The 57,671-nt window shown below is 37.1% G+C and carries 48 protein-coding genes (1 of these 48 running past the window's edge); 34 read left to right on the forward strand and 14 right to left on the reverse strand.

What is annotated here, in order from left to right:
* From ACFIMU_RS04265 to ACFIMU_RS04340, 16 genes are all read left to right on the forward strand, one after another.
* The coding region (locus tag ACFIMU_RS04265; protein ID WP_375606732.1) for a YadA-like family protein at nucleotides 1-276 on the forward strand (276 nt) is incomplete at its 5' end.
* Nucleotides 273-875, forward strand: coding sequence for an invasion associated locus B family protein (locus tag ACFIMU_RS04270; protein ID WP_375606733.1), 603 nt, complete (start codon nucleotides 273-275; stop codon nucleotides 873-875). The genes ACFIMU_RS04265 and ACFIMU_RS04270, both read left to right, overlap by 4 nt.
* A gap of 885 nt (nucleotides 876-1,760) precedes the next feature.
* Nucleotides 1,761-3,071, forward strand: a complete 1,311-nt coding sequence (locus ACFIMU_RS04275) for a Ppx/GppA phosphatase family protein (RefSeq protein WP_375607993.1) — start codon at nucleotides 1,761-1,763, stop codon at nucleotides 3,069-3,071.
* 29 nt (nucleotides 3,072-3,100) lie between these two features.
* Nucleotides 3,101-3,829 carry an RlmE family RNA methyltransferase gene (locus ACFIMU_RS04280; RefSeq protein WP_375609166.1) on the forward strand — a complete coding sequence of 243 codons (729 nt, stop codon included), beginning with the start codon at nucleotides 3,101-3,103 and terminating at the stop codon, nucleotides 3,827-3,829.
* A 198-nt stretch (nucleotides 3,830-4,027) separates the two neighbouring features.
* On the forward strand, nucleotides 4,028-5,053 hold the full coding sequence (obgE, locus tag ACFIMU_RS04285) for a GTPase ObgE (RefSeq protein ID WP_375606736.1): 1,026 nt from the start codon (nucleotides 4,028-4,030) through the stop codon (nucleotides 5,051-5,053).
* A 1-nt stretch (nucleotide 5,054) separates the two neighbouring features.
* Nucleotides 5,055-6,194, forward strand: coding sequence for a glutamate 5-kinase (proB, locus tag ACFIMU_RS04290; RefSeq protein WP_375614582.1), 1,140 nt, complete (start codon nucleotides 5,055-5,057; stop codon nucleotides 6,192-6,194).
* A 45-nt stretch (nucleotides 6,195-6,239) separates the two neighbouring features.
* Nucleotides 6,240-7,496 (forward strand): glutamate-5-semialdehyde dehydrogenase, encoded by a 1,257-nt coding sequence (locus tag ACFIMU_RS04295; RefSeq protein WP_375606737.1) that lies wholly within the window; start codon nucleotides 6,240-6,242, stop codon nucleotides 7,494-7,496.
* A gap of 29 nt (nucleotides 7,497-7,525) precedes the next feature.
* Nucleotides 7,526-8,119 carry a nicotinate-nucleotide adenylyltransferase gene (locus ACFIMU_RS04300; protein ID WP_375696851.1) on the forward strand — a complete coding sequence of 198 codons (594 nt, stop codon included), beginning with the start codon at nucleotides 7,526-7,528 and terminating at the stop codon, nucleotides 8,117-8,119.
* Nucleotides 8,120-8,230: 111 nt separating this feature from the next.
* Nucleotides 8,231-8,617 carry a ribosome silencing factor gene (rsfS, locus tag ACFIMU_RS04305; protein WP_375695725.1) on the forward strand — a complete coding sequence of 129 codons (387 nt, stop codon included), beginning with the start codon at nucleotides 8,231-8,233 and terminating at the stop codon, nucleotides 8,615-8,617.
* Between the two features lies 1 nt (nucleotide 8,618).
* Nucleotides 8,619-9,101 carry a 23S rRNA (pseudouridine(1915)-N(3))-methyltransferase RlmH gene (rlmH, locus tag ACFIMU_RS04310; RefSeq protein WP_375610571.1) on the forward strand — a complete coding sequence of 161 codons (483 nt, stop codon included), beginning with the start codon at nucleotides 8,619-8,621 and terminating at the stop codon, nucleotides 9,099-9,101.
* 133 nt (nucleotides 9,102-9,234) lie between these two features.
* The gene (locus tag ACFIMU_RS04315) at nucleotides 9,235-10,479 is read left to right on the forward strand and encodes a murein hydrolase activator EnvC family protein (protein ID WP_375610579.1); all 1,245 of its coding nucleotides are present in this window, start codon (nucleotides 9,235-9,237) and stop codon (nucleotides 10,477-10,479) included.
* The gene (locus ACFIMU_RS04320; RefSeq protein ID WP_375606741.1) at nucleotides 10,469-11,779 is read left to right on the forward strand and encodes a S41 family peptidase; all 1,311 of its coding nucleotides are present in this window, start codon (nucleotides 10,469-10,471) and stop codon (nucleotides 11,777-11,779) included. Before ACFIMU_RS04315 ends, ACFIMU_RS04320 begins: the two co-directional genes overlap by 11 nt.
* A gap of 39 nt (nucleotides 11,780-11,818) precedes the next feature.
* The gene (locus tag ACFIMU_RS04325; protein WP_375606742.1) at nucleotides 11,819-12,346 is read left to right on the forward strand and encodes an RNA pyrophosphohydrolase; all 528 of its coding nucleotides are present in this window, start codon (nucleotides 11,819-11,821) and stop codon (nucleotides 12,344-12,346) included.
* A 101-nt stretch (nucleotides 12,347-12,447) separates the two neighbouring features.
* On the forward strand, nucleotides 12,448-13,008 hold the full coding sequence (locus ACFIMU_RS04330) for an invasion associated locus B family protein (protein ID WP_375606743.1): 561 nt from the start codon (nucleotides 12,448-12,450) through the stop codon (nucleotides 13,006-13,008).
* Between the two features lie 326 nt (nucleotides 13,009-13,334).
* On the forward strand, nucleotides 13,335-13,628 hold the full coding sequence (locus ACFIMU_RS04335) for a YggT family protein (protein WP_375696852.1): 294 nt from the start codon (nucleotides 13,335-13,337) through the stop codon (nucleotides 13,626-13,628).
* A 22-nt stretch (nucleotides 13,629-13,650) separates the two neighbouring features.
* Entirely contained in the window at nucleotides 13,651-13,965 is a 315-nt protein-coding gene (locus ACFIMU_RS04340; protein ID WP_375606745.1) for a DUF167 domain-containing protein, read from the forward strand.
* Between the two features lie 52 nt (nucleotides 13,966-14,017).
* Here the strand turns inward: ACFIMU_RS04340 and ppa are convergent, their stop codons facing one another.
* From ppa to mgtE, 3 genes are all read right to left on the reverse strand, one after another.
* Nucleotides 14,018-14,548, reverse strand: coding sequence for an inorganic diphosphatase (gene ppa / locus ACFIMU_RS04345; protein WP_375606746.1), 531 nt, complete (start codon nucleotides 14,546-14,548; stop codon nucleotides 14,018-14,020).
* 68 nt (nucleotides 14,549-14,616) lie between these two features.
* Nucleotides 14,617-16,443, reverse strand: coding sequence for a translational GTPase TypA (gene typA / locus ACFIMU_RS04350; RefSeq protein WP_375606747.1), 1,827 nt, complete (start codon nucleotides 16,441-16,443; stop codon nucleotides 14,617-14,619).
* A gap of 1,269 nt (nucleotides 16,444-17,712) precedes the next feature.
* Nucleotides 17,713-19,089: a magnesium transporter gene (gene mgtE / locus ACFIMU_RS04355; protein WP_375606748.1), complete on the reverse strand. Its 1,377-nt coding sequence runs from the start codon at nucleotides 19,087-19,089 to the stop codon at nucleotides 17,713-17,715.
* A gap of 553 nt (nucleotides 19,090-19,642) precedes the next feature.
* Between mgtE and ACFIMU_RS04360 the strand changes: the two genes are divergently transcribed.
* Complete coding sequence (locus ACFIMU_RS04360; RefSeq protein WP_375696853.1) at nucleotides 19,643-21,667, forward strand: M3 family metallopeptidase; 2,025 nt, start codon at nucleotides 19,643-19,645, stop codon at nucleotides 21,665-21,667.
* A gap of 162 nt (nucleotides 21,668-21,829) precedes the next feature.
* On the opposite strand, the gene ACFIMU_RS04365 is transcribed toward ACFIMU_RS04360, so the two are convergent.
* Together ACFIMU_RS04365 and ACFIMU_RS04370 are read right to left on the reverse strand one after the other, a co-directional pair.
* Entirely contained in the window at nucleotides 21,830-22,906 is a 1,077-nt protein-coding gene (locus tag ACFIMU_RS04365) for an SGNH family hydrolase (protein WP_375606750.1), read from the reverse strand.
* Nucleotides 22,907-22,920: 14 nt separating this feature from the next.
* Entirely contained in the window at nucleotides 22,921-24,180 is a 1,260-nt protein-coding gene (locus ACFIMU_RS04370; protein ID WP_375606751.1) for a lytic murein transglycosylase, read from the reverse strand.
* A gap of 266 nt (nucleotides 24,181-24,446) precedes the next feature.
* Here ACFIMU_RS04370 and ACFIMU_RS04375 point away from each other — a divergent pair, with 266 nt between their 5' ends.
* Together ACFIMU_RS04375 and ACFIMU_RS04380 are read left to right on the forward strand one after the other, a co-directional pair.
* Nucleotides 24,447-25,337 (forward strand): UTP--glucose-1-phosphate uridylyltransferase, encoded by an 891-nt coding sequence (locus tag ACFIMU_RS04375; RefSeq protein ID WP_375606752.1) that lies wholly within the window; start codon nucleotides 24,447-24,449, stop codon nucleotides 25,335-25,337.
* A gap of 39 nt (nucleotides 25,338-25,376) precedes the next feature.
* Nucleotides 25,377-26,369 carry an SIS domain-containing protein gene (locus tag ACFIMU_RS04380; RefSeq protein WP_375610564.1) on the forward strand — a complete coding sequence of 331 codons (993 nt, stop codon included), beginning with the start codon at nucleotides 25,377-25,379 and terminating at the stop codon, nucleotides 26,367-26,369.
* Between the two features lie 277 nt (nucleotides 26,370-26,646).
* Here the strand turns inward: ACFIMU_RS04380 and ACFIMU_RS04385 are convergent, their stop codons facing one another.
* Nucleotides 26,647-27,006: a hypothetical protein gene (locus ACFIMU_RS04385; protein WP_375606754.1), complete on the reverse strand. Its 360-nt coding sequence runs from the start codon at nucleotides 27,004-27,006 to the stop codon at nucleotides 26,647-26,649.
* A 253-nt stretch (nucleotides 27,007-27,259) separates the two neighbouring features.
* On the opposite strand from ACFIMU_RS04385, the gene ACFIMU_RS04390 reads away from it, so the two are divergent.
* From ACFIMU_RS04390 to guaB, 3 genes are all read left to right on the forward strand, one after another.
* The gene (locus ACFIMU_RS04390) at nucleotides 27,260-28,645 is read left to right on the forward strand and encodes a sigma-54-dependent transcriptional regulator (RefSeq protein ID WP_375606755.1); all 1,386 of its coding nucleotides are present in this window, start codon (nucleotides 27,260-27,262) and stop codon (nucleotides 28,643-28,645) included.
* Nucleotides 28,646-29,058: 413 nt separating this feature from the next.
* Nucleotides 29,059-30,630 (forward strand): phospholipase D family protein, encoded by a 1,572-nt coding sequence (locus tag ACFIMU_RS04395; protein WP_375696854.1) that lies wholly within the window; start codon nucleotides 29,059-29,061, stop codon nucleotides 30,628-30,630.
* 149 nt (nucleotides 30,631-30,779) lie between these two features.
* Complete coding sequence (guaB, locus tag ACFIMU_RS04400; protein WP_375606757.1) at nucleotides 30,780-32,279, forward strand: IMP dehydrogenase; 1,500 nt, start codon at nucleotides 30,780-30,782, stop codon at nucleotides 32,277-32,279.
* Nucleotides 32,280-32,455: 176 nt separating this feature from the next.
* On the opposite strand, the gene ACFIMU_RS04405 is transcribed toward guaB, so the two are convergent.
* Nucleotides 32,456-32,602 carry a hypothetical protein gene (locus ACFIMU_RS04405; RefSeq protein ID WP_273722522.1) on the reverse strand — a complete coding sequence of 49 codons (147 nt, stop codon included), beginning with the start codon at nucleotides 32,600-32,602 and terminating at the stop codon, nucleotides 32,456-32,458.
* Nucleotides 32,603-33,115: 513 nt separating this feature from the next.
* Here ACFIMU_RS04405 and ACFIMU_RS04410 point away from each other — a divergent pair.
* The 7 genes from ACFIMU_RS04410 (at nucleotide 33,116) to ACFIMU_RS04440 (ending at nucleotide 42,181) form a co-directional block, all read left to right on the forward strand.
* A complete protein-coding gene (locus ACFIMU_RS04410; RefSeq protein ID WP_375696855.1) occupies nucleotides 33,116-34,402 on the forward strand; it encodes an RsmB/NOP family class I SAM-dependent RNA methyltransferase in 1,287 nt (428 codons plus the stop codon).
* A gap of 132 nt (nucleotides 34,403-34,534) precedes the next feature.
* Complete coding sequence (gene guaA / locus ACFIMU_RS04415; protein ID WP_375608103.1) at nucleotides 34,535-36,091, forward strand: glutamine-hydrolyzing GMP synthase; 1,557 nt, start codon at nucleotides 34,535-34,537, stop codon at nucleotides 36,089-36,091.
* A gap of 170 nt (nucleotides 36,092-36,261) precedes the next feature.
* Entirely contained in the window at nucleotides 36,262-36,984 is a 723-nt protein-coding gene (locus ACFIMU_RS04420) for a glycerophosphodiester phosphodiesterase (protein WP_375696856.1), read from the forward strand.
* A gap of 971 nt (nucleotides 36,985-37,955) precedes the next feature.
* The gene (gene ugpB / locus ACFIMU_RS04425; protein WP_375606760.1) at nucleotides 37,956-39,290 is read left to right on the forward strand and encodes a sn-glycerol-3-phosphate ABC transporter substrate-binding protein UgpB; all 1,335 of its coding nucleotides are present in this window, start codon (nucleotides 37,956-37,958) and stop codon (nucleotides 39,288-39,290) included.
* Between the two features lie 95 nt (nucleotides 39,291-39,385).
* Complete coding sequence (gene ugpA / locus ACFIMU_RS04430; RefSeq protein WP_375606761.1) at nucleotides 39,386-40,270, forward strand: sn-glycerol-3-phosphate ABC transporter permease UgpA; 885 nt, start codon at nucleotides 39,386-39,388, stop codon at nucleotides 40,268-40,270.
* A 10-nt stretch (nucleotides 40,271-40,280) separates the two neighbouring features.
* Entirely contained in the window at nucleotides 40,281-41,132 is an 852-nt protein-coding gene (ugpE, locus tag ACFIMU_RS04435; RefSeq protein ID WP_375606762.1) for a sn-glycerol-3-phosphate ABC transporter permease UgpE, read from the forward strand.
* Between the two features lie 2 nt (nucleotides 41,133-41,134).
* The gene (locus tag ACFIMU_RS04440) at nucleotides 41,135-42,181 is read left to right on the forward strand and encodes a sn-glycerol-3-phosphate import ATP-binding protein UgpC (protein ID WP_375606763.1); all 1,047 of its coding nucleotides are present in this window, start codon (nucleotides 41,135-41,137) and stop codon (nucleotides 42,179-42,181) included.
* 1,926 nt (nucleotides 42,182-44,107) lie between these two features.
* Here the strand turns inward: ACFIMU_RS04440 and ACFIMU_RS04445 are convergent.
* Genes ACFIMU_RS04445 through ACFIMU_RS04455 form a run of 3 tightly spaced genes read right to left on the reverse strand, consistent with a single transcriptional unit; the run spans nucleotide 44,108 to nucleotide 46,661 of the window.
* Nucleotides 44,108-45,022 (reverse strand): metal ABC transporter solute-binding protein, Zn/Mn family, encoded by a 915-nt coding sequence (locus tag ACFIMU_RS04445; RefSeq protein ID WP_375606764.1) that lies wholly within the window; start codon nucleotides 45,020-45,022, stop codon nucleotides 44,108-44,110.
* Between the two features lie 10 nt (nucleotides 45,023-45,032).
* Nucleotides 45,033-45,902 carry a metal ABC transporter permease gene (locus ACFIMU_RS04450; protein ID WP_375606765.1) on the reverse strand — a complete coding sequence of 290 codons (870 nt, stop codon included), beginning with the start codon at nucleotides 45,900-45,902 and terminating at the stop codon, nucleotides 45,033-45,035.
* A 3-nt stretch (nucleotides 45,903-45,905) separates the two neighbouring features.
* Nucleotides 45,906-46,661, reverse strand: a complete 756-nt coding sequence (locus ACFIMU_RS04455; RefSeq protein ID WP_375686599.1) for an ABC transporter ATP-binding protein — start codon at nucleotides 46,659-46,661, stop codon at nucleotides 45,906-45,908.
* Nucleotides 46,662-47,341: 680 nt separating this feature from the next.
* Here ACFIMU_RS04455 and nrdH point away from each other — a divergent pair.
* Genes nrdH through nrdF form a run of 4 tightly spaced genes read left to right on the forward strand, consistent with a single transcriptional unit; the run spans nucleotide 47,342 to nucleotide 51,082 of the window.
* Complete coding sequence (nrdH, locus tag ACFIMU_RS04460) at nucleotides 47,342-47,566, forward strand: glutaredoxin-like protein NrdH (protein WP_005774163.1); 225 nt, start codon at nucleotides 47,342-47,344, stop codon at nucleotides 47,564-47,566.
* The gene (nrdI, locus tag ACFIMU_RS04465; protein ID WP_375606767.1) at nucleotides 47,566-47,964 is read left to right on the forward strand and encodes a class Ib ribonucleoside-diphosphate reductase assembly flavoprotein NrdI; all 399 of its coding nucleotides are present in this window, start codon (nucleotides 47,566-47,568) and stop codon (nucleotides 47,962-47,964) included. Before nrdH ends, nrdI begins: the two co-directional genes overlap by 1 nt.
* Entirely contained in the window at nucleotides 47,946-50,096 is a 2,151-nt protein-coding gene (gene nrdE / locus ACFIMU_RS04470; RefSeq protein WP_375606768.1) for a class 1b ribonucleoside-diphosphate reductase subunit alpha, read from the forward strand. Before nrdI ends, nrdE begins: the two co-directional genes overlap by 19 nt.
* Nucleotides 50,097-50,107: 11 nt before the next feature.
* Nucleotides 50,108-51,082, forward strand: coding sequence for a class 1b ribonucleoside-diphosphate reductase subunit beta (gene nrdF, locus ACFIMU_RS04475; protein ID WP_273722534.1), 975 nt, complete (start codon nucleotides 50,108-50,110; stop codon nucleotides 51,080-51,082).
* Here nrdF and prmC read toward each other — a convergent pair.
* The 4 genes from prmC to secA all read right to left on the reverse strand — a co-directional run bounded on the left by prmC (nucleotide 51,079) and on the right by secA (nucleotide 56,388).
* Complete coding sequence (gene prmC / locus ACFIMU_RS04480) at nucleotides 51,079-51,945, reverse strand: peptide chain release factor N(5)-glutamine methyltransferase (protein WP_375695729.1); 867 nt, start codon at nucleotides 51,943-51,945, stop codon at nucleotides 51,079-51,081. The two genes, nrdF and prmC, sit on opposite strands and share 4 nt — an antisense overlap.
* Nucleotides 51,942-53,018, reverse strand: a complete 1,077-nt coding sequence (prfA, locus tag ACFIMU_RS04485) for a peptide chain release factor 1 (protein WP_375606770.1) — start codon at nucleotides 53,016-53,018, stop codon at nucleotides 51,942-51,944. The genes prmC and prfA overlap by 4 nt, the downstream gene beginning before the upstream one ends.
* 222 nt (nucleotides 53,019-53,240) lie before the next feature.
* Nucleotides 53,241-53,660, reverse strand: coding sequence for a Fur family transcriptional regulator (locus ACFIMU_RS04490; RefSeq protein WP_375606771.1), 420 nt, complete (start codon nucleotides 53,658-53,660; stop codon nucleotides 53,241-53,243).
* A 10-nt stretch (nucleotides 53,661-53,670) separates the two neighbouring features.
* Nucleotides 53,671-56,388, reverse strand: coding sequence for a preprotein translocase subunit SecA (secA, locus tag ACFIMU_RS04495; RefSeq protein ID WP_375696857.1), 2,718 nt, complete (start codon nucleotides 56,386-56,388; stop codon nucleotides 53,671-53,673).
* Between the two features lie 434 nt (nucleotides 56,389-56,822).
* Between secA and ACFIMU_RS04500 the strand changes: the two genes are divergently transcribed.
* Nucleotides 56,823-57,671, forward strand: partial view of a peptidylprolyl isomerase gene (locus ACFIMU_RS04500; RefSeq protein ID WP_375606773.1) — the 5' portion only. 105 nt of this gene lie beyond the right edge of the window; only the first 849 of its 954 coding nucleotides appear in the window; it begins with the start codon at nucleotides 56,823-56,825; its stop codon lies off the right edge, out of view.

The raw sequence follows: 57,671 nt of genomic DNA on the forward strand, positions 1-57,671 counted from the left end.
ATGAAGTTTGAGACATTGAATTATGCTATTCAGGATGTTCGGAAAGAAGCAAGACAAGCTGCTGCTATTGGTCTAGCGGTGTCCAACTTACGTTACTATGATATACCAGGATCTTTAAGTGTTTCATTTGGGAGTGGTTTGTGGCGCAGTCAATCTGCACTTGCTATTGGTGCTGGTTATACATCTGAAGATGGAAATATTCGCTCGAATGTGTCTGTGACAAGTGCTGGAGGTCATTGGGGAATAGGTGCTGGAATTACTCTGAGGTTGAGATGATAATAGAAAAAATGGCTGTTATTGTAAAAACGAGAAGTATGTTAGTAAAGATTCTGTTTGCTCTTGCCTTAATAGGCAAGAGCGAAAGCTTTGCCAACGAGAACAATAATATTTATACAGTGCATCCACCGCACTTATCGATACCTAAGGGAGAACCTGGCGAAACACGTCGAATTATTATGCAGTTTTATGATTGGACTTTGATTTGTGACGAAAAACAAAAGCTCAAACATAAGCAAGGTATATGTAATGTGACACAGACGGTTCATGATCAAGAAGGAAATACCATTTTTAGTTGGTCTCTTGTTTCTACGACAAGTGGTCAAGCAGTGATGCTTTTTCGAACATTGCCAAATTCTGATATAAATGTTCCGATTCAAATGTTTGTAAAAGGTGTTAAAAAACCTGTTCTTATTAATTATACGCAATGTAATGAAACGGTTTGTTTGGCACAATCACCTGTAGGGCCGGTTTTGACTAAACAAATAGAGCAGAACAATAAGGTACGTATTTCCTATAAAACTAAAGAAGGTAAGGTATTTTCTTTTACTGTACCATTTAAAGGGTTAAATGCAGCACTTAATTCTTTCCGTCCTTAGAATCCATCGAGTATTTTTAACAAGAGTCATTTTTCCATAAATTGTTGTATTATATTTCTGAGTGTAAATTATAAGATTAAATAAGTAAGAAGTTTTATATAATATGATATCGAGATGATTTGTTGGAAATAGTGAGAGTTTTATGAAATATAAAGTCACAGTAAGTTCTTTATATGTAATAGAAAATCAAGTTAGTGTTTCCCGTAATGCTTAAAGAAAGATTTCGTTAGTTATTAAAAATAAAAAAGATTAGAAATAATCGATTTATTTCTTACAATAATGAGTAGACTAAATTCTTTTTTTAAGCGGTCTGGTTATGTATTAATATTTTTCAGATAAATTTATAATTCTAGGGGTTTTTTTGAACGATAGTTTTTATTGGTATTCACAAAATAACAGCTATTGTAATTGCATTGTGTAGTACTACAGAACTTTTATTCCAGCATAATCAAAGCTATTTCATTGTATATAACAAACGAGGCTCGTGTGTGGATAACGAGATTAAAAAAATTTTTCTTATAAACCGTACTAATGTATAGGTTGTTGTAACCTTAAGAGTCAGCAAATAGTATGATAGTGTAGGTTTGTTACAATAGAGGTGTGCTCCGGTAAATGGTATAAAGAAAAGAGCATAATTTATAAAAATTAATGTGAACGTAAACGATTAATTTATAGTTTTCAATTCATAAAGAGAAGAATGATTTCATGAAAACAACCAAAAGATTATACCAAAATCTGAATAATGCTAGCGTAGAAAATTTTGATGATAGAAAAAGAAGGAATGGTTTCTTTTATTATTTGATGCTGCATTGTTGCTTTATTTAGGAGTGAGTAGAAGAGTTTTTGCGTTTATTTATTGGGGGAAACGCTCAAAGGATGAGAGAAATGACCCCGTTAAATTATGGTTCAAAAGAGTCAGAGCGAGGAGAAACATGCGATACTGAAGCAGATCAGTTCTATGATCCGTGTGGTAGTAATAAAAACAATCTTTCTGCATTGTCACGAACAGAGGCACACTCCATATTTGTTGATATAAAGGGACAACAGAGAAAAAAATATTGTAAACAGAAACAGGTTTTTATTCAATCGGAAACAGCTTTTGAGTTTCATGGTCAGACAATGATAGGAGCTCAAAAAACAAAAAAACTCAAAGTTCCTTTTCTTCGACGGTTTTCTCAAGTAAAATCCCCACCTCTTTATGCGGCGCTTGATCTGGGAACGAATAATTGTCGTCTTCTTATCGCATCTCCCAGTAAACCTGGATATTTTCGTGTTGTTGATGCTTTTTCTCGTATTGTACGATTGGGAGAAGGTTTAATAAATAACGGTTTTCTTAATACGCAAGCTATGGATCGTGCGATTGAAGCATTAAAGATTTGTCATTTAAAATTAAAACAAAGGCATATTAAGCGTTATCGTTTGATTGCAACGGAAGCTTGCCGTTCAGCGGAAAATGGTAGGCATTTTATTCAGCGTGTTTTGGATGAAACAGGTCTTGAATTGGAAATTGTTGATCGGCAAACAGAAGCGCGTTTTGCGGTTACAGGGTGCAGTACGCTTGTTGAGCCAAATATTGATGCAATTGTGCTTTTTGATATTGGAGGAGGATCATCAGAAATTGTTCTCCTTGATGTTTCTCAAAAACGTTCTTTTCGTTTATCTGGACAGATTATCGCTTGGACTTCTCTTCCTGTTGGTGTTGTTACACTTGCTGAACGTTTTGGAGGAAATAATATTAGTTTAGACGATTTTGAAAAAATGAAAAGCTATGTGCGAAGGTTGTTAAATAATTTTTCAGATCGTCATAAATTAGGAGAGTTAGCGCAAGGTCCGAAGTTTCATCTTTTGGGAACCTCTGGTACAGTTACGACTTTAGCAGGAATGTATCTTAATTTAGAGCGTTATGATAGAAGAAAAGTGGATGGCATTTGGATGAATGATGCAGACATTACTCTTATGACAAAACGCCTATTGTCATGGGATATAGAAAAACGCGTAATAAGTCCTTTTATTGGGCGAGAGAGAGCAGATTTAGTTTTAGCTGGTTGTGCAATTTTAGATGTTATTCGAGAAGTTTGGCCAAGTCAGCGTTTAAGGGTTGCTGATCGTGGATTAAGGGAAGGAATTTTAATAGAGCTGATGTTACGCGATGGTGTATGGTGTCGTCATAGAAAGAGCAGAGATTTCAAGCGTTAGAGAACTAAATATGGAGACAATGAATAACGATGAAAAAAATAACAAAAACACCCAAGGGTGGCTATGGAGGTTCAGGGTCACATGAATTATATCAGCGCGTAAAAAAGAAAGCAGGAACCATTAAAGCTTCATCACGGCGATGGTTAGAGAGGCATCTGAATGATCCTTATGTTCATCAGTCAAAAGTAGATGGTTATCGTTCACGTGCGGCTTATAAACTCATTGAAATTAATGAACGTTATAGTTTTTTGAAAAAAGGACAAAAGGTTATTGATCTAGGAGCAGCACCTGGGGGATGGTGTCAGGTGGCTGGGCATATAGTAGGGTCAAGTGATGAAAAGCCTAGCGTGGTTGGTATTGATTATTTGCATGTTGATCCGTTGCCTGGGGTTGTAATGCTGGAAATGGATTTTTTACATGCAGATGCACCGCAGAAATTAATTGATGCTTTAGGAACAAAGCCGGATGTTGTGCTTTCTGATATGGCTGCACCAACAACAGGACATCGTCAAACAGATCATTTAAGAACGATTTATTTATGTGAAGTTGCTGCTGATTTTGCTCTTTCTGTTCTAAAACCTGGTGGGCATTTTTTGGCAAAGGCTTTTCAAGGTGGAGCAGAAAACACTCTTCTCACAATACTAAAACAGCATTTTAAAAAAGTCTATCATGTTAAACCACCCGCAAGCCGATCAGAATCAGTGGAGCTTTATCTTTTAGCGCTTGAATTTAAGGGAAAAACAAAAATACAAGAATAGCACCTTCTTTTAAGAAGGCTTAACTTTACTTACGTATTTGAAAAAGCTTAACTTTACGCATGTATTTAAGTATGATGATTTTTTCAAATAGTTATTCAGAGATATTTAGAGTTTCTCTGTTAACAATGATGAAAAACTGGTAAAATTAATATATTGCCTATAGAGGTAGAAAGATTGATTCCTCAGTGAGCGCTTCCAATGAAATTTCTTGATCAAGCTAAAGTTTATATTCGTTCTGGTAATGGAGGTTCCGGAGCAGTATCATTTCGTCGTGAAAAATTCATAGAATTTGGGGGGCCTGATGGGGGGAATGGGGGGCGGGGAGGTGATGTCTGGGCGCTTGTTGTTGATGGGCTTAACACGCTGATTGATTATCGATACCAACAACATTTTAAAGCAAAAACAGGGGGACATGGCAAGGGGCGTAATATGACGGGTGAGAAGGGTGATGATGTCATCCTTAAAGTTCCGGTTGGGACGCAAATTTTTGAAGAAGATAATACAACGTTAATCTGTGATTTAACGGAAGTGGGACAGCGCTATCGCCTTGCAAAAGGCGGGAATGGCGGTTTTGGCAATCTTCACTTTACAACATCGACAAATCGGGCACCGCGTCGTGCAAATCCAGGTTTGTCTGGAGAAGAGCGTGCAATATGGCTTCGTTTGAAGTTAATTGCTGATGCGGGACTTGTTGGTTTACCAAATGCTGGGAAATCGACTTTTTTAGCTTCTGTGACGGCTGCAAAACCAAAAGTTGCAGATTATCCTTTTACCACTCTACATCCTCATCTTGGTGTTGTACGAATTGATGGTCGTGAATTTGTTTTGGCTGATATTCCGGGGTTAATCGAAGGAGCCCATGAAGGGGTGGGAATTGGAGACCGTTTTTTAGGACATGTGGAACGTTGTCGTGTCCTCCTTCATTTGATTTCTGCTCAAGAAGAAGATGTTGCAAAAGCATATCAAATTGTGCGTCATGAACTTGAGTCTTATGGAAACAATCTAAGTAATAAGACTGAAATTGTCGCTTTAAGCCAAATAGATACGCTCACGGTTGACGAGCGTAAAACGAAACAGGAAGCTTTACAAAGAGTAACGGATCAACCTGTTATGATGTTTTCTGCGGTTAGTCGCGAAGGTTTAGAAAATGTGCTGCGTGCTGGTGCACGTATTATTGAAATTTCACGTAAAGAGGAGAACGGTGGGGATAGCAGGATTGATTGAGATGGCTGTTGGATTGCAAAAACTCACACACTATAAACGTATCGTGGTCAAAATTGGATCTGCACTTTTGGTTGATCCTCAGACAGGGTTACGGGTTGAATGGCTTAAAAGTTTGATCAGTGATGTTGTTGGATTACACAAAAAAGGTGTAGAGATATTATTGGTGTCTTCAGGGGCTATTGCTTTAGGAAGGACATTGCTACAGCTTCCTAAGGGGGCTTTGAAATTGGAAGAAAGTCAGGCATGTGCTGCTTTGGGGCAAATTGAGTTAGCGAAAACCTATGGTGATGCGCTTGCTCAACATGGGCTCAAAACAGGCCAAATTTTGCTTACTTTATTTGATACGGAGGAGCGAAGACGTTATCTCAATGCACGTGCAACGATTGAGATGCTTTTATATTTGGGGGCTGTGCCTGTTATTAATGAGAATGATACTGTTGCGACAACTGAAATTCGTTATGGTGATAATGACCGTTTAGCTGCACGTGTGGCAACAATGGTGAGGGCAGATCTTTTAATACTTTTATCTGATATTGATGGTCTTTATACAAAGTCTCCCCATAGAGATCCTACGGCTGAATTTATACCTTTTGTTGCATCCATTACGCATGATATCGAAAAAATGGCAGATGTTGCTGCTTCAGAGTTTTCGCGGGGAGGAATGAAGACTAAGCTTGATGCCGGAAAAATAGCTAATGCTGCTGGAACGGCGATGATTATCACCTCAGGCAAACGTATGAATCCCCTTGCTGCAATTGACAAAGGTGAACGCAAGAGTTTTTTTGCAGCAAGTAAGAAATCTGTCAATGCTTGGAAAACATGGATTTCTGGTCATTTAGATCCATCTGGTGTTTTGACGATTGATCAAGGAGCCATTAGGGCTCTTGAAACAGGAAAATCATTATTAGCAGCAGGGGTTATTGGCGTTGAGGGAAATTTCCAGCGTGGGGATACGGTTGCAATTGTTGGTACAGATGGAGTTGAGATTGCGCGTGGACTTGTAAGCTATGACAAAGATGAGGCTGTACGCATTATAGGACATAAAAGTGAAGAAATTGAAGCTATTCTTGGGTATGAGGCGCGCTCTGCTATGGTGCATCGTAATGATATGATTGTACGTTACTTGATCAATTCTGTTTAAAAAAGTTACTTTTGTTTTTATTATTTTGGCAGAGTGGATGATACGATGACTTTAGAAGAAAAAATGAAAGATATGGGACAAAAAGCACGCTATGCCGCTGCAGCATTGGCTGTTGCTTCTTCTGAGCAAAAGAACAATGCATTGGAAATGATCGCTTTAAGCCTAGAGGCTTACTCAGATGAAATTTTACAGGCGAATTGTTTGGATTTAGAGAAGGCTGCTCAGAATAATTTGAAAGCAGCAATGATTGATCGGCTTAGATTAGATGAATTGCGTTTGGGTGCAATGATAGATAGTGTTCGTCAAGTTGCTCATTTATCTGATCCTGTTGGGCAGGTCATAAGTGCGTGGACACGCCCCAATGGGCTTCATATAAGTCGTGTAAGAACACCTCTTGGTGTAATTGGCATTATTTATGAGAGTCGCCCAAATGTTACAATTGATGCGAGTGCTTTGTGTTTAAAAGCGGGCAATGCTGCGATTTTGCGCGGTGGTTCGGATAGCTTTCATTCTTCTCATGCACTTCATTGTGCGTTGGTACAAGGATTAGAGCGCTCTGGTTTACCCAAAGATGCTATCCAAATGGTTGGAACGACAGATCGTGCTGCCGTTGGGGAAATGCTCAAAGGATTGGATGGAGCGATTGATGTGATCGTACCACGTGGTGGAAAGAGCCTTGTTGCCCGCGTTCAGTCTGATGCACGTGTTCCAATTTTTGCTCATTTGGAGGGACTTTGTCATATTTATATTGATAAATCGGCAGATTTAGATATGGCACGCAATATTGTTTTAAATGCAAAGCTGCGGCGAACAGGGATATGCGGTGCTGTTGAGACAGTTCTCATTGACAGCCAAGCATTAAAAAAGTTTCTTCCTGTTTTAACTGCTTTACAGGAGAAGGGATGTGAAATTCGCGCCACAGAAGATATTGTTTTTCTTATGCCAGATGTAAAATTAGCCTCTGAAGAAGATTGGTCACATGAATATCTTGATGCTATTCTTTCTGTTAAAACGGTTGAGGGGGTTGAGGGAGCTATTGCTCATATCAAGCGTTATTCATCAGGACATACGGAATCGGTTATTGCTGAGGATTTGGAAGTGGTGAAGATCTTTTTTAATCATTTAGATTCAGCTATTTTATTACACAATGCATCGACACAGTTTGCTGATGGAGGTGAATTTGGTTTTGGAATGGAAATTGGTATCGCAACAGGAAAAATGCATGCACGTGGTCCCATAGGTGTTGAACAGCTAACATCATTTCAATATCATGTTAAAGGAAATGGTCAGGTTAGAGTTTGAAAAGCCTATTTTTTCCATGGAAAAATTGTATGCCACATGTTGAAAGGTCTAATGTTGTAGGTCTTTTTGGTGGTTCCTTTAATCCGCCGCATGCGGGGCACCTTCTCGTTGCAAAAATTGCCATTCGGCGTTTACATCTTGATCAGTTATGGTGGATGGTTAGTCCAGGCAATCCTTTAAAGGATTGTACACAGTTACTCCCTTTAGAGGAGAGAATGCGATTAAGTTTTAAACTTATTGACCATCCGAAAATTCGCTTGACAGGTTTTGAAAAAGCTATAGGGAGCAAAGTATCGGTAGATACAATTTTCCATATTCTTACCCATTACAGTAGTGTAAATTTTGTATGGATTATGGGAGCGGATAGTTTTACAACGATACATCATTGGTATCGATGGCGTGATATTGTCTCTATGCTTCCTATTGCGATTATTGATCGTCCTTTAGGCCATAGGTCGGCACTCTTTTCTCCTATGGCACAGATTTATCGCCGATTTCGTTTGGATGAGAGAGAAAGTGGGCGCTTACCTTTTATAAAACCGCCAGTTTGGACTTATTTGCATGGACCTTTATCTTTTCAATCTTCAACAAACCTTCGTTTGGAGAAGAATGATTTTTCTTGAACATTTCATAAGATTCTGCTTCTTTCTAAAGAAGTCTGTTTTTGACATTACACAACGATAAGAAAGGATATTGATCTGAAAAACGTTGCACACAAACACTCTTATGATATTATGCCTTCAAAAGAAAAAAAAGTTTTTTCTGTTAGTGAGAGTCTTGAAGTTATTCTCAAGAGTTTAGAAGATACAAAAGCAGAAGATATTGTTGCTATTGATATTCGAGGGAAGTCATCTTTGGCTGATTATATGGTCATAGCTTCAGCAAATTCGCAGCGTCATGTATCTTCTGTTGCTGATCATTTATTACATACTTGGAAAGATAGTGGGCAGGGGCTTGCGTGTGTAGAAGGGCTTGCTGGAGGTGACTGGGTATTGATTGATACAGGTGATATTATCATTCATCTTTTTCGTCCAGAAGTTCGTCTTTTTTATAATTTAGAAAAAATATGGATGACGCCGGATTTAAATGATACGGCTTTGCTTCTCTTCGGAGATCATTAAAATGCAAATTTCTATTTTTGCGGTTGGTCGTATGAAAAGTGGGGCAGAGCAAACATTGGTTCAACATTATTTGGATCGTTTTTCTAAAAGTTCTGGTGCTGTAGGCTTTCATTTAAAAAAGTTACAAGAGATACCAGAAAGTCGTGCTCAAACAGTTTGTCAACGTATGGAGGAAGAGGGGAGAAAACTTATTGAATTTTTACCTGAAAAATGTCGATTAATTGTGTTAGATGAGCGTGGAGAATCGATTTCGTCAACTTCTTTTTCTGAAAAATTGAGGTGTTATCGTGATGAGGGAATTCGAGATGTCGTCATTGCTTTGGGAGGACCTGATGGGCATAATGAGCAAATAAGGAAGCGTGCTGATTTTCTTTTATCTTTTGGTTTGATGACGTGGCCACATCAAATTGCACGTATTCTTCTTACAGAACAACTTTATCGCGCTGTAACAATTGAAAATAATCATCCGTATCATCGTTTTTAATATTTTTGTTCAATTTTTAGCACTTATTTATATGTTTATTAATATTGTTTTAGCTGACACCATTTAAAGCATCTCTAATGTATACGATGAGGTGTCATGGTTTTTGCAAATGAAAAAGCTTCTTCATAGAAAGATGCTATATTTATATGAGGAGTGCGTCATATTTGTCATTCTGCTCTTGAGTATGTTTTTTTGCTTTTCTGTATCGCATGCGGAAGATACAATGAGGAGTACGGAAGTCCATAAAGAATTGGGAGAAATTCGCCAAAATATTTCACTTTCGCGTGAGCGTGTTGCTTTTCTTATGCATCAAGTTGAGCATTTAAAAAAAGATCAACGTGTTTTGAGTGATGCACTCATAAAGGCGGCTAAAGAAGAACGTATAGTAGCAGATGATATTGCTAAAAGGGAAGAAAAGCTTAAAAAAATGATAGAAAAGCGGGTACAAGTCTATCAAAGTTTAAAAAATCGTCGTGCTGAATTTGCAGAAGTTCTTGCAATTTTGGAGCGTATGGGATTGAATCCGCCTCCTGCTCTTATGATACAGCCAGAGGATGCGTTGGCTTCTATACGTAGTTCTGTTTTATTAGGTACAGTTATTCCTCAGATGCAGGAGAAAACACGAGATTTAACAGTAAAACTCAAGGAGTTGACCAATTTGAGTAATTCCATTACTAGGGAATATACAGGATTAAAGACAAAACTGCAAAATCAAGCAGAGCAGCGAAAACGTTTAGAGCTTTTATTAGACAAAAAAAACAAACTACAAACAAAATCAGAAAAAGAACTTACAGAACAGCAACGAAAAAATATTGCTCTTGCTAAAAAAGCGCAGTCTTTGGAAGAATTGATTTTAGAGCTTGATCGTCAGTCAAAACTTAGCTCTGATGCATCAGTACAGGTACGGAAAAGTTTGCAATTGTTAGAACAGTCCAATTTTGAAAGCCGAAAAGGTTCTTTACTTTTTCCTGTTTCAGGAAAAAGAATACATCACTCTAACAAAAGTTCGCAGATTACGCGCTTTGGTGAAACGATAGAAACAGAGTCAGGAGCTGTTGTTATATCACCTGTGGATGCTTTTGTTGCTTTTGCTGGGCCATTTCGTTCTTACGGACATTTAATCATTCTCAACGTTGGAAATGGTTATCATATCATTCTTACTGGAATGTCGAGAATTAATGTAAAACAGGGGCAGTTTGTTCTTTCAGGTGAGCCTCTGGGTATAATGGAGATGCAATTTATTTCAAACAGTGTTGCATTGGATATAGGAAAAACTTCTCCAATGCTTTACATTGAGTTTAGAAAGCAGGGAAAACCTGTAAATCCAACTCCTTGGTGGCAGACTGAAAAAATAAGAAGGAGCCAAAATGATTCGTAAAGTTATTCTTTTGGTCGCTGGGGTATTGCTCGGCGCCTGTTCAATGATTATGGTGCAGTCTGTTGCTGCGAATAATGAAGATAATGCATATAAAAAGCTAGCTATATTTGGCGATGTTTTTGAGCGTGTGCGTATGCAATATGTTACAGTTCCAGATGATAAAAAGCTTATTGAAAATGCTATCAATGGCATGCTCACATCACTGGACCCTCATTCATCTTATTTGAATGCCGAAGAAGCCAAGGATATGCGGGATTCTACGAAAGGAGAGTTCGGAGGTCTTGGTATTGAGGTCACTATGGAAAAAAACTTAATTAAAGTTGTTTCACCAATGGATGATACTCCTGCTTCAAAAGCAGGTATTCTAGCAGGAGACCTTATTTCAAAAATTGATGATGTACAAACGAATGGTCAAACATTGAATGAAGCTGTTAATAAGATGCGAGGTGCTCCTGGAACACCAATTACCTTAACAATTATTCGTTCTGGCGTTGATAAGCCATTTGAAGTGAAGATTATTCGTGATATTATCAAAGTAAAAGCGGTGAAATATCGGGTTGAGGGTGACATTGGATATGTGAGAGTTATTCAGTTTTCTGAGCAGACATTAAATAATCTTCTAGCGGCAATTAAAGATATCCAATCTAAAATTCCTGAAGATAAGCTAAAAGGTTACGTTCTTGATTTGCGGCTTAATCCGGGTGGGCTTTTAGATCAAGCTGTTAATGTTTCGAGTGCTTTTCTCAATAAAGGTGAAATTGTGTCGACTCGTGGGCGCAAAAAGAGTGATGTGACAAGATTTGATGCGAAGCCAGGTGATGTCATCAATGGAAAACCGCTCATTGTTCTTATTAATGGTGGTTCGGCAAGTGCTTCCGAAATTGTTGCGGGTGCATTGCAAGATCATCGTCGTGCAACAATTTTAGGGACGCAGTCTTTTGGTAAAGGATCTGTTCAAACAATTATTCCTTTGGGTGAAAATGGGGCTTTACGCTTAACAACAGCACTTTATTACACGCCATCTGGCACTTCTATTCAAGGAACAGGGATCACGCCTGATATTATTGTAGAGCAGCCACTCCCCGAAAAATATAAGGGTTATGATGTAAAAGTTGGTGAGTCTGCATTAAAAGGACATATCAAAGGAAAACGAGAGAGTAATAAAGGATCTGGTTCAGCTGCTTTTGTTCCCAAAGACCCTAAAGATGATATTCAATTGAATGAGGCCTATAAACTATTACGAGGTGAAATGGTAAATGCAGCATTTCCACCAGATCCCAATAAGGATGTGTTAAAGTGAGAATTGATATCTATAGCTTGCGATTTTGAGGAATATTAAATGGATGCAGGTATTAATTTGAAGATTCTTCCATATCGCAAATGTGTTGGGATTGTTGTCTTTAATCATGAGGGTAAAGTGTGGGTTGGGCGTCGTTTAATGATGCCCATTCATCCAGATGCAGATATTGACATATCTCATCGTTGGCAGCTTCCTCAAGGAGGGATTGATGAAGATGAAAAACCATTAGATGCAGCGTATCGTGAACTTTATGAAGAAACGGGTATTCGATCTATAAAGTTGATTAAAGAAGCACAAAATTGGTTTCACTATGATTTTCCACAAGAACTTATTGGGTGCACATTAAGCAATAAATATCGTGGACAAATACAAAAGTGGTTTGCTTTCCAGTTTACAGGAAAGCTTTCTGAAATTGCGATTAATCCGCCGCCAGAAGGCAATAAAGCGGAGTTCGATCAATGGAAATGGGTTGATCTAGAAACCCTTCCTTTAATTGTTGTTTCTTTTAAAAAGCATGTTTATATGAAAGTTGTTAGCGAATTTCGAGGTAGCCTTCGGTTGTTATAAAAGCTATATGATTATAAGAAAGCTTTTTGTATTGAGATGCTTTATATTAATTTATAAATAATAAATATGTTTCTCTTTTATGTAAAGAACAGGGATATAAAATGAAAAAGTTATTTAATTTACTTATAGTTTGTACTCTTTTGAGTATTTCATCTGTTGCATTTGCAACAGGTTCAAAGCCTTCTGCACCAAAAGATGCAGTAGAGACATTACCAAATGGTGCTTCTTCTTTAACTGAAACCTATGGCTTGTGGACCATTAATTGTGGGTTACAAGAAGGGAAAAAAGTTTGCTTTATGCATCGTCAAGAAGTAAATGAGCAAGGGCGTGTTGTTGTGGCTATGAGCCTTATTCTCAATGCTGAGGGTGTTGTATCAGGTAGCTTAACCGTTCCTTTTGGCATTTTGGTTTCTAAACCTGTTCGTTTGCAAGTTGATGAAGGGAAAGCTGTTATTGAAACTGGTATAAGGACTTGTGTGCCAGCAGGTTGTGTGGTTCCTGTCGTTTTTGACAAAAATCACGTAGCAGCTTTGCGTTCTGGAAAACAGTTAAAGTTGGCGATGACAATTGCTGCTGCAGGTGAACCAGCTTTGAATGATTTATTTATTCAGCTAGATGGTTTTAGCAGTGCTCTTAATCGTTTGACTGCTTTGCAAAAATAATTTTAAAACTAAAAACGGCCTTTTAAAGGCCGCTTTTAGTTTGTTTGTTTTTTATAATTAATAATTAAAACGATGAGATTTAAGATTAATCCTATAAGGGATATTCAGATTTTTTGCCGTTTCTTCTATTTTATGTGCTATTTTTACTTTTGATATTTGTTTTCTAACTGCATCGTCATTAAATAGAGAGATGAAGAATTTAGATGTCTGGTTTTTATTCAAGAAAAAAGAGTATTGAAATATAAAACCATTTTTTGATACACAGGCCTGCTTTAATGAAGGTTTTCTATACGCTCTTCTGTTTCCTTGATTGAAAGGGATGACGCATGATTTATGCATTGCTTCGAACGATTGATTTGATTTTTGAGATTTATATTGATATTTTAATCGCTAGTGTCATTTTTTCTTGGCTTTATGTCTTTAATATCATAAATTCACGCAATCGCTTTGTTGTTTTGATAGGAAGCTTTCTATATCGTCTTACAAATCCCATTCTAAGCCGTATCCGGCAAATTTTACCAAATTTGGGAACAATTGATATTTCACCTATTATAGTGTTCGTTATTATTTATTTTATTCGTACTTTTATGTGGCGTGTTTACGCAAACATGTATGTATAGAAATGTTACTTGAGGCGAATACATGTTTTATCAAGTTGATAAAAATAACTTGATTTTATTTGTATATCTCATTCCCAAATCATCTGTTGACAAAATAATAGGGGTTGAATGTAGGGATGGTGAAAAGCAATATCTGGTTATACGCCTTCGTGCTGTTCCTGAAGATGGAAAAGCGAATAAAGCTCTCATTAAATTTCTTGCGAAGCAGTGGAAAATCCCATCTTCTTCTATTTCTCTGAAAAGCGGCGCAATATCTCGCTACAAACAACTTTACTTTTCAACACATTTAGAAGAGCTAAAGCAGATATGGCAATCCTTTAGAGATTGCATCTCGTAGAAAAAATAAAGAACAAAGCCTATTTTTTATAGGCTTTATTTTATTAAAATCGTTATACTTTTTTATTGCGCTCAACAGCTTGCTTAATTAATTCATGAGCAAAGTTTTTATCACGCCATCCTTCAATTTTAGCCCATTTTCCAGGTTCCAGATCTTTATAATGCTTGAAGAAATGTTCAATTTGTTTGAGTGTAATCTCGGGCAGATCTGTATAGTCATGAATATTGATATAGCGTTTTGTTAATTTTGTCGTGGGAATGGCAATAATTTTTTCATCTTTACCACCATCATCTTCCATCATTAGAGCTCCGATGGGGCGAACATTGATAACACAACCAGGTATAAGTGGACGGGTATTACAGATAAGGACATCAATAGGATCACCATCATCTGAAAGCGTATGAGGGACAAAACCGTAATTTCCAGGATAAACCATCGATGTATGAAGAAAACGGTCAACAAATAATGCACCCGACTTTTTATCCATCTCATATTTTATTGGCTGACCACCAAGAGAGACTTCCACAATAACGTTAATATCTTCTGGTGGATTTTTGCCTACGGGTATTTCCTTAATATTCATAGAGACATCCTTTCTGGAATATAGTGAGGCTCAATACAATTAAATATTTTACCAAAGAGATTATGAAATTAACTTGAAATTGATGCACGTGTTTTTTCAAAACGTTTCCGTTCATTGGGATCAAGATAGAGTTTGCGGAGACGAATATTTTTAGGGGTTACCTCCACAAGTTCATCATCTTGTATCCATGATAAGGCACGTTCTAATGTCATTTTAATGGGAGGCGTTAACTTTACCGCTTCATCTTTTCCGGAAGCGCGCATATTAGTAAGTTTTTTTCCTTTTAACACATTAACTTCTAAGTCATTATCGCGTGAGTGGATGCCAATAATCATACCTTGATAGACTTTCACACCTGCATCAATGATCATAGGTCCACGATCTTCAAGATTAAAAAGAGCATAAGCAACAGATTCACCGTTGTCATTAGAAATCATAACACCATTAACGCGACCAGCAATGTCTCCTTTATAAGGTTCATAAGCATGGAAAAGGCGATTCATAATTGCTGTACCACGTGTGTCCGTTAAAAGTTCAGATTGATAACCAATGAGTCCTCTAGTTGGGGCGTAAAAGACAAGGCGGACACGATGACCTCCAGAAGGACGTAATTCTACCATTTCACCCTTACGTTCAGACATTTTTTGTACAACAGTACCGGAATATTCTTCATCGACATCGATAACAACTTCTTCGATTGGCTCAAGAATTGTTCCATTTTCATCTTTTTGCATAACAACACGTGGACGTGAAACACTAAGCTCAAATCCTTCACGGCGCATATTTTCAATAAGAACTGCAAGCTGTAATTCTCCTCGTCCTGAAACGTAGAAAGAATCTTTATCGGCTGATTCTTCAATTTTAAGAGCGACATTGCCTTCTGCTTCTTTTAACAATCGGTCACGAATGACACGACTTGTTACTTTATCGCCTTCAGTTCCTGCAAGGGGGCTATCGTTGACGAGAAAACTCATCGTCACAGTAGGAGGATCAATTGGTTGGGCAGTAAGGGGTTCATTAACCGTAGGATCACAGAAAGTATCAGCGACGGTACCTTTTTGCAGACCTGCAATCGCAACAATATCACCAGCACTTCCTTCTTCAATAGGTTGCCGTTCTAGACCACGAAATGCTAGAATTTTTGAAATCCGCCCAGTTTCTAAAAGTTTTCCATCTTGTCCCAGAACCTTGACATTTTGATTGGGTTTTAGAGAGCCGGAATGAATACGACCTGTAATAATTCGTCCCAAAAACGGATCCGCTTCAAGAATAGTTCCAATCATGCGGAATGGGCCTTCTGCGACGCTAGGGGAAGGAACATGCCGCGTTACAAGATCAAATAAAGGACCTAATCCTTGATCTTTTGGTCCCTCGGGGGCTTCAGCCATCCATCCATCGCGTCCTGAACCATAAAGAATGGGAAAATCAAGCTGTTCATCAGTTGCGTCAAGAGCAGCGAAAAGGTCAAAAACCTCATTAATAACTTCATCAACGCGTGCATCAGGTCGGTCAATTTTATTAATAGCAACAATAGGGCGCAAACCTACTTTCAATGCTTTGCCAACGACAAATTTTGTTTGTGGCATTGGTCCTTCAGCTGCATCAACAAGGACGATGGCTCCATCAACCATATTGAGGATGCGTTCAACTTCTCCACCAAAGTCAGCGTGTCCTGGTGTATCAACAATATTAATTCGAGTATCTTTCCAAACAACAGATGTCACTTTCGCTAGGATTGTAATTCCGCGTTCTTTCTCAATATCGTTTGAATCCATCATACGTTCGCTTGTACGTTGATTATCACGGAAGTTTCCTGATTGCTTGAGAAGCCCGTCTACAAGCGTTGTTTTCCCATGGTCAACGTGGGCAATGATGGCAATGTTACGCAATTGCATAAATTTTCTTCTTTTCGTTTAATGAAATTTCATTTGAGGCAAAGTCTTTACATTCTTTGCCTGATTATTAGAAAACCTTTTACATGTTTTTTTATAATTTTGGAAGATGGAGGCAATATTTTTATGGCAAAACTATTTATCCAAGTCTTTAAGGCTCTATTGAGCTTCAATTTCTGAAGCTTCGTAAAAGTTTTTTATAATACGTATGTTCTATTCTCGAGCTAAGAATTATCCCAAAAATCACAGTCAATTTGATTTTTATCAATATGACACAAGAAATTTATATGAATTCTTGTAAGAGTAAGTAAGTATAAAGCTAGCGGTATTGTTGTTGTTGTTTTGCAAAGAGATTGATAAAAATCCGGAATATCTCTCAATCCATAGCCAATTTATTGACAATTTTACAATATTTTTATTCTAAATAAAGCTTTTTCTTATTCAATAACTTGTCAATCAAAATCCAGATCTAATGCAATCGTGTATTTGAGGTAAATATTGAGACGATTAAGAATTTTATAAGAAGTTCTAGCTTTTGTATGCCAGATTAGGGCAAGAGTTATATCTTTTGATTTATTTATGAACCCGGAATACAGTCTTATTTAGAAAGAATATGAAGGTATCCAAAGAAAATTCCCATTTTTGCCGTTAATCCAATTTATGATTTCAAAAGCATCTAAAGTAATATTTTTTAAACCATGGAGATAGTGCATTGCCTTACACTTTTTTGTTAATTGCATTCTCTAATAGGAGTATGCTTTTCATGCCAAACAGAACACTTTAAACAGAATATACTTTTTGTTGCATATTCATGTACTTAAGAGAGATCGCTTAATGTACACTACATCCATTCCATGATAGGGCTCATAAATGATATAACATACGCGAATAGTATACTATTAACGCCTTTGTGAAGAAATATAAAGCTTGTTGAGTATCATCATTATTATTCTTTCTCAGCTGTCAATATTGCGCCAGTTTTTGATACGAGAGAGAGATGATATAAGAAGTATTTTATTTTTTCTTGAATAGTTTTTAGCCATACACCGATCTCGTTTGTGACTGGCAAGAAGATGACTTTAATCGATTTAATATGAGAAGCTTTATGATGAGGTGAAATTACGTTATTCGGAGCTGTTATTCAAAAAAATAATAAATTATCTATAGAGCGGTGCGCTAGAAAAATAAATAATAAAGCTTATTCTCTTATGGAAAGAATCTTAGGTTACATGACAAGATTTTTCCATAAGTAAGAGTTTTTACTTTACATGTTTAAAGGAGAGTTCCTGACAAAATGAGGGAAGCTACAGAAAAATAGATTATAATGCCCATGACATCTACTAAAGTTGCCACAAAAGGAGCAGAAGCACTTGCTGGATCAAATTTTAAACCTTTAAGAATAAAAGGCAACATAGATCCAGAAAGAGAACCAAAGGTAACGATTCCAACTAAAGCTGTACCCACTGTTGTCGAAATAGCAATCCAATGTTGGCCATAGTCGTAGATACCCAGTTTTTGCCAAAGAGCAATGCGCGTAACACCAATAATTCCGAGTAAGAGACCAAGGGATAATCCTGTTGGAATTTCACGAATAATAACTTTCCACCAGTCTTTTAATGTGAGTTCACGTAAAGCCAATGCACGGATAATAAGGGATGTAGCTTGTGAGCCGGAATTTCCTCCTGAGCTCATAATGAGAGGTATGAACAGTGTAAGAATAATCGCTTTTTCGAGTTCTGTTTCGAAATGCTGCATAGCGCTTGCTGTCAGCATTTCACCGATAAAGAGTAAAGCGAGCCACCCGCCACGTTTTTTCATCATTTCAGGAAACTTAATTTGCATATAGGGCTTATTAAGCGCTTCCATACCCCCAAATTTATAGGCATCTTCATTCATCTCATCGACCATAGTATCAAGCACGTCATCAACGGTTACAATGCCAATGACATGGTTACTTTCATCAACTACAGGCACAGAGAGAAGATCATGGCGTTGGAAAAGGCGTGCGATATCTTCATGATGTGTGAAGGGCGATATTGTAATGGGCGAGTCATGGGTAGGGACATTAAGAATTTGTTCATCAGGTGAGGCAAGAATAAGGTTACGCAGTGAAACAGCTTTGAGAAGAGTACCTGTTTTAGGATCAATCACATAGCTGGTATAAACTGTTTCACGTGTTCGCTCGACTTCACGAATGTGATCCAAAGTTTTTTGTATGGTCCAGTTCGAAGGAACGGCTATAAACTCTGTTGTCATCAGTGCTCCTGCTGTATGGTCAGGATAACTGGTGAGTTTTTTAAGTTCAGCGCGCGTTAAGGGGTTAAGCAAGGCATAAAGTCGTGTGCGGGTTTCTTTATCCATTTCTTGAAAGACGTCTGCAGCAGCATCGGCAGACATGCCATCAAGAATTTCAACAGCACGATTTATAGGGAGAAGTTCTAGGATGGCAGCAGGTTGCTCAAGCTCTGGTTTATCAAAAAGTTCGATAACATAATCAAGAGGTAGAAGACTAAGAATAGTGACACGTTCCATGATATCGAGATCATTGATGATATCAATAGAGTCTGCAAAATGCTGATTTTTTAATTTTTCAGCGAGAGCTTCAGGAGAAAAATTTTTGAAGTCGAAGGCCGTTTTAATTTCAGTCATGATAAAGTACCTCCTGAAGAGTTGGGGAGTTGTAAATCTAAATAATAGATGAGATAAAAACAAAAATTTATGGAAGATTTGAAAAAAACCTCCCCGACTATATTTTCAATTGTTAATATTTTAAGTTAAAGTCAAGGATAAATTATCAGTTATGAACAAGTTTCTGAATCACTGAAACGAGAATACAGCTTAATTTGAGGATAATATAAAAACGTAAATGTAAAAATCAGTTCTGATTTTTACCATCATTTCTTTAATGAAGTTTTTGATTTTCAAAAGAATCTACAGCAATATTTTATAAAGAGTGGAGATTATGCTTTTCTCCAAGTGTTTTTGTTAATATGCAATTCTATTGTGATGTGCGAGCGAATAATCTTTATTGCTTCAATATAATATGGTTTGAAATGGAAGAACTGTACGATTTTCAGGTTTTTTATTCAATAGCATTTTGAAAGGTAGTTTTGAAACTCACAAAATAGTTTTAGTATGTTATCAATTTGTGTCGTAAAGATAATTGTTACAGTTTAAATTTATAATGGAGACATAAAATATTATGACAAAAGCAGCAGTGCTGGACTGGAAGGGATTTTCAGGTCTTCCTGATTTTTTTTCTATAAGTGATGAAGATTTTAAACCCGCTTTTGAACAGGCACTTCAAGAAGCAGAAGAAGAACTAGAGGCAATTGCGATGGTGCAAGAACCACCAACGCTTGAGAATTTTTTGCAGCCTTTTGAGCTTTGCGGCAAAGCGCTTGATCGTGTCTGTTCAATATTTTTCTTACGCACTAGTGCTCATACGAATGTATTAATTCAACAGCTAGAGCAAGAGTTCGTTGTAAAACTTTCTCGTTATTCTTCAAAAATGATGATGGATGCGCGGATATTTGCGAAAATAGATACGCTTTATAAACAGTCGCAACAGGGGACATTTGAGAATGAAACAACACGTGTTCTTGAATTATGGTGGAAAAAGTTTGTTTGTCATGGTGCAAAATTAGATGAAAAAGCGAAGAAACGGCTTGTAGAAATTAATGAAAGACTCGCTTTTTTAAATGCTACTTTTGGGCAAAATGTCTTAAACGATGAAGCTGAATGGATTCTATTTTTAAAACAAACAGACTTATCTGGTTTACCGGAAGATCTCATTGCTTCAATGAAAGAAATTGCGTACGAAAGAGGCAGTGAAGAAGCCTATGCATTAACACTAGCACGCTCAATTGTTGAACCTTTTTTAAAATTCTCTGATCGTCGTGATTTGCGTAAAGTTGCATTCCAAGCTTGGGCTAAACGTGGTGAAAATAATAACAAGAATGACAATCGAACCATTATTTTAGAGATTGTTGCGCTTCGAGATGAGCAAGCTAAATTATTGGGATATAAATCTTTTGCGGATTTAAAACTCGATAATACTATGGCTAAAAGTGTTGATTCTGTTATGAATTTGCTTATGCCTGTATGGGAGCGAGCAAAAGCGAAGGCTTCTACTGAGCAAATTGAATTACAAAATTTTGCCAATAATCAGGGAAGCAATGAATCTTTAACAGCTTCGGATTGGCGTTATTATGCTGAAAAACTTCGCACTGAAAAGTTTTCTTTTGATGGCGCTGAAATTAAATATTATTTTCAACTTGATCATATGATTAAAGCGGCTTTTGGAGTAGCAGAAAAACTCTTTGGCATTACATTTGAAGAAAAAAATGCTGTTGCACTTTGGCATCCTGATGCACGTTTATGGGAAGTAAAAAAATCTGATGGAAGCTTACTTGGGCTTTTCATTGGTGATTATTTTGCACGTTCTTCAAAACGGTCTGGTGCGTGGATGAGTAGTTTGCAATCACAACATAAATTGGAAGGCGGACAAAAGCCCATTATCTACAATGTTTGTAATTTTGCTAAACCATCCAAAGGGGAGGTTGCTCTTTTATCTCTTGATGATGCACGTACGCTTTTTCACGAGTTTGGGCATGCATTGCATGGTTTGCTTTCTGATGTTGTATGGCCATCTGTATCGGGAACATCGGTTTCGCGTGATTTTGTTGAGCTGCCTTCTCAACTTTATGAACATTGGTTAACTGTACCAGAAGTATTAAAATCTTATGCTATACATGCAAAAACAGGGCTTCCTATGCCACAAGAGTTGATAGATAAAGTTTTAGCAGCACAGACATTTAATGCTGGATTTTCTGCGGTTGAATTTATCTCATCAGCTCTCGTGGATATGGCTTTTCACCAAGGAGAAAAAGTCACTGATCCAACAGTGTTTGAACGCCAAGAATTAGACAAGCTGCAAATGCCTGATACAATTATTATGCGCCATCGTCCTCCACATTTTACGCATATATTTTCAGGGGATGGTTACGCCGCTGGTTACTATTCTTATATGTGGTCAGAAGTGCTTGATGCTGATGCTTTTCAGGCTTTTGAAGAAACGGGAGATGTTTTTAATTCAGAGCTTGCTAATAAGTTGGAACGTTTTATTTACTCTGCTGGGGGAAGTCGTGATCCAGAGGAGCTTTATAAAGCTTTTCGGGGACGGATGCCTTTACCAGAGGCAATGATTAACAAACGTGGATTGTAAGATATAACGGCATGGTGCTAACCATGCCGTTTTCATATTCTTCGCAAAGATGTAGTTGCAATTTATGCAAATTTTCTCTTCATTATAGCTATGTAAACAGTGTTTTTATCTTATTCGCTTTTTGTTTATAGGGGAAAATAGATTTTGTATTTTAAATAGACATTATGGGAAAGAAAAATTATCAGCTCGATCTTTTTGATGTCCATTTGGTGGAAACCATGATTTTTCTATAAAACTTGATTTTTTTCTGCCTATGAGGTGGGTGTTTTGTTGTACCATATCATTAAGGCTCATTGGAGGCTGACGCATAATTTTACTTGGCTCTTGATTCTCTGATTCTTGTATAAGTTTTTTAATAACTTGATCGGTTGAGTAAGAATTTTCATGAGAAAAGGCATGAAAATTTAAAATATTTTTCAATGGCTTTTCTAAATAAGCAGCAAGTTTTTTCTTTCCTTCAGAAGTGAAATGCATGCCATTATTGGTGCGCAATTTGGTCATTTTTCCATTAATATCATAGCCTGAAAAAGAAAAGTTTCCTTCTTCATCACTAAAGCCACTCCAGATATCAAGAAAATATCCTCCTGCTGTTTCTGTTACTTGTTTGTAGAGCGCATTAAAAATTTTCATTTTTTGTGTCAAAAGGTCATTTCCAAAAGAAGGTTGACCTATCCATATCCACGATTTTCCAGAGGCATGAAGACTTTCAGCAATTTCGATAATTCTTTGTTTGTAGATGTGCATCCATTCTGATTGATCTGTGTTAATCGTGCTATGAGAGTCTATGATGGGTTGATTATCATTGGCCCCGATCATCATGATAATGACATCGGGGTTATTTTGATTAATGAGTTTAGAAATATTGCTTTGCCAAGAATAATAATCAGTTCGAACTAATCCGGAAGCTGGCATTGTGTTGTTCATAATAACGATATCACTATTATCTATAAAAAACTTCTTAAGTGCATCGGCAACAGCAGAAGCTGTAAAATCTCCTATGACAAGAATGCGCTTTGCGTTCTCATTTTTTAGCTTTTGTATGTTTTTTTGTGTTACGATCTTTTTTTGCGGCTTGTTTATTTTTTGTTCTATAATTTGCGGTGGTTGTTGCGTCTGTTTGTTATGTTGTGACAACCATTTGAAGAAGTTCGTTGCTTTACTTGGGGATGGTTGTATGATCCCCACAATAGAAAATGAAAACAGTAAGAATATCAAGTATATAAGACGCAAAAGAGACAAGACCTTATTCTCCATTATTGTTGGCGAAGGAGAAAAAGCACTTGAGATGATGGATATCCATTTTCTTTTAGACCGTAATGCAGCTGAAAAGCTTTGATTGCTTTGCGAGAGGCTGTTCCGATTTTTCCATCAATATCTCCTTTATAATATCCCAATGCACTTAAGCGAGATTGCAGTTCTTTACATTCTTGGAAGGTAATAGGCTGAAAAGGTCTTTGCCAATCATGCACTAATCCAGGACGTCCAGCAATGCGATCAGCAAGAAGGGCAACGGCAAGAGCATAACGATCTGCATTATTATAACGTTTTAGAACAAAGAAATTTTTTGTGACTAAAAATATAGGTCCTTTTTCTCCATCTGGATATTTTAACATTGCTTGTTCAGCTAATGTAGGAAGAGGATGCCCATTAGCGTATTTTACACCTAATTTTTTCCATTGTTCAAAGGAATACCAGCCTTCAGGAAGTTTTTTTCCCTGCGGCACTTTTACCTCTACTCCCCAAATAAGATTAGGTTGCCAGCCATTTTTGTGAAGAAGATTAGCAGCAGTAGCCAGAGCATCTGGAACAAAGTTCCAGATATCACGCCGTCCATCTTGATTTATATCAACAGCATAGGCGAGATAACTGCTTGGAATAAATTGTGTATGTCCCAATGCTCCGGCCCAAGATCCAGTGAGTTGAGAGCGTTTAATTTCACCACTTTGTAGAATTTTCATAGCAGAAATAAGTTGTGTATGTGCGTATTTTTCGCGTTTTTTATCGGCATAGGCTAGGGTTGCAAGTGAGCGAATGGTATCATGCATGACACTTTTATTGGCTAAAATTTTCCCATAATTGCTTTCCATTGACCAAATAGCAAGCAGAATATTACGGTCAACACCAAAACGTTTTTCAATTTGAAGAAGCCATTTATTCCATTTTTTTGCTTGGCGCCGTCCTTCTATAATAGCAATATCATGGACACGATTATCGAAATAGTTCCATGAAGGAGCAATAAATTCCGGTTGGTATGCGGCGCTTTTTAAAACTTCTGGATCAATGGCATTAATGTCTTTAAATGCCATATGAAACGTAGAAGGGCTAATATTGTGAGCAATAGCTATTTTTTTAAACTCTTTAATCCAGTGTTTAAATCCGCTATCCGCATGTGAAAATGATGCAAAAAACATTAAAAAAGCAGACAAAAGAATGGCAGAGCCAGTGACAAGGGGTCTCCAAGCTATTGACTTCTCTAAAAAAAAAGAGAAACTCTTCAATTCTGTTTTTTGCATTTTGAAATCCCCATTAATATTCAATTCATTAGATGTGCAATAACTTTATTTTGTATTTAGTTTAATCAATAATATGATCAAGAATAGGAAAAAACTGAAATAAATAATTCGTTTTAATTCCTTCAATAAATTCTCAGATTCTTTTTACATTTTTGATTGCCTATTATAATGATAATCAAAACAATAAGATATCTTTTTTACCATTTCGTAAAAACATATGATAAATAAAACAAAAAAGTTATATGAATTCATTGAGGAGGGTGAGTGTGCGTAAAATCCGGAAAGCAGTATTCCCAGTAGCAGGTCTTGGTACGCGTTTCCTTCCTGCAACAAAAACGATTCCTAAAGAAATGCTAACAGTTGTTGATAAACCTGTTATTCAATATGTTGTGGATGAGGCGAGGGAAGCTGGTATTGAGCATTTTATTTTTGTGACTGGACGCAACAAAGCAGTCATTGAGGATTATTTTGATGCGCAAGTTGAATTATACACGACACTTGCTGAATGTGGAAAGAAAGAAGATCTTGCGCATTTATATCGTTTACAGCCGTTGCCAGGGACAACGTCTTTTACACGGCAACAGCAACCTTTGGGACTAGGGCATGCTCTTTGGTGTGCACGTGAATTAGTTGCAGGGGAACCTTTTGCTTTGTTATTACCGGATATGTTGATACAAGCGAAAAAGGGCTGTCTTTCTGAAATGATGAGCCTTTATGAAAAAACAGGTGGGGGGAATATTATAGCAGTTCAGGAATGCGATCCTAGAGAAACACATAAATATGGTATTGTTGGGAAAGGCAAACAGATTGCAAATGGTTTTGAAATCACAAAAATGGTAGAGAAACCAGCACAAGGAACGGCACCATCAAATTTGTACATCAATGGACGTTATATTTTGCAGCCAGAAATTTTTAATATTCTTTCCACTCAAGAACGAGGAGCAGGAAATGAAATTCAATTAACAGATGCTATGATACGGCTTTCAAATGAGCAAGATTTTTGGGGGTTGCAAGTAAAAGGGCGCACTTTTGATTGCGGTTCTAAAGCTGGTTTTATTGAAGCCAACGTTGCATTTTCTTTAGCACGCGCTGATATGCACAGCCACGTTTCTGCTTCATTGAAAAATTTACTAGAAACCATTAATGTTGAAAAGTGATATAGATCTCTCACTTAATTTTATTGATCGAATTTGATTATGACAATACCGTCTCCTCGTATGGCTTTGCAAGGTGCAGTAGCATCAGCGCTTAAAACACTTGCTAGTGAAAAGCAGGGGCTTGAAGCTCTTGAAAAAGCTCTTCTGGAAAGTCTTTCTTCTTCTTTTGAAGCGGTTGTTCAAACTATTAGAAATGCGCGTGGACATGTGGTCATTACTGGTCTTGGAAAAAGTGGTCATATAGGGACAAAAATTGCAGCAACCTTAGCCTCAACTGGTACACCTGCCTTTTTTGTGCACGCTGCAGAAGCCAATCATGGTGATCTTGGTATGATTGGATCTGATGATGTTATTCTTGCTTTATCATGGTCTGGTGAAACTCAAGAGTTAAGTGGTATTATGAGCTATGCTGCACGTTTTCGTATCCCTCTTATTGCAATGACATCAAATGAGCATTCTGTGTTAGGACGACAAGCTGATATTGTGCTATTATTACCAAAGATAGAAGAGGCTTGCCCCCATGGTTTAGCCCCTACAACTTCAACAATTATGCAATTGGCAATGGGAGATGCATTAGCGGTTTCTCTTTTAGAAATGCGTGGTTTTACCGCAACGGATTTCAAAATATATCATCCTGGTGGTTCTCTTGGTGCAAGCCTTAAATACGTGTGTGATATTATGCATGAGGGTGATAGTATTCCTCTGGTTATGCAGGGAACAGCTATGACTGAAGCGATGAATGTTTTGGTGGAAAAACATTTTGGTTGTGTTGGTGTTGTGAATCAAGAAGGTGAACTAATCGGAATTGTAACTGATGGCGATCTTGCACGTAACATTCATTTTAATTTATCAAAATTTAATGTTGACGAGGTGATGACCAAAGCTCCTAAAGTTGTAAAGCCAAATACACTTGTTGGTGCAGCAACAGCTTTTATTAATGATCATCAGATTGGTGCATTTTTCGTGGTTGAAGATAAAAAACCGATAGGAATTGTCCATTTTCATGATCTTTTGCGCATTGGCGCTGCTTAGATTAAGGTTCCCTATCAAATAAATGTTATTTTAGGTTAAAATAGATTGAATGATACAAAGTTACAATTTTATTGTGAGGTGGCCTTACTGATATTTTGTGGAATAAAATGAATGTTTTACGCATTTCATAATGTTTAGAAAATTCTACGGATAGAGATTGTATCAGTTTCTTTACGTATTTGAGAGAAGATTCTCTGTCAGGAGGAGAAAGGAACACCTCCTGCTTAATGTATGTATTTTGTCTATCTTATAAAAAAAGCTTTATTTTATATTTTGTCTAAGATTTTCGTTTAAGAAAAAATTGTGCTCCTGTAGGTGAGGTGCAGAGAAGTTGTGTGAAGTCATATGACATTGTACAATTGACTCTAGAGATTGTTCCACGAAGAATAGAGCGTATTTCAATTTCTATATTTTGAGCATTGAGATAATTATATGCTCCTTCTGATAGCTTTTCTTCTGTATCTGCTGCATGTGTTTCAAAAACACCATTGTGGAAGGAGGAAATAATACCATTCTCATCAACCCATTTTCCATCAATTCCTGTTGGCATATTTGAGTTATAATATCGCGAAAAGTTACAGGCACTTAACAGCAAGGCGGTAATTGTAAGACATAAAATATGATAGGTATGTTTCATTTATTGCACTCTATTTAGATTATTTTGCTCTCTAGTTTCTATAACATTATTAAATTATCCCATGAGTCAATATGAAAAATTTGATGAAAATCAATGAAAAAGCAAAAAAATGGAAAAAAATGCCTTAATGTTGTATTTAATTGACAGCTTGATGAAGTTCGTAAGTGAAACACAAGAGGTAAAATATTTCTTATGGTTTACAACAATTTTTATATTAAGCTGCTGAGTAGTCTCAAAGGAGATTATTGACATTATGGTTGGTCCCATTCTTGTTGCGAGTGAAGATTATGGAAGACGTATAGAACTTTCTTCTATGCTGCGAGGTTTTGGTTATCGTGTCATTGAAGCAGAAAATGGTCTCCGTACGATTGATCTTTTACACAGGCGTAAAAACATTGTGCTCGCACTCCTTGATGTCGTTATGAGTGATTTGAGTGTGAGCGATTTGATTAAAATGATTAGAGTTGCTGGTGTTTCTGTTCCTATTGTCGTTATAGCACAACAAGAGAATCAGCATTTACTCCAGAAAGCTTTAACAGCTGGAGCTATTGATTATTGGATCCATCCAGTAACATTATTACGCGTAAGAGTTACTTTGGATATCCTTGCTCTTATTTCTGCCTTGGAGCATGAGGTTCGAGATATTCGGCGAAAAAAAGAGAATCATTTACGGTTTTCTGATCTTTGCGTAAAAAGTAGGGCTATGCAGATAGTGTTAGAACAATCGAGACAAGCAGCAACTTCTTTACAGAATCTTTTGATAGAGGGGGAAGCTGGAACAGGACGTGAGACTTTAGCTCGGATTATTCATCATGAGGGATTATTCTCGGAGGGTGTTTTTATTCGCTTTCAATGTTCAGCTATCGTTGATCCAGAAGAAGAAAATCAGCAGTGGTTTAAAGAATTCCTGCCATTGGTTTCTTCTCTTGAAAAAGGGACACTTTGCCTTTGTGATATTGATCGACTTGAGCCCATACAGCAAAAACGGTTTGCTCATTACCTTAAAGAAAGGGAAAGGGATACAAAAGGAGATTTTTTTCCTTTTCGGATCATTGCTATTTCAACATCACGTTTAAAGGATTTGGTTAATGAGAACTTTTTTTTGCATAGTTTGTTTGAACAATTTTCTCATTTGTCTATTAGCGTCCCTGCTTTACGAGAATTAAGGGATGATTTTCCAGAGATCACACAACGTTTGATTGATCGCATTATTACAGAAACAGGGCGATCACATGTCCATGGTTTAGCAGGCTCTGCTCTTTCCTTGCTTATGCAGTATGATTGGCCTGGCAATAGAAATGAGCTTGAAACCTTTTTATTTCGTGCGATTTTACTCAGTGAAGGACCGTTATTAACGGTTCGAGATTTTCCGCAATTAATGGGAAATTCATTAATGAATGTTCCCAATATCATTGAGGGTAATATGCAAGAAGATGATGAACAAGAATCGATAAAATTTTTGAATACTGATGGGCATGTGCGTACTTTTGCAGAGATGGAACATGATATTATCGAGAAAGCGGTTAAACATTATAAAGGACATATGAGTGAGATTGCACGCCGCCTTCATATTGGTCGCTCTACACTTTATAGAAAAATGGAAGAATTGAGAGCAATAAGAAATCAAGAACGAAAGTAAAATTCATAACAAATTTCTCCTCATGACAAGCATGAGTTTCAAAAAAATAGAGTGGATTTTGATAAATTTCGTGGGGGGAATCTTAAGAAAACAATCATTTATTGTAAAATTTATCTATAGAGGATGATTTTGTAGATTTAAATCAAATATAAATTTTATGTGACTATTTTAATCGTTTGTTTCAATTTATACAGTTTTGGTTAAGTTTGCATTTATTAAAACTATTAAAACAGAGAAGCATTTTTAAAAACTTTTAAATACTACCGCTAAAATTTTTGTATCATCAATATTAAATTTATACTCTCTTAAGCAAGAGGTGGCATTTTATCTGCTATACGATTAAGATGAAGTGATTAGTGTTATCGTTTGCATTACTGATGATGTGATAGTTTAAAATAGAAAGTTTGCCCTCTTTGACTCTTTTACAGATTATTATTGGTTTTGTCCTCTTTTTTTTTATTGCATCTATGTTGGCAATCTACACTTATGGGCGTTTTGTGAAAAATGCTAGGGGGCAATGTTCTTATGCGTTACCTATTCAGAAAGATGAAACTAAGCTTGATCGTATCGTCAGTCAATTAGCTGAGGAAGAAAATGGATTGGGGATTGATAAAGATGCCCTTTCCCTCATTATCAGCAATTTGGATGCGTTTTGTGTTCGTGCAATAGGAGCTGCAGAGGCTGGGCGTAGCCTTGATCTGATGTATTATATTTGGGACGATGATTTAACGGGGCGCCTATTATTAAGTGAAATAGTTGAAGCAGCTGATCGGGGGGTTCGGGTACGGCTTCTTTTGGATGATATTAATGCTCAGTCACGTGATCCAGCTTATATTGCGCTAGATAAACATCCTCATATTGAGGTGAGAATGTTTAATCCAGGGCGATCGCGTCAAGGTGGTTTACGCCGTGGTTTAGAAATTATATTACGGGCAATTACTGTAACACGTAGAATGCATAATAAAGCTTTTATCATTGATGGTAGGGTTGCTTTTGTCGGAGGGCGTAATCTTGCAGATTCTTATTTTGATGCTGGTAAAGAATCTCATTTTCGAGATTTAGATTTGATGTTAATCGGTCCCTCTGTTAAAAAGGTGGAAAGTATCTTTGATGATTTTTGGAATAGTGCTGTTGTTTTGCCAATTCATACTTTGGTTGTTCCTAAAAGCGCAAGTGATCTTAGCTATTGGAGAGATAAATTACGAAAATTTCGGGATTCCAAGGTTGCAAAGGTTTATTTAGATTATGTCAAAGAACACATTAACTTTAGTTGTTTTATCCAAACAGGAAAGCGGTTATTTTTAGCAGATAAAGTTGTTGTTCTTTCTGATCCTCCAGAAAAAGCATTGCGTAAAAAAGCAAGTAATTGGCTTATGAAGGCACTTTCAAAGGTTATTGGAAATGCCAAAAAAACGGTTCAGATTACGTCTCCTTATTTTGTTCCTGGTAAGGTTGGCACGCAGAATTTTAGTAATTTGGTTTCAAAGGGTGTTAATGTCAAAATTCTGACAAATTCTTTAGCCGCTACTGATGTAGCTTTAGTGCATGGTGGTTATGTCCCGTATCGTAGGGCATTGTTGAAAAGTGGTGTTAATCTTTATGAATTAAAAGCGGAAGGCAATACTCATGGGTTGCGATTGTTTCGATCGAGTAAGGCAAGTTTACATGCAAAAGCTTTTTTAATTGATCATAAAACAGCTTTTATTGGATCTTTAAATTTTGATCCAAGATCAGCATCATTAAATACAGAAATGGGCATTCTTTTTGAATGTGCTCCCATTACAGAAAGATTAGATTTGTTGTTTTCTGAAGAAACCACAGGGGAAATGAGCTATCATCTGCGTCTTGGTGATAATAATCGTATTTATTGGGATTTTATTGAAAATGAAAAAAAATATAGCATTGACTATGAGCCAGAAAGCAATTTTTGGCGTCGCGCATTTGCAAAAATAATAAGTTGGTTACCTATTGAATCACAATTGTAAATCTTTATAAACCACACTTAAAAAAAATATTTATTTTTCTTTTCATTTTGTTTGTAGCATGGCATAATTTTTTGCCAATCTACCATGTATGAGAACCGCAGTTGTAGTTTAAAGCTTCTTGCGGTGTTTTATTATAAAAGGAATTTGATATGGCAAAGATTGTTGAAACGGGGACAGGTGCATTGGCACTAACTTTTGATGATGTACTTTTACAACCCGGTCATTCTCTTGTTATGCCTAGTCAAGTGGATCTCAGTACGCGCATTGCAGCGGATATTAAGCTCAATTTGCCATTGCTTTCTGCGGCAATGGATACGGTAACAGAATCGCGTTTGGCAATTGCTATGGCTCAAGCTGGTGGTCTTGGGGTTATTCATCGTAATATGTCTCCTGCAGAGCAGGCAGAAGAAGTTCGCCAAGTAAAAAAGTTTGAATCTGGTATGGTTGTTAATCCAGTCACAATTGGACCAGATTCAACACTTGAAGAAGCAAAATCTTTGATGCGCTCTCATGGTATTTCCGGTATTCCGGTTGTTGAAAATGGTGCTAAAGGTGAAACTGCTGGACGGCTTGTTGGCATTTTAACCAATAGGGATGTGCGTTTTGCATCGGATCCCAAACAAAAAATTTATGAATTAATGACGCATGAAAATTTAATTACAGTGCGTGAAAATGTTCAACTCAATGAAGCGAAGTATCTTTTACACCATCATCGTATTGAAAAATTATTAGTTGTGGATGAACAGAATCGCTGTGTCGGACTGATAACAGTTAAGGATATCGAAAAAGCGAAATTAAATCCGAATGCTGCTAAAGATTCTCAAGGGCGCTTGCGTGCTGCAGCGGCTAGTAGTGTTGGGAATGATGGGATTGAGCGTGCTGAACGTCTCATTGACGCAGGCGTTGATGTTCTGGTCATTGATACAGCACATGGACATTCTCAACGTGTGTTAGAAACTGTTGAACGAATTAAAAAGATGACTTCCTCTCCAGCTGTTATTGCTGGGAATGTGGCGACTGCTCAAGCAACGCAGGCATTGATTGACAGTGGTGCAGATGCGGTAAAAGTTGGAATTGGTCCTGGCTCTATTTGCACAACGCGTATAGTTGCTGGTGTCGGAGTACCTCAACTTGCAGCCATTATGAATGCTGCAGAAGCTGCTGAAAAAGCGGACATTCCCATAATTGCAGATGGTGGGATCAAAGCTTCGGGTGATTTTGCTAAAGCTTTAGCGGGTGGGGCTTGTGCAGCGATGATTGGTTCTCTTTTAGCAGGTACAGAAGAAAGTCCTGGAGAAGTTTATCTTTATCAAGGTCGATCTTTTAAAGCCTATCGCGGTATGGGATCTGTTGGTGCTATGGCACGAGGATCGGCTGATCGCTATTTTCAAGATGACGTTCGTGATGAACTTAAGTTGGTTCCTGAAGGTGTGGAGGGGCAGGTGGCTTATAAAGGTCCTATAGCATCAGTTCTACATCAGCTTGCTGGTGGACTTCGCGCTTCGATGGGGTATGTTGGGGCAAAAGATCTCGTAGAGTTTCGTGAAAAAGCAACGTTTGTTCGTATTACGAATGCAGGACTCCATGAAAGTCATACGCATGATGTTTCTATCACTCGGGAGAGTCCAAACTATCGTGGGCCTGTTTGAAGAAATAAGAGTCTAGCATCATATTGCATAAATATAAAATCTTCCGAGAACAAAAAAGAGAGGCTGTTCTTCTTTCTGTTTGTGATTTGGAATAAAATCCTAAAAGGAAAGAATTAGAGACTAAAACTCTAATTCTTTCTTCTAGACTATGTGAAATAAGTTATATACAATTAGAATTAACTTTTTGTTGTCTTCCGTCCAGTCTTTGACGCACGTTGGCGAGTGTTTGTCTGATCACTTTGGACGGATTTCTTTCCGTTGTTTGAGGGCATTGTATTATGACGGCTTTTAGATGAAGTTGTTTTTCCATTATTATAAGTCATTATTTTCTCCTTTTAAATTTCCTGGCAGTTGCCAGTAGAGTAAAAACGGTCATGCCAAATAGTGGTTCCAAGCATTTTCTAAAAAGTTAATTTTTTGATGAGTGTCAGATGAACTTGTTTAATTTTATGAAAATATTTTTTCTATTTTTTCAGAAGGATAGCCATCAAAAGATGGGAGATATTTGCTTTTTCTGTTATTCAGATAATCTTCGTAAATTTTATTTTACACAATGATAGAGAGGTTGTTTTTTGCATAATGCATGGCGGAAATAAGTTCTTTATGGATGGCTACGTATCTTTTAGTATAAGAGGTAGAAGGATAAAAAGGAAATGGGCAAAACGATAAAGGGAGAAATCTAGATACTCTAAATTGGGTTTTATAAAAAGTTTGATCAGATAATTTTAATATTGAATGTAAATTTTTATGGCTTTGAGAAGGTTTCATTGGCAAGAAGAAGATAATATTATTTTTTTAGATGATTTAAAATTTTATTATTTTAATGGGAGAAATGAGTGCGATTAGGTGGGCGTTTGCAAGCAGCAATAGATATTCTCAAAGAGATAGAAATGAAGCATCGCCCAGTAGGAGAAGCTTTAAAGGATTGGGGTCTTTCTCATCGCTTTGCTGGAGCAGGTGATCGTGCAGCCATTGGTACAATCGTTTATGATGTTTTAAGACGACGTTATTCTTTACAATGGCGTATGGAGAGTGATGATATCCGAGATATCGTTTTTGGTGCCTTATTAGATTCTGGAAAAATGACGCTGGAGCAAATTGACGGTGAGTTGGCAGAAGATCGGTTTGCACCGCAGTTATTAGGGGCTAAACAGCGTAAATCGTGGCAAGGTCAGCAATTAGTGGATGCTCCAGACTATATTCGTGGTGATATTCCGCAATGGTGTCAAGCGCATCTGCGTCCTTTATTTGGTGATAATTGGATCACTGAAGCGGCTGCGTTAGCAACGCGTCCTTCTTTAGACCTACGGGTAAATAACCTAAAGGCAACACCAGAAAAGGTGCTGAAAGAATTAGCAAAAACCAAACTTAAATCTTTTCCATGGTTTGGGCAAGCTTTAAGAATTGCACCGATTGAAAAGTTTAATCGTCATCCCAATGTTCAAGTGGAACCAGCTTTTCAAAAAGGATACTTTGAAATACAGGATTTAGGATCTCAAATTGTTGCTCATCTTGTAGAAGCGCAAGAAAGCATGCAAGTATTAGATTATTGTGCAGGTGCTGGTGGAAAGACATTAGCTTTAGCTTCTGATATGAAAAATCGTGGGCAAATTTATGCTTATGATTCTGATAAAGCACGCCTAGCTCCTATTTTTGATCGTCTTCGACGCGCTGGTGTTCGTAATGTCCAAGTACGAGCACAAAAAGAAGAATTGAAGCCATTAATAGGCCAGATGGATAGAGTTCTACTAGATGCACCCTGTAGTGGGACAGGAACATGGCGTCGTCGTCCAGATGCGAAATGGCGTTTAACATTAGAACAGGTGAAACAACGCCAAACAGAACAGAGGGATATTTTGAATGAAGCGATAGCTTATCTTAAGCCAAATGGGCGCCTAATCTATATTACCTGTTCTCTTTTTACAGATGAAAATGAGGAACAAATTTCCCATTTCCTTCAACAACATTCTCATTTTTCTCCAATAGATATGCCAGCGCTTTGGCAGAAACATTTTAGTTTTTCTCCTGTGCAACCAGTTTTTTCAAATTATGGACTTACTTTGTCGCCGGCCACAACACAAACAGATGGGTTCTTTTTATCTGTGTTGCAAAAAAAACATTGATCCATATTTTTACACTTTTTATCATAAACTTTACGAGAATAATCTTTTTCTTAAGAAAACAGGCTTGTGAAAAGAGAAAGATTGAATCATAACTCTCATGAGTTTTCTTTTACAATTGTTGATTGGTTTTCTATGAGCATATCACATCCAGACACTGTTCTTATTATTGACTTTGGTTCACAAGTTACACAACTTATTGCACGAAGGGTACGAGCAATGGGAGTGTATTGTGAAATTACTCCTTTTCAATTGGCTTTAGAAGCTGTGCGCCGCATAAATCCTAAAGCTATTATTTTATCAGGGAGTCCTTATTCCGTTATTGATGAGGGCTCTCCGCGTGCTCCAATGGAAATTTTTGAGGCGGGTGTTCCGATTCTGGGTATTTGCTATGGTGAACAAGTCATGTGTATTCAGCTTGGAGGAAAGGTTGAAGCTGGACATGAGCGTGAATTTGGGCGCGCTTTTTTGGAAGTTCAAGAAGAGAGTGCCCTTTTTGGTGGAGTGTGGGAAAAAGGTTCTCGTTATCAAGTATGGATGAGCCATGGTGACCGTGTGGCAGCTTTACCAGAAGGTTTTCGTGTCATAGGAACCTCAAAAGGTGCTCCCTATGCGGCTATTGCTGATGAGAAAAGGCATTTTTATGCGGTACAGTTTCATCCTGAAGTTATCCATACACCAGATGGTACAAAACTTTTGCAAAATTTTGTTCATAAGATCTCTGCTATTAAAGGTAATTGGTCAATGGCTTCTTATCGTGAGCAGGCAATTGCGACAATACGACAAACAGTTGGGAAAAGTCGTGTGATTTGTGGTCTTTCAGGGGGAGTGGATTCATCTGTTGTAGCGGTACTCCTTCATGAAGCCATAGGAGATCAACTGACATGTATTTTGGTAGACCATGGGCTGATGCGCAAGAATGAAGCTGAAGAAGTTCTCACGCTCTTTCGTGATCACTATAATATAGAGCTTATTCACGTTAATGCTGCTGATGTGTTTCTTAATGCTTTAAAAGGTGAGACAGATCCAGAAAAAAAACGCAAAACAATTGGTCGCCTTTTTATTGAAGTTTTTGAAGAAGAAACGAAAAAAATAGGAGGTGCAGAGTTTTTAGCACAAGGAACACTTTATCCAGATGTCATTGAGAGTGTGTCTGCTATTGGTGAAACGGTAACCATTAAAAGCCATCATAATGTGGGTGGACTACCAGAACAGATGAAGATGAAACTTGTAGAACCGTTGCGTGAGCTCTTTAAGGATGAAGTTCGCTCGCTAGGGCGAGAGTTAGGGCTACCGGAGCAGTTTATTGGTCGCCATCCTTTTCCAGGTCCCGGCCTTGCAATTCGGTGTCCAGGTGCTGTAACACGTGAAAAATTAGAAATTTTACGCGAAGCAGATGCTATTTATCTTGAGGAAATCCGTAAGGCCGGACTTTATGATGAAATTTGGCAAGCTTTTGCTGTTCTTCTTCCAGTTCAAACTGTTGGTGTTATGGGGGATGATCGCACTTATGAATTTGTTTGTGCTCTTCGCGCTGTCACATCTGTAGATGGAATGACCGCTGATTTTTATCCCTATGATATGGCATTTTTAAGTAAGACAGCAGCACGTATTATTAATGAAGTTAGAGGAATTAATCGTGTTGTGTATGATGTAACCTCAAAGCCTCCTGGTACCATTGAATGGGAATAATTGAAATGAAGGATAAGCCTTTTTCAGAATAAAATATGACTGAGGGTTTGATATTCAGAAAAATGTAGAAAAAATATTTAAAAATTATTGTGCATTTTCATGTTGATATAAGTCTTTATCTGAAAATCTGTACGTCAATATATTGAAAAGTGAGAAGTATGAAATTTTGCATGTCTGAGAAAAAAATTGTTGCACACCGTGGAGGAGCTCATCTTTATCCTGAAAATACCCTTTCGGCATTTAATAATGCTATAGCGTTAGGTGTTGATGAAGTTGAATGCGACGTTCATTTGCTAAAAAGCGGTGAGGTGGTTGTCTTTCACGATTTTCATCTAGACCAATTGGTTGGCAAAAAGGGATATATTCACGACATTGATAATGAAACACGCAAACAACTCTGCGTGAAAGGTAGCCGAGAAGCACCTCCTTTATTAGAAGAGGTGCTTGATCTTCTAGCACCAACGAATGTTGCGTTACATATTGAAATCAAAACATGTGGTGAAGTGGAGCGTGAAACAATATTATCTCAAAAAGCGCTTGCGCTCATAAAAAGCCGCAATTTAACAGAACGGGTTTCTGCAATTAGTTTTGATCCTTTAGTTCTTCGTCCTTTTATTGAGGCAGGAATACCATCTGGTCCATGTGTTGATAATTTTGAAGGTGATATGCACCGTCATTTTTCTGAATGGAAACAATTGGGGTATACTGATCTAAGTTTAAATGGCTCTATTGTTACACAGGATTTTATTGAATCAGCTCTTGAGGCTGATTTTATTGTAGGGGTATGGACAATTAATGGAAAAGCTCGGTTATCACATTGGCTTGATATGTCTGTACATTATATTACGACAGATCAACCTGATCTTGCATTGACATTGCGAGCACAAAGGTAAAAAATATATACCTTATAAAAGAAATCCTTGTACCTTCATAAAGCGAGCTTAATGGAAGAAAACAAGAAATATTTTTTTACACGTAACAATAACACATTAATTTATAATGATAATTAATAGTTTTTCATGTTGAATGAGAATTCTTAACATATAAGGTTTTTTCATTTCAAATCTTTTTACAATGGATCAATCAAAATCATTCACTTGCACATTACAAGTAGGCTTGGTGTGTGGATAAATATCTCGTGAGAAAAGAATAAAAATTTTCATTTAAACATTCTCAAATGCAAGACTTGTTGAAGCATGAGGGTTCATAGAGTGGTGCTGTTTTTCACTTTTTGAAGCATAAGAATGATGGCGTGCAAAAAGTTTTATACACTTTAGTGGAGGGACTTTAATATTCCATTTTATAGAAGCTATCATGAGATATAGATGTATTGAAAGATTTTTTAACAGCATGAAAATTTTGTAAGACAAAGCCGTTTTGTTTTGCATGAAGGGCATGACCCCATTATCAGGGAAGGAGGCCATTAAATACTTTAAAATAATTTTCTTCATTTTAAGAAAAAGTCTATTTATCTCTTTGTTCAATGTAGTATCAACACCGTTTTAAGGCATAAATCGAAAGTTATAAGACAAATAACAAAATAATAAACAACTCTTTTTTTAAAAAGTAAGTTCAAATATTACAATAGTCATTGAATAACATTTACGATATATATCTTTTTACCTATTTCCTTGTTTATTTAAACCTTCTCATTTTTTAAATATTTACAATCGAATGACTCATGAATACATAAGAAAGCTTATAAAAGAAAACGAATAAATCTAAACAAATTCATTTGACCTTTTGGTGGTTCCTGTTTAAATGATCCAGCATATTTTTATAATAAAATCGGCATGGCATGTTCATGTGTGATACTATAAATTTAGGGGTAGTTTGTATTCCATCACTTCAGAAAGGGTGAATCATGAGTCGTTTTTATCTTTCCATAGTAGCTACGGTTGCTATCATAATAACAACAGCGGGAATAACAGAAGGTTTCGCGCAGACAAAAATTAGCTTTTGGCATTCTATGAGTGGTGAACTAGGAAAGGAAACTGAAAGTCTCATTAACGATTTTAATGCGAGTCAATCTGAATATAAAGTTATTCCTTCATATCGCGGTGAGTATGAAGAGGGTTTGATTTCACTCATTGCAGCATTTCGTGGAAAGAAACAGCCGGTGCTCGCTCAAATTTATGACGTTGGTACTGGAACTATGATGGCAGCAAAAGGCGCAATCTATCCATTTTATCAACTTATGGCTGATACAAAACAAGAGTTCGATCCTACAGATTATTTTCCTGCTATTAGTGGCTATTACTCCGATGAACAGGGGCGTATGGTTTCTATGCCATTCAATATTTCAACACCAATCCTTTATTATAACAAAGATATCTTTAAAAAAGCAGGGCTTGATCCAGAACAGCCTCCTAAAACGTGGCAAGATATAGAAGATTTTTCCAAAAAAATTCTTGAAACTAAAGCGGCAACGTGTGGTTTTACAATGACTTATGCAGCTCAATGGATTGGTATAGAAAACTTTTCAGCGTTGCATAATGTTCCTTTTGGAACGAAGGAAAATGGCTTTAAAGGATTTGATTCAGAACTTACATTTAATGGACCTTTACAAGTGCGTATGTGGGCTGACTTGAAAAAGTGGTCTGATCAAGGTATTTTCCGCTATGGTGGTCCTGCTGGCGCATTAGATTCAACACCAATGTTTATGGCACAAAATTGTGCAATTTTAATGCAATCTTCAGGATCATATGCTGGAATTGTTTCTGAAGCTCAGTTTAATGTGGGGGTTGGTATGCTACCATACTATAAGGATGCAGAAGGAGCGCCGCAAAATTCAGTTATTGGGGGAGCTTCTATTTGGGCGTTTAAGGGACATACTCCAAAGGAATATGCAGGGGCAGCCGCTTTTCTTAAATTTCTTTCAAAAACAGAAAATCAAGCAAGGTGGCATCAAGAAACAGGTTATCTTCCAACCACAAAAGCGACTTATGAATTAAGCAAAAAACAACATTTCTATGAAAAAACGCCAGGTGCTGATATAGCTATTAAACAGATCAATCTTAATCCTCCAACAGTTAATTCGAAAGGTATAAGATTTGGTAATTTACCACAAATCCGTACTATTCTTGATCAAGAGTTGGAAGCTGTTCTTCGTGGTTCAAAAACACCGAAAGATGGTTTAGATGAAACCGTTAAACGTGGAAATAAACTCTTGCGTGAATTTGAAAAATCCAATCATTAATTTCGTTTTATTGTTAAACATTAAAGACTCAACAAAAATCGTTGAGTCCTTTTTGTTTATCTTTTTAAAGTCTCTACATTTAAAGAGCCCTACGAATGCAAGAAAAGCATGCATATTTTAAAAATAGTCTCCTTTCTTACGGGTTGCTTTTTCCTCAGCTCCTTGTGACTTTTTTGTTTTTCTTTTGGCCTGCTGCTCAGGCAATAAAATCATCCTTTGAACGCGAAGATCCTTTTGGCTTTACAACAACTTTTATTGGTCTTGAAAATTATATAACCGTTCTTTCTGATCCTACTTATCGGCAATCGCTTCTTACAACCGCAGTATTTTCCATCTCAGTTACTGTCGCTTCAATGACAATATCACTTCTCTTAGCTGTCTGTGTTGATCGTGTCATCCGTGCAAAAAAGGCTTATACAATGCTTTTGCTCTGGCCCTATGCTGTTGCTCCAGTATTGGCCGGTATATTATGGTTGTTTATCTTTCATCCCACTATTGGGATTATCCCTTTTCTTCTCGAAAAAATAGGGGTTTTATGGAATTATCGTATTAATGGCACTCAAGCGATGCTTCTTATTGTCATTGCGGCTAGCTGGAAACAGATTTCTTACAATTTTCTCTTTTTTCTTACAGGTCTTCAGTCTGTTCCGCGTTCTCAAATAGAAGCAGCCGCCATTGATGGTGCTGGTCCCTTTAAACGATTTTGGACTGTGATCTTCCCACAAATTTCACCAACGACGTTTTTCCTTCTTATTGTCAATGTCAATTATGTTATGTTTGATACTTTTGGTATTATTGATAATACAACTTCTGGAGGTCCTGCGCGTGCAACGAGCATCCTCGTCTATAAAGTATATGATGATGGCTTTAGAAATCAAATAATCGGTGCATCGGCAGCACAATCAACACTATTGATGTTGATGGTTATTGTCTTAACGTTTATCCAGTTTCGCTGGATTGAGCGCCGTGTACAATATTAGGAAACAAATTATGGTTGAAAATCGCCCTGTTTTGAAAGTTATAACCCATATAACGCTCATTGTTGGTATTATCATTATTTGCTTTCCAGTTTATGTTGCTATCATTGCATCAACTCATAGTTCAGCAGCATTTACCTCAGGAACACTTCCTCTTTTGCCTGGGAAATATGCTCTGGAAAATTATAAAACAATCTTTGGTGATGGCCTTGCACAGCTGGGTTTGCCCAACCTCTGGCCACTTTTAATGAATTCATTCATTATGGCTCTTGGGATTAGTATTGGAAAAATTATTATTTCACTTTTGTCTGCTTATGCAATTATTTACATGCGCTTTCCCTTCCGAAAAACTGCTTTTGTTCTTATTTTTGTTACATTGATGCTCCCTGTCGAAGTTCGTATTCTTCCAACCTATGAGATTGTTGCAAAATTGGGGATGGTTAATACCTATAGTGGAATGATTATTCCACTTATTGCATCTGCAACCGCTACATTTTTATTTCGCCAGTTTTTTTTGACTGTTCCAGATGAACTCTTAGAGGCGGCACGTGTTGATGGTGCAGGTCCAGTTAAATTTTTTAAGGATATTCTTCTTCCTCTTAGTAAAAGTAATATCGCTGCTTTATTTATCATTATGTTCATTTATGGATGGATACAATATCTCTGGCCTCTTATCATCACAACGGATCAAAATCATCAAACGATCCTTATTATTTTAAAACAGCTTATTGTCGAATCACTTCAACATGATCCTCAATGGAATATACTCATGGCAGTATCGGTTGTTGCCATGGTTCCCCCTGTTCTTGTTGTTATCTTCATGCAGCGGCTTTTTATCAAAGGCCTTATTGAAACGGAGAAGTAATTGTGGCCATAATCCAGTTATCAAATATAAAAAAACAGTATGACAACGGCATTCTGGTCATTGATGATTTAAACTTAACTATTGCCGATAAAGAGCTTCTTGTTCTTGTCGGTCCTTCAGGGTGTGGAAAATCAACCTTATTACGTATTATAGCAGGACTTGAACAAGTCACCTCAGGTGAATTATGCATTGATAACGAACGTATCAATGATCGTGAACCAGCTGATCGTGATATTGCTATGGTTTTTCAAAATTATGCCCTTTATCCCCATATGACAGTTCGTGGAAACTTAGAATATGGTCTTAAAAATCGTAAAACTCCTAAAGAAGAAATTAAAAAACGTATCGCACATGCTGCAAAGCTTTTGGAGATAGAACCATTTCTTGATCGTAAACCACGACAATTATCAGGAGGACAACGTCAGCGTGTTGCAATGGGGCGTGTGATTGTACGTCAACCCCGTGTTTTTCTCTTTGATGAACCTCTTTCAAATCTTGATGCAAAATTACGGGCGCAAATGTGTATTGAAATAAAAACACTACAGCGTTCATTAGGAACAACGAGCCTCTATGTTACCCATGATCAACTAGAAGCTATGACATTAGCTGATAGAATAGTGGTTTTGAATAAAGGAGCTATCGAGCAAATTGGAACACCAATGGAAATTTACGATACTCCAGCAACAACATTTGTTGCTGATTTCATTGGTTCTCCTCCTATGAATTTTCTTGATCGCCATGTCTTAGAACAACATTTAGGGCATTCATTTTCTTATGGCGAAGAAACTGATCTTTTAGCCTTCAGACCTGAGATCATCTTATTGGGCGAACATCCAGACAAAGGGCCTGTCTTTCACACAAAAATTGAGCTTATCAAGCCTATTGGAACAGGTTGCCATGTTTTAACGCGTTGGAATGGTAGCATCTTTACGATTGAAATAAAAGAACGCTTGACACACGACTATGGTCAAAAACTAAGTTTCACAGTTGCTCATCAGAATTTTCATACTTTTAATAAAAACACAGGAAAGCGCACAAATAATAAGTAAGCATTAATTGATGTGATACGACTCTCTTTTATGCTGCGTCATGATAATGGTGTGTTTTGACTTGCTCAATTACATTTACAAACTCAGGTTGTAACCGATGGGATTAAAAACAAAATTTTAACAGTTTTGGTAATGATCCATTGTTCCGTGGCGCTGAGAATGTCAAAACATTTATATGAAGAAATTTTACATTTTCATGGTCTATAAGAAGAATATAATTTTCAAACATCATTTTCATTATAAAAAAATATCAATATAGAATAAATCTTTATTAACCAATTTTTACTCATTTATAATTTTGTTATAAAAAACAACATATTATCATATGTTTATTGATGTAATAATTTATGTGTATTATAAAAGTAAATGAGAGAAATAGAGAGAAAAAATGAGTCATAGATAAGGGAGGATGCGCCCCATATCTGAGCTTTGATCGCTAACATAAGAAGTCTATTTGATCCATAAAATACGACGCTGTTCTAAATAGTCTCTACGAGAATAGGCGCATTCTATTTTACTGCTGGCCATATGATCTAAAATAGTTTCAGAGCTCCTATAAGAAGCATTTGTTTTTTTACCAATCACATAAATTAGAGAGAAACCTATGCGCGCATGCTGCAAGTTTATTTTTTCTCATGTAAATCACTATGTAATTCTCAGCAAGGGTATCTGATAAGTTGCAAAAAATCACTGAGAGATAGAAGGTGTGCTTATTTTAGAATTTTCATTGCTTTTAGCGATAAAAGCAGATGAAATACATCTGTAACATCTCATCGATCTTTCTATATTCTTGAGTTAAAAATTGCCTATAGATCATTCTAAAACAGATCTTTATGAATATAACATAAGGGATTGGTGCGAACACCTATAAGAATCAGTAGGGACAAAGGCAGTTATATTATTGTTTTGCAAAGCATTTTATAAAAGCTGGTATATTTTTTCAATATATTGCCAGTCTATTAATGGTTTTATGATATTATTTTCTTATAAAGCGCGTGATTTTTTGTTGCTTATAAATCAACCTAAACTTTATACAGCAGTATGTTTGAGACAAATATGAAGACGGTTCAGTGCTGTATTCAGTTTTGTATGCTAAAGTAGAATAAGCTTATCTGCTTTGTGTAATTTCTAAAATGAGGAGACAGCTTAATTTAGGCAGAATATGAAAGCATCAAATAAAAAATAGATTTTATCTTTAGCCTCATCTTTTAATTTAGTATTGCGATTTTCAAAAACATCTAAGCCAATGTCTCTTACATAATGGCGATTAAGCATTGCCGAGCACATTTTTTTACGTTCGTTGAATAAAATTGCATCTCTCATACAAAACAGAATACCTAAACAGAAGGCTGTTGGGTTGCCAATTTACGCACTTTTTTAAAAAAATATCTTGCTAGGTTGTTCAAACTATTTTTTCACGCAGTCGTTTATAAATAGTATAACATAAAATCCATTGTGTATTGCCATCTTTATGCGTATAAAAATACAAGCTTGGGCCATCATCATACTCTCTTTCAGTCTCCAACATTGCAACAATTATTGTGTTGAGACTCTTCATAAGAGGCATTTTTTCTTCAAGTGGTTTTTATTCATACACAATTCTACTTGCATGTTATAAATGAAGTTGGATAGATAAAAATACTTTAAGAAAGAGACACAAAATTCTTCTTATGAATCTTTCAAGTGTCGAGAGTTATTGTAAAAGAAGCATTGAAAAATAGAATGCTACTGCTAATAGTTTGGGCACCATGAGGCAATAAATCTACTTACTTTATCTATCTTAGAATCTATAGAGTATAAATTTCTCTGTAAAAGTAACTTTATTTCATATCAATGTTATCAATTATAGCTGTTGGGGCATCATTAGTAACATAACCATAGACTTACGATTTTATGAACTCTTTTTTATCTCTTTTATAGAAGATCTTAATGTTTTGTGATAGCATCAATGATGGTATTCACATTATGTTCCATCATATCGAGATAAGTTGCTGCAGGGCCATTTTTGTTTGACAATGCATCAGAATAAAGTGTTCCACCAATTGTTAAACCTGTTTCTTTTGCAATCTGTTTTATGAGACGAGGATTAGAGATATTTTCAACGAATAGGGCCGTTGCTTTATTCGCTTTAATTTGTTTAATAAGCTTGGCTACATCGGCTGCGGTTGCTTCAGTTTCTGTTGAAGCACTTTGAGGAGCAAGGATAGTAAAACCATATTCCTTGGCAAAATAGCCAAAGGCATCATGAGATGTGATAATGATACGTTTATCTTTAGGAATGGTAGCAATTTTTGTTTTCAGGGTATCTTGTGCTATTTTAAGTTTTTGGATGTAGGTTTCGGCATTTTTTTTGTAGCTGGTGCAGGATTGTGGATCAATTTTACAAAAAGCAGCAGCAATATTCTTCACATAGATTTCAACATTGGGAATTGTTTGCCAAGCGTGTGGGTCAATAACGCTGTGATGATGGGCATTATGTTCTTGTTTTTTCATTTCGAGAGGGGGTATATTATCACTAACTTTGACAAGAAGTGCTTTTGTACCGCTTGCTGTGATAAGGCGGTCAATGAACCCCTCTAAATGAAGTCCGTTGATGAAAATAATTTGAGCATTTCTAAGAGCTTGAGCATCATGAGGGGTAGGTTCATAAGTGTGGGTATTCGCATTGGGACCTACAAAAGTGGTCATAGAGATATGGTTGTCTCCTACATTTTTTATGAGATCTGCAAGAATGGAAAAGCTCGCAACAACTTTGATTTTATTGTGTGCAGAAGCAGAAAATGGAGAAAGGGCAAGCAATAAAGCTCCAAGAAGAACAAATTTTTGAGCAAATTTAGGCACGTTTTTTTCCTTAAAGTGAGGAGGTATAAAAGAGGTGGGGAAACCATGCTACAATAAAGCCACGTGGACTTATCAAACAGGAAACAAGATAAATAAATCCTGCGGTAATGATGATAGCAGGGCCGGAGGGAAGTGAAAGATGAAAAGAAAGAAGGAGACCACCTACGCTAGAAATGATTCCAAAAAGAGTGGAAAGCGCGCAAATAGGGCCTAGCCGTGAAAACCAAAAACGGGCTGTAATGGCTGGAATCATCATAATGCCAACGGAAAGTAATGTTCCTAGTGATTGAAAGCCTCCAACTAGATTCAGCACCACAAGTCCAAGCAATGAAATATGAATATATTTACTCAATGGAGAGAGTGATTTAAAAAAGAGGGGGTCAAAGCTTTCTAAAACGAGTGCACGCCAAAAAATACAAAGGCTGCATAGTGTAATCAGCATTATAGTAGTGATTAACCAAAGGGCTTGTGCATCAAGTGCAAGAACCGATCCGAATAAGAGATGAAGCAGCTCAATAGTTGAGTCTTTCAGTGAGATAATAATAACACCTGCCGCGAGTGCAATAAGATAAAAGACGGTCATGGATGCATCTTCTTTCTGAAAGCTGTTTCGTGAAATCAAAATGGTTGCTAAAGCAACAATAATGCCAGCAAAAATACCACCAAGTGTCATAGATATAAGGGAGAAGCCACAAATGAGAAAAGCAGTTGCAACACCAGGAAGAATGGCATGAGAGATAGCATCTCCTGTCAAACTCATTCCACGGAGCATCAAAAACACACCAACAGGACAAGCACTAATAGAGAGAAGAATAGAGCCGATAAGAGCGTTTTGCATAAATTGGAAATCAACAAAGGGGGCAAGAAAAAATGCATACACGTCTTATAACCTAAGAAAGAGAGGATCATTAATGAGAAGATTTTGTTTTTGTTGTGCGCTAATAGGGAAAGAATTGGATGTGAGAGGTGGCATAACGTGATGAAGGGTGTTGTTTAAAAACTGTGTTGTTTCTCCATAAAAGGCGTTTTGTTGATCAATTTGAATCATTTGGGGAAAAAATTCTTGCACGATGAGAGGGTTATGGAGTGCTGTGAGAATTGTGCGTCCTTGCTGTTGCCAGTATGTGATCAGTGCAAGAAGGTCTTTTTGGGTATTATGATCTACACCATTGAAAGGTTCATCAAGCAAAATAATATTGGCATCTTGTACAATGATACGTGCAAAAAGAGCGCGTTGTAATTGCCCACCTGATAATGTTTCAAGCGAACGGGTGGCAAGTGCTGAGAGTCCAACCATTTCAAGCGCATTCTGAATCTTAGAATCATAAGGGCGTTGGTTTTTCCATAATCCACAAAAAGACCACAGTCCTGTTTTTACAAGCGTTTTCACATCAATTGGAAATGTTTGATCTACATGACATTGCTGAGCAAGATAAGCAATGCGGCTTTTTTTTGGTTTTGTAATTTTTCCTTTAAGAGGTTTAATCAATCCGGCGATGGCTTTTAGCAGTGTCGATTTTCCAGCGCCATTATCACCTGTTATTGCAACCAATGAACCAGCTTTTAACTTTGCTGAAAAGTTCTTTATTGCTATTCTATTCCTATAGCCTAATGTTGTCTTATTGAAGTGCAGATCCATATTTTTTACCATCGTTGCTTATTATTTTGGAAACTATGTAATAATATAACGTTTGTCAACAAAATGTTATATTATTACATAGTTTTGAGTACTGAAAATTTTAGTGGGAAGATCGTGGAAAATTAAAAATAATAATTGAATTCACCTTGACGAAAGAGAGAGAGTATATACTATATATAGTATCAAAATGATTGGTGATTCTAAATAAGCACAAGAGAGGGTGTTAGTGTGTTTCGTTTGGTATCTAAGTTATTTCCATTATTGTAAAGAGTTTATTGGCCAAAGGTATAGCAGTATTTTTACTGAAGAATCTCTTTTGGAAGGATTCCCTTTCGTTTTTGTAATTGATTTTTGCCGTAAAAGAGTAAACAGAGCTCTTGAAAAACGGTAGTTTAGAACGTTAGTTTTTTAGACAGCAGGAGGGAATTGTAATGCAAGCAAAAGATTGTTTTATAACTAGGGGGCTTTGCCATTTAAGTTGTAGAATAATCGCTTATTCTCATCATAGTTTTTGAAGTTATTTGATGAGGAATTCTGTTATGTTTAAGAAGCTGTGTATTATTTGAAAATAACCACATGTTTTGCTTACAATTTCTGTTTTTTGTTATTCTTGAGTACCTATAAAATTATTAGATTGACCTTTCAGGGTTGATTGTTTGGAATTGTGAAAGTTGAAGAAAATGTCGATCACTATTTATAGTAAACCATCTTGTGTCCAATGTGATGCTACACGCCGCGCTTTTGATGCAAAAGGCATTCATTATCGTGTTGTTGATATTTCCTGTGATGAACAAGCATATAGTTTTGTTCAATCTCTGGGGTATCGTCAGGTTCCTGTCGTTGTTTGTGGTGAAAATCATTGGTCTGGTTTTAGACCAGATATGATTAGTGGTCTTTGTGCTTAATGGGGCTTATTGTTTATTATTCGAGTGCAACGGGTAATACAGAACATTTTGTCTCGCAGCTTGGTCAACGACTCTTCAAAATTGATAAAAAAAAGCCTTCTGCATTGGTTGGTGAACCTTATGTATTGGTTGTTCCTACATATGCAGATGGCGAAGGAAGAGGGGCCGTGCCAAAGGCCGTTGTCCAGTTTCTTAATGAATCTGAGAACCGAAAATTAATTTGTGGTGTTATTGGCGGTGGGAATCGTAATTTTGGTCGCTATTATAATTTAGCAAGTAAAATTATTGCTGAAAAATGTTGTGTCCCTTGCCTTTATCGTTTTGAGCTGCGTGGAACTGATGAAGATGTTATTTATGTAAAAAAGGGATTGGAAAGATTTTGGAAACAATTGGTATAGGACAATCGCAGAAATCGGATCAGGTTACTGATTATCATGCGTTGAATGCAATGCTTAATCTTTATGATGAAAATGGTCATATTCAATTTGATATGGATCGGCTTGCTGCGCGGCAATATTTTCTTCAGCATGTTAATCAAAATACAGTTTTTTTTCATAACTTGAAGGAAAAAATAGATTACTTAATAGAAGAAGGTTATTATGAAAAAGCTTTGTTTGAGCTTTATGATTTTTCGTTTATTAAAAAGCTTTTTAAACGTGCTTATGCATTTAAATTTCGTTTTCCTACCTTTTTAGGCGCGTTTAAGTATTATACCAGCTATACACTGAAGACTTTTGATGGGAAACGTTATCTTGAACGTTATGAAGATCGCGTCTGTCTTGTAGCTTTATATTTGGCACAAGGGAATAAAGCTCTTGCGGAAAGTTTTGTGGATGAAATTATTACAGGACGTTTTCAACCAGCAACGCCGACATTTCTAAATGCTGGCAAAAAACAACGTGGTGAATTGGTTTCGTGTTTTTTGCTACGTGTTGAAGATAATATGGAATCGATAGGTCGTTCGGTTAATTCGGCTTTGCAGCTTTCAAAACGTGGTGGAGGTGTGGCGCTTTGTTTGACCAATTTGCGGGAAGCTGGAGCGCCAATTAAGCAAATAGAAAATCAGTCCTCAGGTGTTTTACCGGTGATGAAACTCTTGGAAGATTCTTTTTCTTACGCCAATCAGCTTGGGGCACGACAGGGGGCTGGAGCTGTTTATTTGCATGCTCATCATTTAGATATTATGAAGTTTTTGGATACAAAGCGTGAAAATGCTGATGAAAAAGTTAGAATCAAAACGCTTTCGCTTGGTGTCGTTATTCCTGATATTACTTTTGAGCTTGCACGGAATAATGAGGATATGTATCTCTTCTCATCGTATGACATTGAGCGTGTTACAGGTAAACCCTTTAGCGATATTTCTTTAACGGAGCATTATCGATCCTTTGTTGATAATGCAAAGATTCGTAAAAAGAAAATAAGTGCACGCGTTTTTTTCCAGACACTAGCGGAAATTCAATTCGAGTCGGGTTATCCCTATATTTTATTTGAGGATACTGCTAATCGATCGAATCCGATAGCTGGGCGCATAAGTATGAGCAATTTATGTTCAGAAATTTTGCAGGTGAGTGAGGCGAGTGAACTGGAGACAGATTTAACGTATCGCACGATTGGAAGTGACATATCCTGTAATCTTGGATCCATGAATATTGCCAAAGCAATGGAAAGTCCTGATTTTGGACAGACCGTAGAATCTGCTGTTCGTGCTCTGACTGCTGTTTCGGATATGAGCAATATTGCTTGTGTACCTTCCATTGCGAAAGGCAATGCCGAAAGTCATGCGATTGGTTTGGGACAAATGAATTTGCATGGGTTTCTAGCGCGTGAGCAGATTTATTATGGATCTCCAGAAGCGATTGATTTTACCAATATCTACTTTTATATTGTGACATATCACGCCATACGTGCTTCCAATTTAATTGCGCGCGAACGTCAAGAAATATTTGCAGGGTTTGAAAAATCAGCTTATGCAGATGGGCGTTTTTTCGAAAAATATATTGAAAAAGAATGGAAACCGCAATTTGCGCTTGTACAAGAGCTTTTTGCACGGAACAATATTGTTATTCCAAGTCAAAATGATTGGCAGGAACTCAAAGATTTAGTTGTTGAGTATGGGTTGTATAATCGCAATCTACAGGCTGTTCCACCCACGGGATCTATTTCCTATATTAATCATGCTACTTCTTCTATTCATCCAATTGCTTCAAAAATTGAAATTCGCAAAGAGGGAAAAATTGGGCGCGTTTATTATCCCGCTCCTTATATGGATAATACGAATTTGAATTTTTACCAAGATGCTTATGAGATTGGGCCTGAAAAAATTATAGATACCTATGCTGTTGCAACACAGCATGTTGATCAAGGTCTTTCATTAACATTATTTTTTCCCGATACAGCGACCACACGTGATATTAACCGCGCACAAATTTATGCTTGGAAAAAGGGTATCAAGAGTATTTATTATGTACGATTACGGCAAGTAGCATTAAGTGGAACAGAAGTAGATGGCTGTGTTTCGTGCAGTTTATAGGAGATCATCATATGACAAAGATTACAACCAAAAATCCTGTTGTGTGTGCTGTTAATTGGAATAGATTACATGATGAGAAAGATCTTGAAGTATGGAACCGCTTAACTGGGAATTTTTGGTTACCTGAGAAGGTTCCACTTTCCAATGACATTCCCTCATGGTCAAGCTTAACGGATGAAGAACGTAAATTAACGATTCGTGTTTTTACAGGACTAACGCTTTTAGATACAATTCAAAACACTGTAGGAGCCATTTCGCTTCTGGCTGATGCGATAACAGAGCATGAGGAGGCGGTTTTGACGAATATTGCGTTTATGGAAGCGGTTCATGCACGTTCTTATTCCTCTATTTTTTCAACCCTTTGCTCGACCGTAGAAGTTGATGATGCATTTAGATGGTCGGAAGAAAATATTCATTTGCAGAAAAAGGCTAGATTAGTACTTGAACGTTATGAAGCAAATGATCCACTCAAGAAAAAAATTGCTTCTACTTTACTGGAAAGCTTTTTATTTTATTCTGGTTTTTATTTGCCCATGTATTGGGCCAGTCGCGCTAAGTTAACCAATACAGCAGATCTCATTCGACTGATCATTCGTGATGAAGCGGTTCACGGTTATTATATAGGTTATAAATTCCAATTGGGCTTTGCAAAGCTTGATGAAGCCAAAAGACAAGAAATTAAAGATTTTGCTTTTAACCTGCTCTTTGACCTTTATAACATCGAGTGCAAATATACTGAAGATCTTTATGATGCACTTGGATTGACGGAAGATGTTAAAATTTTTCTTCATTATAATGCTAACAAGGCTTTAATGAATTTAGGTTTTGAAGCTCTTTTCCCCCCTGAGGTTTGTCGTGTTAATCCCGCTATTTTGGCAGCTTTATCACCAAACTCTGACGAAAATCATGACTTTTTTTCAGGGGCTGGTTCTTCTTATGTCATTGGCAAGGCGGTTGCTACCACGGATGATGATTGGGAATTTTAATGTTTGCATGCAAATAGAAGTGCGCGGGGTATTCCACTGAGGTCTTTGCGCATTTCTAAGCATTGAAAGCCATTTGTTTCAAACAAATTGCAAACTTCTTTTTCTTGAGAGTAACCAATTTCAACAGCGATAGTGCCGTTTTCTTTTAAGTAGTTGGCTGCTTCATGGGCGAGCTTACGATAAAAATCAAGACCATCTTTTCCACCGATAAGAGCGCGCAATGGATCATGTAAGCGCACTTCTTTTGCAAGTTTTTTGATATCTTTTGCGGGGATATAAGGTGGATTGGAAACAATGAAATCAAAGCGACCAGTGACAGAATTAAACCAATCGCTAAGAAGAGGTGTGAAGCGATGTATTACTTCAGCATTTTTTGCATTTTTTGTCGCTGTTTTAAGGGCATCTTCAGAAATATCGACAGCGACTGCATAGGATTGTGGAATGTGTTTAAGAATGGCAATGGCAATGGCGCCACTTCCTGTCCCCATATCAAGGAGTGTTATTTTTCTCGAATTTTTGACATATTTTTTGAGGAAAGGGAGAACAAGATCTATCAACGTTTCTGTATCAGGACGGGGTTCTAACGTCTCTTGAGACAAAGCGAAGGATATGCCATAAAATTCTCGTTCTCCTATAATACGGTAGACGGGTTCGCCTGCAATCCGCCGTTGGACAGCCTGTTCTATTTGTGTAATGTGCTCAGAAGATAGAGGTATATCTGGTTGAGAAATTCTTTCAGCAGCATTTATTCCTGTTATCCATTCAATGAGTATTTTCGCATCGAGATTGGCTTCAGAAATTCCTTTCATGCGCAATTTTTCTTGAGTTTGTTGGATGACATTTTTGAAAGAATATTTGTTCAATTATTGTCCATTTCCATCAGGAGTGCTGTTTGGTGATCTGAGATGAGTGCATGAATAAGCTCATCAAGATCTCCTTCCAATATGCGATCAAGCTTATACAGGGTCAGATTAATACGGTGATCCGTGATGCGTCCTTGTGGAAAATTATAGGTACGAATACGTTCTGAACGATCACCAGAACCAACTTGGCTCTTACGGGAAGCTGAACGTTCATTTTCCGCTTTTTGTCGTTCGATATCGAATAAGCGTGCCCGTAAAATTTGAAGGGCTCGTGCTCTGTTTTGATGTTGTGATTTTTCTGCTTGTACGACCATAATTCCTGTTGGAATATGCGTGATACGAACAGCTGAATCCGTTGTATTAACATGCTGTCCTCCTGCTCCAGATGCACGCATTGTGTCGATACGAATATCTTCAGGACGAATATCAATATCAATATCTTCAGCCTCTGGAAGTACAGCAACGGTAGCAGCAGATGTATGGATACGTCCACCTGTCTCTGTTTCAGGGATGCGTTGCACACGATGGACACCTGATTCATATTTCAATTTAGAAAAGACACCTTTTCCTGAAATGCTAGCAATAATCTCTTTATATCCGCCAACTTCCCCCTCACTGAGTGAAATAACTTCTACTTTCCAATGGTGAGCATGGGCATAACGTTCATACATGCGAAAAAGATCACCGGAAAAAAGTGCTGCTTCTGATCCACCCGTTCCTGCTCGAATTTCAATAATAGCGCTTTTTTCATCAGCAACATCTTTAGGCAAAAGCAGAATCTGGAGTTCTTTTTCAAATTGCTCTCCTTTTTTATATAACGATGGTAGCTCTTCCTGGGCAAGGTTACGCATCTCTATATCTGTTTGTTTATCGTTGATAATCGCTTCTAATTCTGTAATCTCTCCGTAAAGAGCATTTAATGCGCGTATAGAGGTAATAACGGGTTGTAGTTCTGCATATTCAGAAGCTAATTTGACATATGTTTCAGCATTTGGATTTGTTGTCATTTGGCTTTCAATTATTTCAAAGCGCTTTTCAAGCTGTTTCATACGATCTTGTGGCAAAGAAACCATGATAATATTGGCCTAATTTTTCATAATACAATTTTTATAATATTTTTTTGCAATGATTTTTTGTGATAATATCGGCAATGAATTACCGTATAGCATCATACAAAAAGAGGTAATAAAGCAATTCTTTTTTTTTGCCAATGAAAACTATTATATTTTAAAGGTAAATTTTTATAAAATTTGATTTGCCTGAGGTATTTTATCTAATGATATATAATCATTTTTTTAAGAGTTTTTTTTTCCGTAAAGTTCAAGGCGATGATGAATAATATCATAGCCAAGGGATTTTGCAATTTCCTCTTGCAGCTTTTCAATAACATCAGAATGAAACTCGATAACTTGTCCTGTTTCTATATCAATAAGATGATCATGATGTTGCCCATCTGCTTGCTCAAAACGAGATGGACCACCACTAAAGCTATGGCGATGAATTGTTCCATTTCCTTCTAATATTTTCATGGTTCGATAAACCGTTGAGAGTGAAATATTCGAATCTATTTTGTTTGCACGCTGAAAAATTTCAAATGCATTGGGATGATCATTTGTATCCGTCAAAATATCAAGAATAACACGTCGTTGACGTGTTACTCTTAAACCAGCTGTGCGCAATTCTTGCTCATAATTTCGCTTTTTATTCATTTGCATAGTTTACTTTTCAAACAAAGGCTCCATGACAGTGTTTGTATTTTTTCTCTGAACCGCAAGGACAACGCTCATTACGTCCAACTTTTCCCCATGTGGTTATATCGTTAGGGTCACGATCTTGTGGATTAACAAATCTATTTTCTTGTGATCGTGCCCATAAGGTGGGAGCATTTTCTTGACTTTGATCATTAAAAACGGATGAAACAGCATCCGTTTGCTCAGGCATGGTTGGTTCTGTGGGTTGTTGAATAATTTCAAAGCGCATAAGTTTAGAAGTGACAATTCTGCGCAAATTTTTCAACATATTTTGAAAGAGTTCAAATGATTCTGTCTTATATTCATTGAGTGGATCCCGCTGCGCATAACCACGAAACCCAACAACAGAACGCAAATGGTCTAAACTTACCAGATGTTCACGCCATAACGTGTCAATAGTTTCGAGCAATACTGCTTTGTGAAAATAAGCCATAACTTCTGGAGAATATCGTTCAGTACGATCATTTTCAAGTTTTGTAACAGCATCTGATACACGCTCTAGAATTTGCTCCTCGGCAATTCCATCTTCTTTTGCCCATTCTTCCACTGGAAGCTCAAGATTAAAGAGTTGTTGAAGCTCTTCTTCGAGAGTTTTTGCATCCCATTTTTCAGAATATGTCCCTGATGGAATATAAGCCTCTACGAGATCCTCTACGACTTCATTACGCATTTCAAGGATCATTTCTGATAAATCATCTGCATTCATGACCTCCATACGCTGTTCAAAAATAACTTTGCGTTGATCATTCATGACATCATCATATTTTAGCAGATTTTTACGAATTTCAAAGTTTCGTGCTTCGACCTTTTTTTGTGCTTTTTCAAGGGCTTTATTAATCCATGGATGGATAATAGCTTCATTTTCTTTCAATCCAAGTTTTTGTAGCATACCATCCATACGGTTGGAGCCAAAGATACGCATAAGATCATCTTGAAGAGAGAGAAAGAATTTTGAGCGACCAGGATCGCCTTGGCGACCAGAACGTCCACGAAGCTGGTTATCAATACGACGGCTTTCATGACGTTCAGTAGCGATAACGTAAAGCCCTCCAGCCGCTAAAGCTTTTTCTTTAAGTTGCTTGACATCTTTTTTTATTTCTTCAATTTTAGCTGTCCGCTCTGGACCTTCGGGGATATCCTGTAACTCTTGTCGAATGCGCATTTCAACATTACCACCAAGTTGTATATCCGTACCGCGTCCTGCCATGTTGGTTGCAATGGTGAGAGCTCTAGGAACTCCTGCTTGCGCAATGATATATGCTTCTTGTTCGTGATAGCGAGCATTTAAGACTCTAAAATCGGTAATGCCTTCTTTTCGCAAACGTTCTGCCAATTGTTCTGATTTTTCAATAGAGGTTGTTCCAACAAGAATAGGCTGTTCTTTTTCGTGTGCTTGACGGATATCACGCACAATTGCCCGATATTTCTCTTCTGCTGTTCGATAAATCTCATCATCTTCATCAATACGTTGTATTGGCAAATTTGTAGGAACTTCGACAACGTCAAGACCATAAATATTTCTGAATTCTTCGGCTTCTGTTGTTGCAGTTCCAGTCATGCCAGATAATTTTCTATACATACGGAAGTAATTTTGGAAAGTGATGGAAGCAAGTGTCTGGTTTTCTGGTTGAATAGCAACATGCTCTTTAGCTTCTAAAGCTTGATGAAGTCCTTCAGAATAACGCCGCCCAGGCATCATTCGCCCTGTAAATTCGTCAATAATAACGATCTCACCATTGCGAACAATATAATCTTTATCGCGAGCAAACAGTTTATGAGCTTTTAGAGCATTATTGACATGATGAACGATAGCGACATTTTCTATGTCATAAAGACTCTCACCTTTAAGATGCCCAGCTTGTTCGAGCATTTTTTCAATTTTTTCAGTACCAACTTCGGTAAAGGTCGTTGTTTTTTGTTTTTCGTCTATTTCATAGTCTTCTGGAGTTAAGGCAGGAATAAATGTATCAATAAGGTTATAGAAGTCAGTCCGATCTTCTAGAGGACCAGAAATAATAAGGGGGGTACGGGCTTCATCAATAAGAATCGAATCAACTTCATCAACAATTGCGTAATGATGTCCACGTTGGACCATTTGACTATGATCGAAGGCCATATTATCACGCAAATAGTCAAAACCTAGTTCATTATTTGTGGCATAGGTGATGTCGCATGCATATGCCTCTCGGCGGGCTTCACTATCAAGATCATGAAGAATCACGCCTGTTGTAAGCCCTAGAAAACTAAAAATTTTCCCCATTGTTTCAGCATCACGACTGGCGAGATAATCGTTTACTGTCACAACATGAACGCCTTTACCTTCCAATGCATTGAGATAAATTGGTAGAGTTGCCATTAATGTTTTACCTTCACCAGTACGCATTTCAGCTATGCCGCAGTCGTGAAGGACCATTCCACCAATAAGTTGTACGTCAAAAGGACGCATGTCATAAACACGTTTTGCTGCTTCACGAACAGTTGCGAAAGCTTCTGGTAAGAGCAAATCAATACTTTCACCTCCACTAAGACGTTTACGAAAGGCATCTGTTTTTTGGTAAAGCTGCTCATCACTTAATTTTACGAATTGTTCTTCCAAAGCATTAATTTGTGCAACTTTTTGGCGGAGTGCTTTGAGGCGTCGCTCATGAGCTGAACCAAAAAATTTACGTGCAAAAACACCTAAACCGACCATCACTGGCCCTTTCTTTTAATTATTGTCACTTTTGTTGGGTAATTCATACGTTTTCCCCATTCTCTACATTTTCTTTAAGTTTTCTGATATCATTAGAGATATAATGAAATGCAGATGGTACCATTATACTTGCTGGTGTGCAATTTTCCATTTTAATTGTAACGTAGAGATAAGAGGCTAAGCGCGCTATGTCAACTTTAGGTATGCTATTTAACTGATACAATACAAAGTAATTGAAGATACAATATGTCATTTTTCTCTATGATCATGTTTTTCATTTGCATTAGATAGGGTTGTAGAAACCGAGATAAAAGAACGATTTTATATTTTTTACAATGAAATTACTAATTTATTTCTCTATATTTAAAGAATAAAGTGTTATGGTAAAGAAAATTGGAATCTTGAACCTGCCTTCACTTTTAAGGAGTATATTTATGAAATTCAACTTTATCACGCTGTTTTTAGCATCAACTTTATTGGCAAGTACAAGTTTAGGGGTGAAAGCCCAAGAAGGTGTGAATTCACCATCGAATGATTTAAAAACTTTGGAGAAAGCTTCTGAAAAAGCAATTTCTCCTTCTCATGTTATGGCAGTTATTGATGGGAAAAATATTACAGCAGGTCAATTGGATGATTTAGCACTTGAAATAAATCCTAATTTAGCACGTTTTCCTGATGAACAACGTCGTATGATGGTTCTAAAAGCTTATTTAGATATGCAGGCACTTGCAAAAGAAGCAAGAAGAAAAGGTCTTGATAAGACAGAAGCTTACGATAAACGTATGGCAGTCATGCGTGATAATGTTCTTCAACAGCTTTATTTTAAACAGACGATTGTTGACAAAATATCGGATACTGATTTGGAAGCTCTTTATAAGCAAGAAGTTGCTGCTCTACCTAAGGAGGATGAGGTTAAAGCGCGTCATATTTTGGTCAAAACGAGAAAAGAAGCAGAAGCTATCATTAAGCATTTAAATAAAGGCGAAAGTTTTGAAGAGATTGCAAAGAAAAGTTCAACAGATGGTTCTGCTGCCGTTGGGGGTGATCTTGGTTATTTTAGCCATGGTCAAATGGTCAAGCCTTTTGAAGATGCCGCATTTGGTTTGAAAGTTGGCGAATACACTAAACAACCTGTTGAAAGTCCTTTTGGTTGGCATATTATTAAATTAGAGGATCGTCGTGTAAAACAACCGCCTGCATTTGATGATGTTAAAGAAATGTTGCGGACACAGCTGATAAAAAAGCGCTATCAAGAACTGATTGTTGATTTACGTAGCAAGATA

Source organism: Bartonella sp. AC70YNML, from assembly GCF_042196545.1.
GTDB lineage: Bacteria > Pseudomonadota > Alphaproteobacteria > Rhizobiales > Rhizobiaceae > Bartonella.

What these genes read in the sequence shown, in the direction of transcription:
- ACFIMU_RS04360 (WP_375696853.1), top strand. Translation starts at nt 19,643, where the DNA reads ATGACAAAAGCAGCAGTGCTGGACTGGAAGGGATTTTCAGGTCTTCCT.
- ACFIMU_RS04390 (WP_375606755.1), top strand. Translation starts at nt 27,260, where the DNA reads ATGGTTGGTCCCATTCTTGTTGCGAGTGAAGATTATGGAAGACGTATA.
- guaA (WP_375608103.1), top strand. Translation starts at nt 34,535, where the DNA reads ATGAGCATATCACATCCAGACACTGTTCTTATTATTGACTTTGGTTCA.
- nrdF (WP_273722534.1), top strand. Translation starts at nt 50,108, where the DNA reads ATGACAAAGATTACAACCAAAAATCCTGTTGTGTGTGCTGTTAATTGG.
- ACFIMU_RS04315 (WP_375610579.1), top strand. Translation starts at nt 9,235, where the DNA reads ATGCTATATTTATATGAGGAGTGCGTCATATTTGTCATTCTGCTCTTG.
- ACFIMU_RS04295 (WP_375606737.1), top strand. Translation starts at nt 6,240, where the DNA reads ATGACTTTAGAAGAAAAAATGAAAGATATGGGACAAAAAGCACGCTAT.
- ACFIMU_RS04380 (WP_375610564.1), top strand. Translation starts at nt 25,377, where the DNA reads ATGACAATACCGTCTCCTCGTATGGCTTTGCAAGGTGCAGTAGCATCA.
- ACFIMU_RS04270 (WP_375606733.1), top strand. Translation starts at nt 273, where the DNA reads ATGATAATAGAAAAAATGGCTGTTATTGTAAAAACGAGAAGTATGTTA.
- ACFIMU_RS04280 (WP_375609166.1), top strand. Translation starts at nt 3,101, where the DNA reads ATGAAAAAAATAACAAAAACACCCAAGGGTGGCTATGGAGGTTCAGGG.
- proB (WP_375614582.1), top strand. Translation starts at nt 5,055, where the DNA reads ATGGCTGTTGGATTGCAAAAACTCACACACTATAAACGTATCGTGGTC.
- typA (WP_375606747.1), bottom strand. Translation starts at nt 16,443, where the DNA reads ATGCAATTGCGTAACATTGCCATCATTGCCCACGTTGACCATGGGAAA.
- ACFIMU_RS04275 (WP_375607993.1), top strand. Translation starts at nt 1,761, where the DNA reads ATGACCCCGTTAAATTATGGTTCAAAAGAGTCAGAGCGAGGAGAAACA.
- ACFIMU_RS04340 (WP_375606745.1), top strand. Translation starts at nt 13,651, where the DNA reads ATGTTTTATCAAGTTGATAAAAATAACTTGATTTTATTTGTATATCTC.
- mgtE (WP_375606748.1), bottom strand. Translation starts at nt 19,089, where the DNA reads ATGACTGAAATTAAAACGGCCTTCGACTTCAAAAATTTTTCTCCTGAA.
- ACFIMU_RS04335 (WP_375696852.1), top strand. Translation starts at nt 13,335, where the DNA reads ATGATTTATGCATTGCTTCGAACGATTGATTTGATTTTTGAGATTTAT.
- prfA (WP_375606770.1), bottom strand. Translation starts at nt 53,018, where the DNA reads ATGGTTTCTTTGCCACAAGATCGTATGAAACAGCTTGAAAAGCGCTTT.
- ACFIMU_RS04300 (WP_375696851.1), top strand. Translation starts at nt 7,526, where the DNA reads ATGCCACATGTTGAAAGGTCTAATGTTGTAGGTCTTTTTGGTGGTTCC.
- rsfS (WP_375695725.1), top strand. Translation starts at nt 8,231, where the DNA reads ATGCCTTCAAAAGAAAAAAAAGTTTTTTCTGTTAGTGAGAGTCTTGAA.
- obgE (WP_375606736.1), top strand. Translation starts at nt 4,028, where the DNA reads ATGAAATTTCTTGATCAAGCTAAAGTTTATATTCGTTCTGGTAATGGA.
- ACFIMU_RS04370 (WP_375606751.1), bottom strand. Translation starts at nt 24,180, where the DNA reads ATGCAAAAAACAGAATTGAAGAGTTTCTCTTTTTTTTTAGAGAAGTCA.
- ACFIMU_RS04320 (WP_375606741.1), top strand. Translation starts at nt 10,469, where the DNA reads ATGATTCGTAAAGTTATTCTTTTGGTCGCTGGGGTATTGCTCGGCGCC.
- secA (WP_375696857.1), bottom strand. Translation starts at nt 56,388, where the DNA reads ATGGTCGGTTTAGGTGTTTTTGCACGTAAATTTTTTGGTTCAGCTCAT.
- ACFIMU_RS04455 (WP_375686599.1), bottom strand. Translation starts at nt 46,661, where the DNA reads ATGGATCTGCACTTCAATAAGACAACATTAGGCTATAGGAATAGAATA.
- nrdI (WP_375606767.1), top strand. Translation starts at nt 47,566, where the DNA reads ATGGGGCTTATTGTTTATTATTCGAGTGCAACGGGTAATACAGAACAT.
- ugpE (WP_375606762.1), top strand. Translation starts at nt 40,281, where the DNA reads ATGGTTGAAAATCGCCCTGTTTTGAAAGTTATAACCCATATAACGCTC.
- ACFIMU_RS04490 (WP_375606771.1), bottom strand. Translation starts at nt 53,660, where the DNA reads ATGCAAATGAATAAAAAGCGAAATTATGAGCAAGAATTGCGCACAGCT.
- ugpB (WP_375606760.1), top strand. Translation starts at nt 37,956, where the DNA reads ATGAGTCGTTTTTATCTTTCCATAGTAGCTACGGTTGCTATCATAATA.
- nrdH (WP_005774163.1), top strand. Translation starts at nt 47,342, where the DNA reads ATGTCGATCACTATTTATAGTAAACCATCTTGTGTCCAATGTGATGCT.
- ACFIMU_RS04405 (WP_273722522.1), bottom strand. Translation starts at nt 32,602, where the DNA reads ATGACTTATAATAATGGAAAAACAACTTCATCTAAAAGCCGTCATAAT.
- ugpA (WP_375606761.1), top strand. Translation starts at nt 39,386, where the DNA reads ATGCAAGAAAAGCATGCATATTTTAAAAATAGTCTCCTTTCTTACGGG.
- ACFIMU_RS04420 (WP_375696856.1), top strand. Translation starts at nt 36,262, where the DNA reads ATGTCTGAGAAAAAAATTGTTGCACACCGTGGAGGAGCTCATCTTTAT.
- ACFIMU_RS04385 (WP_375606754.1), bottom strand. Translation starts at nt 27,006, where the DNA reads ATGAAACATACCTATCATATTTTATGTCTTACAATTACCGCCTTGCTG.
- ACFIMU_RS04325 (WP_375606742.1), top strand. Translation starts at nt 11,819, where the DNA reads ATGGATGCAGGTATTAATTTGAAGATTCTTCCATATCGCAAATGTGTT.
- guaB (WP_375606757.1), top strand. Translation starts at nt 30,780, where the DNA reads ATGGCAAAGATTGTTGAAACGGGGACAGGTGCATTGGCACTAACTTTT.
- ACFIMU_RS04330 (WP_375606743.1), top strand. Translation starts at nt 12,448, where the DNA reads ATGAAAAAGTTATTTAATTTACTTATAGTTTGTACTCTTTTGAGTATT.
- ppa (WP_375606746.1), bottom strand. Translation starts at nt 14,548, where the DNA reads ATGAATATTAAGGAAATACCCGTAGGCAAAAATCCACCAGAAGATATT.
- rlmH (WP_375610571.1), top strand. Translation starts at nt 8,619, where the DNA reads ATGCAAATTTCTATTTTTGCGGTTGGTCGTATGAAAAGTGGGGCAGAG.